We start from the raw sequence: 56,313 nt of genomic DNA, 5'->3' as shown, positions 1-56,313 counted from the left end.
GTCAGGACAAGTTCGAGATCAAGGCAGCTGCGTTTGACGGCAAGTTCCTTGCCGCTAACCAGATCGACGTGCTGGCAACCCTGCCAACTCGCGACGAGGCTATCGCACAGCTGATGAGCGTAATCCAAGGTGCAACCAGCAAGCTGGCTCGCACTCTGGCAGCTCTGCGCGACCAGAAAGAAGCTGCTGCTGCCTAAGGCACGCGCAACCCTTTCAAAATCATATGTTTAATTTGATGGCTGCGTAGGCTGTCACCCCAATACAGGATTTAAGTCATGTCTCTGACTAACGAGCAAATCATCGAAGCAATCGGCCAGAAAACCGTTCTGGAAATTGTTGAGCTGATCAAAGCGATGGAAGAAACCTTCGGCGTTACCGCTGCTGCCGCTGTTGCCGCTGGCCCAGCTGTTGCCGCTGCTGCTGCTGAAGAGCAAACCGAGTTCAACGTCGTTCTGACCGAAGCTGGCGACAAGAAGGTCAACGTGATCAAGGCAGTTCGTGAACTGACCGGTCTGGGCCTGAAAGAAGCCAAAGAGAAAGTCGACGGCGCTCCTCAGGTTATCGCTGAAGGCGTTTCGAAAGAAGCCGCTGAAGACGCGAAGAAGAAGCTGGAAGAAGCAGGCGCTAAAGTCGAGCTGAAGTAATTTCGACTTTGCGACTCCAGTCCGAGCGTTGAGCGAAGGGCTGATGGCTGGTGGCTTATGCCACCGGCCTTTTTCCGTTATTGGTGGCCGATCAGGTCGGCCCCGATAACGAGCGGCAACCACCAAGACGGTGGCGCAAACCAAGGGGTTTGCACGATTTTCTGGCTGCTCCCGCCGGGAGATGCCAAACAAGCAGGTGACCAAGCTGGGGAATGCTGATGGCTTACTCATACACTGAGAAAAAACGTATCCGCAAGGACTTTAGCAAGTTGCCGGACGTCATGGATGTGCCTTACCTCCTGGCCATCCAGCTGGATTCGTATCGCGAATTCCTGCAGGCGGGAGCATCCAAGGATCAGTTCCGCGACGTCGGTCTGCATGCGGCCTTCAAATCGGTATTCCCGATCATCAGCTACTCCGGCAATGCTGCCCTGGAGTACGTCGGCTATCGCCTGGGCGAGCCGGCCTTCGATGTGAAGGAATGTGTCCTGCGCGGTGTGACCTTCGCGGTCCCGCTGCGGGTGAAGGTGCGCCTGATCATCTTCGACAAGGAATCGTCGAACAAAGCGATCAAGGACATCAAAGAGCAAGAAGTCTACATGGGTGAAATCCCCCTGATGACTGAAAACGGTACCTTCGTTATCAACGGTACCGAGCGTGTAATCGTATCTCAGCTGCACCGTTCGCCGGGTGTGTTCTTCGACCACGACCGTGGCAAGACCCACAGCTCCGGCAAGCTGCTGTACTCCGCGCGCATCATCCCTTACCGCGGTTCCTGGCTGGACTTCGAGTTCGACCCGAAGGACTGCGTGTTCGTGCGTATCGACCGTCGCCGCAAACTGCCGGCCTCGGTACTGCTGCGTGCCCTGGGTTACAGCACCGAAGAAGTACTCAACACCTTCTACACCACCAACGTGTTCCACCTGTCCGGCGAGAAACTCAGCCTGGAACTGGTGCCACAGCGCCTGCGTGGTGAAGTCGCGGTCATGGACATTCATGACGGCAGCGGCAAGGTCATCGTCGAGCAGGGCCGCCGTATCACCGCGCGCCACATCAACCAGCTGGAAAAGGCTGGCGTGAAAGAGCTGGACGTTCCGCTTGAGTACGTACTGGGCCGCACTACCGCCAAGGCGATCGTGCACCCGGCTACCGGCGAGATCCTGGCCGAATGCAACACCGAGCTGACCACCGACCTGCTGGTCAAGATCGCCAAGGCCCAGGTTGTTCGCATCGAGACGCTGTACACCAACGACATCGATTGCGGTCCGTTCATTTCGGACACCCTGAAGATCGACACCACCAGCAACCAACTGGAAGCGCTGGTCGAGATCTACCGCATGATGCGTCCTGGCGAGCCGCCAACCAAGGACGCCGCCGAAACCCTGTTCAACAACCTGTTCTTCAGCGCCGAGCGTTACGACCTGTCTGCCGTCGGCCGCATGAAGTTCAACCGTCGTATCGGTCGTACCGAAATCGAAGGTTCGGGCGTGCTGAGCAAGGAAGACATCGTCGAGGTCCTGAAGACCCTGGTCGATATCCGTAACGGCAAAGGCATTGTCGACGACATCGACCACCTGGGTAACCGTCGCGTCCGTTGCGTCGGCGAGATGGCCGAGAACCAGTTCCGCGTTGGCCTGGTGCGTGTAGAGCGCGCGGTCAAAGAGCGTCTGTCGATGGCCGAAAGCGAAGGCCTGATGCCTCAGGACCTGATCAACGCCAAGCCGGTAGCGGCAGCGGTGAAAGAGTTCTTCGGCTCCAGCCAGCTCTCGCAGTTCATGGACCAGAACAACCCGCTCTCCGAGATCACCCACAAGCGCCGTGTCTCCGCGCTCGGCCCTGGTGGTCTGACCCGTGAGCGCGCAGGCTTCGAAGTCCGTGACGTACACCCGACCCACTACGGCCGCGTGTGCCCGATCGAAACGCCGGAAGGTCCGAACATCGGTCTGATCAACTCCCTGGCCGCTTATGCCCGCACCAACCAGTACGGCTTCCTGGAAAGCCCGTACCGCGTGGTGAAAGAGGGTGTGGTCAGCGACGACATCGTGTTCCTGTCGGCGATCGAAGAAGCGGATCACGTCATTGCACAGGCTTCGGCCGCAATGAACGAGAAGAAGCAGCTGATCGACGAACTGGTAGCCGTTCGTCACCTGAACGAATTCACCGTCAAGGCGCCGGAAGACGTCACCCTGATGGACGTTTCGCCGAAGCAGGTAGTTTCGGTCGCGGCGTCGCTGATTCCGTTCCTCGAGCACGACGACGCCAACCGTGCGTTGATGGGTTCGAACATGCAGCGTCAGGCTGTACCAACCCTGCGCGCTGACAAGCCGCTGGTCGGTACCGGCATGGAGCGCAACGTTGCCCGTGACTCCGGTGTCTGCGTGGTTGCTCGCCGCGGTGGCGTGATCGACTCGGTCGACGCCAGCCGTATCGTTGTGCGCGTAGCTGACGACGAAGTCGAGACCGGTGAAGCCGGTGTGGATATCTACAACCTCACCAAGTACACCCGTTCGAACCAGAACACCTGCATCAACCAGCGTCCGCTGGTGAGCAAAGGTGATGTGGTCGCGCGTGGCGACATCATGGCTGACGGTCCGTCCACCGACATGGGTGAGCTGGCACTGGGCCAGAACATGCGCATCGCGTTCATGGCGTGGAACGGCTTCAACTTCGAAGACTCCATCTGCCTGTCCGAGCGTGTGGTCCAGGAAGACCGCTTCACCACGATCCACATCCAGGAACTGACCTGTGTGGCTCGTGACACCAAGCTTGGCCCAGAAGAAATCACCGCGGACATCCCGAACGTGGGTGAGGCTGCGCTGAACAAGCTGGACGAAGCCGGTATCGTCTACGTGGGCGCCGAAGTCGGCGCTGGCGACATCCTGGTTGGTAAGGTCACTCCGAAAGGCGAGACCCAGCTGACTCCGGAAGAAAAACTGCTGCGCGCGATCTTCGGTGAGAAGGCCAGCGACGTCAAAGACACCTCCCTGCGTGTACCGACCGGTACCAAGGGCACCGTCATCGACGTACAGGTCTTCACCCGTGATGGCGTGGAGCGCGATAGCCGCGCCCTGGCCATCGAGAAGATGCAGCTGGACGAGATCCGCAAGGACCTCAACGAAGAGTTCCGCATCGTCGAAGGCGCAACCTTCGAGCGTCTGCGTTCCGCCCTGAACGGCCAGGTGGTCGACGGTGGCGCGGGCCTGAAGAAAGGCACCGTGATCACTGACGACGTGCTGAACGGTCTGGAGCACGGCCAGTGGTTCAAACTGCGCATGGCCGAAGATGCGCTGAACGAGCAGCTGGAAAAGGCTCAGCAGTACATCGTCGATCGCCGTCGCCTGCTGGACGACAAGTTCGAAGACAAGAAGCGCAAGCTGCAGCAGGGCGATGACCTGGCACCGGGCGTACTGAAGATCGTCAAGGTCTACCTGGCTATCCGCCGTCGCATCCAGCCGGGTGACAAGATGGCTGGTCGTCACGGTAACAAGGGTGTCGTCTCGGTGATCATGCCGGTCGAAGACATGCCGCACGACGCCAACGGTACTCCGGTCGACGTCGTACTGAACCCGCTGGGCGTACCTTCGCGTATGAACGTCGGTCAGATCCTCGAAACCCACCTGGGCCTCGCGGCCAAGGGTCTGGGCGAGAAGATCGACCGCATGATCGAAGAGCAGCGCAAGGCCGCCGAACTGCGTACCTTCCTCACCGAGATCTACAACGAGATCGGTGGTCGTCAGGAGAACCTGGAAGAGTTCACCGACGAAGAGATCATGGCCCTGGCAAACAACCTGAAGAAAGGCGTGCCTATGGCCACTCCAGTCTTCGATGGTGCCAAGGAGCGTGAGATCAAGGCCATGCTGAAGCTGGCAGACCTGCCGGAAAGCGGCCAGATGCAGCTGTTCGACGGCCGTACCGGCAACAAGTTCGAGCGTTCTGTGACCGTTGGTTACATGTACATGCTCAAGCTGAACCACTTGGTGGACGACAAGATGCACGCGCGTTCCACTGGTTCCTACAGCCTGGTTACCCAGCAGCCGCTGGGTGGTAAGGCGCAGTTCGGTGGTCAGCGTTTCGGGGAGATGGAAGTGTGGGCGCTGGAAGCATACGGCGCGGCATACACCCTGCAAGAAATGCTCACAGTGAAGTCGGACGACGTGAACGGCCGTACCAAGATGTACAAGAACATCGTGGATGGCGATCACCGTATGGAGCCGGGCATGCCCGAGTCCTTCAACGTGTTGATCAAAGAGATCCGTTCGCTCGGTATCGATATCGATCTGGAAACCGAATAACACGTGACGCGAAGGGGAGTGGGGCAGGTAATGCCCGCTCCCTGCTCCGCCAGGAGGAAAGGCCTTGAAAGACCTACTGAATTTGCTGAAAAACCAGGGTCAAGTCGAAGAGTTCGACGCCATCCGCATCGGTCTGGCGTCGCCTGAAATGATCCGTTCGTGGTCGTTCGGTGAAGTCAAAAAGCCGGAAACCATCAACTACCGTACGTTCAAGCCTGAGCGTGACGGCCTGTTCTGCGCCAAGATCTTTGGCCCAGTCAAGGACTACGAGTGCCTGTGCGGTAAGTACAAGCGCCTGAAGCACCGTGGTGTGATCTGTGAGAAGTGCGGCGTTGAAGTCGCCCTGGCCAAGGTTCGTCGTGAGCGCATGGCGCACATCGAACTGGCCTCGCCGGTTGCCCACATCTGGTTCCTGAAGTCGCTGCCGTCCCGTATCGGCCTGCTGATGGACATGACCCTGCGTGATATCGAGCGCGTGCTCTACTTCGAGAGCTACGTTGTTATCGACCCGGGCATGACCACCCTCGAGAAGGGTCAGCTGCTGAACGACGAGCAGTACTTCGAAGCGCTGGAAGAGTTCGGTGACGACTTCGACGCCCGCATGGGTGCCGAGGCTGTCCGCGAGCTGCTGCATGCTATCGACCTGGAGCACGAGATCGGCCGCCTGCGCGAAGAAATTCCGCAGACCAACTCGGAAACCAAGATCAAGAAGCTGTCCAAGCGCCTGAAGCTGATGGAAGCTTTCCAGGGCTCGGGCAACCTGCCTGAGTGGATGGTCCTGACCGTCCTGCCAGTACTGCCGCCGGACCTGCGTCCGCTGGTACCGCTGGATGGTGGCCGCTTCGCGACCTCCGACCTGAACGACCTGTATCGTCGGGTGATCAACCGTAACAATCGTCTGAAGCGCCTGCTCGATCTGTCGGCGCCGGACATCATCGTGCGCAACGAAAAGCGCATGTTGCAGGAAGCGGTCGACGCCCTGCTCGACAACGGCCGTCGCGGTCGCGCCATCACTGGCTCGAACAAGCGTCCGCTGAAGTCCCTGGCCGACATGATCAAAGGTAAGCAAGGTCGCTTCCGTCAGAACTTGCTCGGTAAGCGCGTGGACTACTCCGGCCGTTCGGTAATTACCGTAGGCCCGACCCTGCGTCTGCACCAGTGCGGCCTTCCGAAGAAAATGGCCCTCGAGCTGTTCAAGCCGTTCATTTTCGGCAAGCTGGAAATGCGTGGTCTGGCGACCACCATCAAGGCTGCCAAGAAGATGGTCGAGCGCGAGCTGCCAGAGGTGTGGGACGTTCTCGCTGAAGTGATTCGCGAACACCCCGTGCTGCTCAACCGTGCACCGACCCTGCACCGTCTGGGTATCCAGGCGTTCGAGCCGGTTCTGATCGAAGGCAAGGCCATCCAGCTGCACCCGCTGGTCTGCGCCGCGTACAACGCCGACTTCGACGGTGACCAGATGGCCGTTCACGTGCCGCTGACGCTGGAAGCCCAGCTGGAAGCGCGCGCGCTGATGATGTCGACCAACAACATCCTGTCGCCAGCCAACGGTGAGCCAATCATCGTTCCGTCGCAGGACGTTGTACTGGGTCTGTACTACATGACCCGTGAAGCCATCAATGCCAAGGGCGAAGGTCGCGTATTCGCCGACTTGCAGGAAGTCGACCGCGTATTCCGCGCCGGCGAAGCCGCCCTGCACGCGAAAATCAAGGTTCGTATCAACGAGACCGTGAAAGATCGCGATGGCAGCATCACCAAGAACACCCGCATCGTCGACACCACTGTCGGCCGCGCGTTGCTGTTCCAGGTTGTACCGGCAGGCCTGCCGTACGATGTGGTCAACCAGCCGATGAAGAAAAAGGCGATCTCCAAGCTGATCAACCAGTGCTACCGCGTGGTTGGTCTGAAAGAGACCGTGATCTTCGCTGACCAGTTGATGTACACCGGTTTTGCCTACTCGACCATTTCCGGCGTTTCGATCGGTGTTAACGACTTCGTTATCCCGGACGAGAAAGCCCGCATCATCGGTACCGCTACCGACGAAGTGAAGGAAATCGAGAGCCAGTACGCCTCCGGCCTGGTAACCCAGGGCGAGAAGTACAACAAGGTCATCGACTTGTGGTCCAAGGCGAACGACGAAGTCTCCAAGGCGATGATGGCCAACCTCTCGAAAGAGAAGGTCATCGACCGCAATGGCGACGAAGTCGAGCAAGAGTCCTTCAACTCGATGTACATGATGGCCGACTCCGGTGCTCGTGGTTCGGCGGCCCAGATCCGTCAGCTGGCCGGTATGCGTGGCCTGATGGCCAAGCCGGACGGCTCGATCATCGAGACGCCGATCACCGCGAACTTCCGTGAAGGTCTGAGCGTACTGCAGTACTTCATCTCGACCCACGGTGCTCGTAAGGGTCTGGCGGATACCGCGTTGAAGACCGCGAACTCCGGTTACCTGACTCGCCGTCTGGTAGACGTTGCCCAGGATCTGGTCGTGACCGAGATCGACTGTGGCACCGAGCAGGGTCTGTTGATGACCCCGCACATCGAAGGCGGCGACGTTGTCGAGCCGCTGGGTGAGCGTGTACTGGGCCGTGTCATCGCCCGTGACGTGTTCAAGCCAGGCACCGAGGACGTCATCGTTCCGGCCGGCACCCTGGTCGACGAGCAGTGGGTCGAGTTCATCGAGCTGAACAGCATCGACGAAGTGATCGTGCGTTCGCCGATCAACTGCGAAACTCGCTACGGCATCTGCGCCAAGTGCTACGGTCGTGACCTGGCTCGCGGTCACCAGGTGAACATCGGTGAAGCTGTCGGCGTTATCGCTGCACAGTCGATCGGTGAGCCGGGTACCCAGCTGACCATGCGTACGTTCCACATCGGTGGTGCTGCGAGCCGTACCTCGGCTGCCGACAGCGTCCAGGTGAAGAATGGCGGCATGGTGCGTCTGCACAACCTGAAGCAGGTCGTGCGCGCCGACGGCAACCTGGTTGCCGTATCGCGTTCCGGCGAGCTGGCCATTGCCGACGAATTCGGCCGTGAGCGTGAGCGCTACAAGCTGCCTTACGGTGCGGTGATTTCGGTCAAGGAAGGTGAGAAGGTCGAAGCTGGCGCCATCGTCGCCAAGTGGGACCCGCACACCCACCCGATCGTTACCGAGCTGAAAGGTACCGTGACCTTCGTGGGCATGGAAGAGAACATCACCATCAAGCGCCAGACCGACGAACTGACCGGCCTGACCAACATTGAAGTGATGGACGTCAAGGATCGCCCTGCCGCAGGCAAGGAAATCCGTCCTGCGATCAAGATGGTCGACGCCAATGGCAAGGACCTGTACCTGCCAGGTACCGACGTACCGGCCCAGTACTTCCTGCCGGCCAACGCCCTCGTCGGTGTGGCTGACGGTGCCCAGATCGGCGTCGGTGACGTTATCGCGCGTATCCCGCAAGAAACGTCGAAGACCCGTGACATCACCGGTGGTCTGCCGCGCGTTGCCGACCTGTTCGAAGCGCGTCGCCCGAAAGAAGCCTCGATCCTGGCTGAAGTCAGCGGCACCATCGCGTTCGGTAAGGAGACCAAGGGCAAGCGTCGTCTGGTCATTACCCCGACCGACGGTAGCGATCCGTACGAAGAGCTGATTCCGAAGTGGCGCCACCTGAACGTCTTCGAAGGCGAACAGGTAAACCGCGGCGAAGTTATCTCCGACGGCCCGAGCGATCCGCACGACATCCTGCGCCTGCTGGGTGTGAGCGCGCTGGCGAAGTACATCGTCAACGAGATCCAGGACGTTTACCGCCTGCAAGGCGTTAAGATCAACGACAAGCACATCGAGACCATCCTGCGTCAGATGCTGCGCAAGGTCGAGATCGCCGAGTCGGGTGATTCCAGCTTCATCAAGGGCGACCAGATGGAACTGACTCAGGTGCTGGTCGAGAACGAGCGTCTCGCCGCCGAAGACAAGTTCATCTCCAAGTACACCCGTGTGCTGCTGGGTATCACCAAGGCCTCGCTGTCCACCGAATCGTTCATCTCGGCGGCTTCCTTCCAGGAAACCACCCGCGTACTGACCGAAGCGGCGGTAACCGGCAAGCGCGATTACCTGCGCGGCCTGAAAGAGAACGTGGTCGTGGGTCGTCTGATCCCGGCCGGTACTGGTCTGGCCTACCACAGCGAGCGCAAGCGTCGCCGTGATGCCGACAAGCCGCTGCGTGTGAGCGCCAGTGAGGTGGAAGCCGCACTGACCGAAGCGCTGAACTCCAGCGGTAACTAAGTGCAGGGCAGGGCCCCGGCACCCTTCGCAAGACCATCGGCGACATGAATTGTTGCCGATGATCGGGCGGGGAGGGCCGGGGCCTCGTCTTGACTGGGTGCAAGATCCTCTTTAGACTTTTGTACCCTTAAATTTGGTGAGGCTCCGTCTCGCCAATTTTTGGCTTTCTTGCAAGACAATAGAGTCGCAAGACAATCAGTGGAGCTAGTAGATGGCAACTATCAACCAGCTGGTACGTCAGCCGCGTAAGCGTTCGGTCGAGAAGTCCGACGTTCCTGCGCTGCAGAACTGCCCGCAGCGTCGTGGCGTGTGCACCCGTGTGTACACCACCACGCCGAAAAAACCTAACTCGGCACTGCGTAAAGTATGCCGTGTGCGTCTGACCAACGGTTTCGAGGTTTCCTCGTACATCGGCGGTGAAGGCCACAACCTGCAAGAGCACAGCGTCGTCCTGATCCGTGGCGGCCGTGTAAAAGACTTGCCAGGTGTTCGTTACCACACCGTTCGCGGCTCTCTGGATACTTCGGGCGTCAAAGGCCGTAACCAGGGTCGTTCGAAGTACGGTACCAAGCGTCCGAAGTAATCGGTCGTTTGCAGACATCCATTTTTTTGAGTCGATAAGAGTAAGGTCGGGCGTAGGTCGAATGACCTGGTCCCGGGCTAACCTGAAGACCGTTTGAGGGCTTATCATGCCAAGACGTCGTGTAGCAGCAAAACGTGAGATCCTTGACGATCCGAAGTACGGATCCCAGATCCTCGCCAAGTTCATGAACCACGTGATGGAAAGCGGCAAGAAGGCCGTAGCCGAGCGCATCGTTTACGGTGCCCTGGATACCGTCAAAGCACGCAAGAACAGCGACCCCCTGGAAATCTTCGAGAAAGCTCTCGACGCCATCGCTCCGCTGGTCGAAGTAAAGTCCCGCCGTGTCGGCGGTGCCACTTACCAGGTCCCGGTTGAAGTTCGCCCATCCCGTCGTAACGCTCTGGCAATGCGCTGGCTCGTAGACTACGCCCGCAAGCGCGGCGAGAAGTCGATGGCTCTGCGCCTGGCTGGCGAGCTGCTGGATGCTGCTGAAGGCAAGGGTGCTGCAGTCAAGAAGCGTGAAGACGTTCACCGTATGGCTGAAGCCAACAAAGCGTTCTCGCACTACCGCTTCTAATTCAAGCATCAATCATTTTGCGAGGGCTTTATGGCTCGTACTACAGCAATTAACCGCTACCGTAACATCGGTATCTGCGCGCACGTTGACGCGGGCAAGACTACCACTACCGAGCGGATCCTGTTCTACACAGGTCTGAGCCACAAGATGGGCGAGGTGCACGACGGCGCCGCGACCACCGACTGGATGGTGCAGGAGCAGGAGCGCGGTATCACCATTACCTCCGCTGCCGTTACCACCTTCTGGAAAGGTTCCCGTGGTCAGTACGACAACTACCGCGTAAACGTCATCGATACCCCCGGCCACGTTGACTTCACCATTGAAGTAGAGCGTTCGCTGCGCGTACTCGACGGCGCGGTCGTTGTGTTCTGCGGTACCTCCGGCGTTGAGCCGCAGTCCGAAACCGTATGGCGTCAGGCCAACAAGTACGGCGTTCCACGTGTTGTCTACGTGAACAAGATGGACCGTGCTGGTGCCAACTTCCTGCGCGTTATCGGCCAGATCAAGAACCGTCTGGGTCACACCCCGGTTCCGGTCCAGCTGGCTATCGGTGCAGAAGATGACTTCCAGGGTCAGGTTGACCTGATCAAGATGAAAGCCATCTACTGGAACGATGACGACAAGGGCACCACCTACCGCGAGGAAGAGATTCCTGCCGAGCTGGTGGACCTGGCCAACGAATGGCGCAGCAACATGGTCGAAGCTGCTGCCGAGGCCAACGAAGAGCTGATGAACAAGTACCTTGAAGAAGGTGACCTGTCCGTCGAAGACATCAAGGCTGGTCTGCGCGCCCGTACCCTGGCGAGCGAGATCGTTCCTGCTGTCTGCGGTTCCTCGTTCAAGAACAAGGGTGTTCCCCTGGTTCTCGACGCCGTTATCGACTTCCTGCCTGCTCCGACCGAAATCCCGGCGATCAAGGGTATCCACCCTGACCTGATCGACGTGCCGAAGGACGAAGTCACCCTAGAGCAGTACGACGAGCGTCCTGCTGACGACAACGAGCCGTTCTCGGCCCTGGCGTTCAAGATTGCCACCGACCCGTTCGTTGGTACTCTGACCTTCGTGCGCGTTTACTCGGGCTTCCTGACCTCCGGTGACTCCGTCATCAACTCGGTCAAGGGCAAGAAAGAGCGCGTTGGTCGTATGGTGCAGATGCACGCCAACCAGCGTGAAGAGATCAAAGAAGTACGCGCTGGCGACATCGCTGCTCTGATCGGCATGAAGGACGTCACCACCGGTGACACCCTGTGCAACGCCGACAAGCCGATCATCCTCGAGCGTATGGACTTCCCTGAGCCGGTGATTTCGCTCTCCGTAGAGCCGAAGACCAAGGCTGACCAGGAGAAGATGGGTATCGCACTGGGCAAGCTGGCCCAGGAAGACCCGTCGTTCCGCGTCAAGACCGACGAAGAAACCGGCCAGACCATCATCTCCGGTATGGGTGAGCTGCACCTGGACATCCTCGTTGACCGCATGAAGCGCGAGTTCAACGTCGAGTGCAACGTCGGCAAGCCGCAGGTTTCGTACCGCGAGAAGATCACCAAGTCCGGCGTCGAGATCGAAGGCAAATTCGTTCGTCAGTCGGGTGGTCGTGGTCAGTTCGGTCACTGCTGGATCCGCTTCTCGGAGCCAGAGCAGGACGACAAAGGCAACATCACCGAAGGTCTGGTGTTCACCAACGAAGTCGTTGGTGGCGTGATTCCTAAGGAATTCATCGCCCCGATCCAGAAAGGTATCGAAGAGCAGATGAAGAACGGCGTTGTCGCCGGCTATCCGCTGATCGGCCTGAAGGCTACGGTATTCGACGGTTCGTACCACGACGTCGACTCCAACGAAATGGCGTTCAAAATCGCTGCTTCGATGGCAACCAAGCAGCTGGCCACCAAGGGCGGCGGCGTGGTTCTCGAGCCGATCATGAAGGTCGAAGTTGTAACCCCGGAAGACTACCTGGGTGACGTGATGGGTGACCTGAGCCGTCGTCGCGGGATGATCCAGGGTAATGAAGACTCGGTGTCCGGCAAGGTAATCACTGCTGAGGTGCCGCTCGGAGAAATGTTCGGTTACGCAACCGACGTTCGTTCCATGTCTCAGGGTCGCGCAAGCTACTCCATGGAATTCTCCAAATACGCCGAAGCTCCGTCGAACATCGTCGAAGCACTCGTTAAAAAACAAGGCTAATCCCCTTTAGGCAAGAGGTTCACTGTCGTGGCTAAAGAAAAATTTGATCGTTCCCTTCCCCACGTTAACGTCGGCACTATCGGCCACGTTGACCACGGTAAGACCACTCTGACCGCAGCTCTGACTCGCGTCTGCTCCGAAGTTTTCGGTTCGGCCGTCGTTGAGTTCGACAAGATCGACTCGGCTCCAGAAGAAAAAGCGCGCGGTATCACCATCAACACCGCTCACGTCGAGTACAACTCGAACATTCGTCACTACGCTCACGTTGACTGCCCAGGTCACGCTGACTACGTGAAGAACATGATCACCGGTGCTGCCCAGATGGACGGCGCGATCCTGGTTTGCTCGGCCGCCGATGGTCCGATGCCACAAACCCGTGAGCACATCCTGCTGTCCCGTCAGGTTGGCGTTCCGTACATCGTGGTCTTCCTGAACAAGGCTGACCTGGTAGACGACGCTGAGCTGCTGGAACTGGTCGAGATGGAAGTTCGCGACCTGCTGTCCACCTACGACTTCCCAGGCGACGACACCCCGATCATCATCGGTTCGGCTCGTATGGCCCTGGAAGGCAAAGACGACAACGAAATGGGTACTACCGCTGTCAAGAAGCTGGTAGAAACTCTGGATGCCTACATCCCTGAGCCAGTTCGTGCCATCGACCAGCCGTTCCTGATGCCAATCGAAGACGTATTCTCGATCTCGGGTCGTGGTACCGTTGTTACCGGCCGTATCGAGCGTGGTATCGTCCGCGTTCAAGATCCGCTGGAAATCGTTGGTCTGCGTGACACCACCACCACCACCTGCACCGGCGTTGAGATGTTCCGCAAGCTGCTGGACGAAGGTCGTGCTGGCGAGAACTGCGGCGTCCTGCTGCGTGGTACCAAGCGTGACGACGTTGAGCGTGGCCAGGTTCTGGTCAAGCCAGGTTCGGTCAAGCCGCACACCAAGTTCACCGCAGAAGTCTACGTCCTGTCGAAGGAAGAAGGCGGCCGTCACACTCCGTTCTTCAAAGGCTACCGTCCTCAGTTCTACTTCCGTACCACTGACGTGACCGGTAACTGCGAACTGCCGGAAGGCGTTGAGATGGTAATGCCAGGTGACAACATTCAAATGACTGTCACCCTGATCAAGACCATCGCAATGGAAGACGGTCTGCGCTTCGCCATCCGTGAAGGCGGTCGTACCGTCGGCGCCGGCGTCGTAGCCAAAATCATCGAGTAATTACTCGACCGATTGAAAAAGCCCCCGCTCAGCGGGGGCTTTTTTTATTGGGTTGACACTAAATTGGGGCGTCTATAGAATCACGCCTCCTTTTAGCGGGCGTAGTGCGTCCGTTGGGAACAGCCTGGAGTCTGAAATCCAATGCAAAATCAGCAAATCCGTATCAGGTTGAAGGCTTTCGACCATCGCCTGATCGACCAATCCACCCAGGAAATCGTGGAAACCGCGAAACGTACTGGTGCACAAGTGCGTGGTCCAATTCCACTGCCTACCCGCAAAGAGCGTTTCACCGTTCTGGTCTCCCCGCACGTCAACAAAGACGCGCGTGACCAGTACGAGATTCGCACTCATAAGCGTGTTCTGGACATCGTCCAGCCAACGGATAAAACCGTTGACGCGCTGATGAAGCTTGATCTGGCGGCCGGCGTGGAAGTGCAGATCAGCCTCGGCTAAGACTTCGGTCTGGTCGTGTAACGCTCTGAAATGGGCGGCCATAGCGGGTGAAAGCCCCGTACACTCATGAGGTTTACAACATGACTATTGGTGTAGTCGGTCGAAAAGCGGGTATGACCCGTATTTTCACCGAAGAAGGTGTCTCCATTCCGGTCACGGTCATCGAGATCGAGCCGAATCGCGTCACCCAGTTCAAAACCGAAGAAACTGATGGCTACCGTGCAGTGCAAGTCACTGTCGGCGAGCGTCGTGCTTCGCGCGTGACCGCCGCTCAGGCAGGCCACTTTGCCAAGGCCAACGTTGCCGCTGGTCGCGGTGTCTGGGAGTTCCGTCTTGAAGAAGGCGATTTCCAGGCTGGCGATCTGATCAAAGCTGAACTCTTCACTGCAGGCCAGCTGGTAGACGTAACCGGTCAGTCCAAAGGTAAAGGCTTCGCCGGTACCATCAAGCGTTGGAACTTCCGTGGTCAGGATAACACCCACGGTAACTCCGTATCGCACCGCGTTCCTGGCTCCATCGGCCAGTGCCAGACTCCTGGTCGTGTATTCAAGGGCAAGAAAATGTCCGGTCACATGGGCGCCGAGCGCGTGACTGTTCAGTCCCTGGAAGTAGTACGCGTAGACGCTGAACGCAACCTGCTGCTGATCAAGGGTGCCGTTCCAGGCGCTACTGGCGGCGACGTGGTCGTGCGTCCGGCTGTCAAGGCTCGCGGGTAAGGGGAAACTGACATGCAACTTAATGTAAATGACGCTCAGGCGATCGAAGTTTCCGAACTGACTTTCGGTGGCGAATTCAACGAGACGCTGGTTCACCAGGCAGTCGTAGCCTACATGGCTGGCGGTCGTCAGGGCACCAAGCAGCAGAAGACCCGTTCCGACGTGGCTGGTGGCGGTAAGCGCCCATGGCGTCAGAAAGGTACTGGCCGCGCTCGTGCCGGTACTACCCGTGGTCCGATCTGGCGTGGCGGTGGTGTAACCTTCGCAGCTCGTCCTCAAGATCACTCGCAGAAGCTCAACAAGAAGATGTACCGCGCAGCCCTGCGCTCCATCCTCGCCGAGCTGGTGCGTAGCGACCGTCTGGTCGTGGTTCAGGACTTCGCTGTTGAAGCACCGAAAACCAAGGATCTGCTGAACAAGCTGAACGGCATGGGTCTGAACGACGTTCTGATCGTTTCCGACGCTGTTGATCAGAACCTGTACCTGGCTGCTCGCAACCTGCCGCACGTCGACGTACGTGACGTTCAAGGTTCCGACCCGGTCAGTCTGATCGCATACGAGAAAGTGTTGATCACTGTCTCGGCCGTGAAGAAATTCGAGGAGCTGCTGGGATGAACCAGGAACGCGTATTCAAAGTCCTCCTTGGCCCGCACGTTTCCGAGAAGGCTACCGTTCTGGCTGAGAAAAAAGGCCAGTTCGTATTCAAGGTTGCTACCGATGCAACCAAGCTGGAAATCAAGAAAGCTGTCGAAGGCCTGTTCAACGTAAAAGTTGAAAACGTGTCGACTGTTAACGTTCTGGGTAAAACCAAGCGTACCGCACGTGGTCTGGGCAAGCGTAATGACTGGAAGAAGGCGATCGTCTCCCTTCAGCCAGGCCAAGATCTCGATTTCAGCAGCAGTGCTGAGTAAGGAAGGGGTGCATCATGGCAATCGTTAAATGCAAACCGACTTCCCCTGGCCGCCGTTTTGTGGTCAAGGTGGTCAACAAGGAGCTGCACAAAGGCGCTCCTCACGCACCGCTGATCGAGAAAAAATCGAAGTCTGGTGGTCGTAACAACAATGGCCGCATCACCACTCGTCACGTTGGTGGTGGTCATAAGCAGCATTACCGTCTGGTCGACTTCCGTCGCAACGACAAAGATGGCATCCCAGCCACTGTCGAGCGTATCGAATACGACCCGAACCGTACTGCTCACATCGCCCTGCTGTGCTACGCAGACGGTGAGCGTCGCTACATCATCGCCCCTAAAGGCGTGAGCGCTGGCGATCAGCTGATCGCAGGTTCACTGGCCCCAATCAAGGCCGGTAACTCCCTGCAACTGCGCAACATCCCAGTAGGTAGCACCGTTCACGGCATCGAACTGAAGCCGGGTAAAGGTGCTCAGATCGCTCGTTCCGCTGGTGCTTCCGCTCAGCTGATCGCGCGTGAAGGCGTCTACGTGACTCTGCGTCTTCGCTCTGGCGAAATGCGTAAAGTACTGGCTGAGTGCCGTGCGACCCTGGGCGAAGTCTCGAACTCCGAGCACAGCCTGCGTTCGCTGGGTAAAGCTGGTGCCAAACGCTGGCGCGGCGTTCGCCCAACCGTTCGTGGTGTTGCCATGAACCCGGTTGACCACCCGCATGGTGGTGGTGAAGGTCGTACCTCCGGTGGTCGTCATCCGGTATCGCCATGGGGCTTCCCAACCAAGGGTGCTAAAACCCGCGGTAATAAGCGTACCGACAACATGATCGTCCGTCGTCGCAAGTAACTAGAGGGATACGACAGTGCCACGTTCTCTGAAAAAAGGTCCTTTTATCGATCTTCACCTGTTGAAGAAGGTCGAAGTGGCGGTGGAGAAGAACGATCGCAAGCCAGTTAAAACCTGGTCGCGCCGTTCGATGATCCTGCCACAAATGGTCGGTCTGACCATCGCGGTACACAACGGTCGCCAACACGTCCCCGTTCTCGTGAACGAAGACATGGTCGGCCACAAACTGGGCGAGTTCGCCGGTACCCGCACCTACCGCGGGCACGTGGCTGACAAGAAAGCCAAGCGTTAAGGGGTAAGGAAATGGAAGTAGCCGCTAAGTTGTCGGGCGCTCGCATCTCCGCCCAGAAAGCCCGCTTGGTCGCCGACCAGATCCGCGGGAAGAAGGTGGGCGAAGCGCTCAACCTGTTGGCCTTCAGCAGCAAAAAAGCCGCTGAAATCATGAAGAAAGTCCTCGAGTCGGCCGTTGCCAACGCCGAACACAACGAAGGCGCTGACGTTGATGACCTGAAGGTCTCCACCGTCTTCGTCAACGAAGGGCGTTCGCTGAAGCGCATCATGCCACGTGCCAAAGGCCGTGCTGATCGCATCGTCAAGCGGTCTTGCCATATCACTGTCAAGGTTGCGGACAAGTAACGGAGTCGATCAGATGGGTCAGAAAGTACATCCCACTGGCATTCGCCTGGGAATCGTCAAGGAGCACACCTCCGTCTGGTATGCAGACGGCGCTACTTACGCAGATTACCTGTTGAAGGATCTGAAAACGCGTGAGTACCTCCAAGACAAACTAAAAAGCGCGTCCGTAAGCCGTATCGATATTCATCGTCCGGCTCAAACTGCACGCATCACCATCCACACCGCTCGTCCCGGTATCGTTATCGGCAAGAAAGGTGAAGATGTTGAGAAACTGCGTCAGGACCTGACCAAGCAGATGGGTGTGCCTGTGCACATCAACATCGAAGAGATCCGCAAGCCGGAACTCGACGCCATGCTGGTTGCTCAGAGCGTTGCCCAGCAGCTGGAGCGCCGCGTTATGTTCCGTCGCGCCATGAAGCGCGCCGTGCAGAACGCCATGCGTATTGGTGCCAAGGGCATCAAGATCCAGGTGAGCGGTCGTCTCGGCGGTGCCGAGATCGCACGTACCGAGTGGTATCGCGAAGGTCGTGTGCCTCTGCACACCCTGCGTGCCGATATCGACTACAACACCTACGAAGCTCACACCACCTACGGTGTGATCGGTGTGAAGGTTTGGATCTTCAAAGGCGAAGTAATTGGTGGTCGCCAGGAAGAGCTGAAGCCTCAAGCACCAGCGCCTCGTAAAAAAGCTGCTAAGTAAGGGGTACGCCAAATGTTGCAACCAAAGCGTACAAAATTCCGCAAGCAGATGACTGGCCACAACCGTGGTCTGGCACTGCGCGGTAGCAAGGTCAGCTTCGGCGAATTCGCTCTGAAAGCTGTCGCTCGCGGTCGTCTCACCGCTCGCCAGATCGAGTCGGCACGTCGTGCCCTGACCCGTCACGTAAAGCGTGGCGGCAAGATCTGGATCCGTGTATTCCCGGACAAGCCGGTTACCAAGAAGCCTCTCGAAGTGCGGATGGGTAAAGGTAAGGGTTCCGTGGAGTACTGGGTTGCCCAGATCCAGCCAGGCAAGGTCCTGTACGAGATCGAGGGTGTTTCTGAAGAGCTGGCGCGCGAAGCTTTCGCCCTGGCTGCTGCAAAGCTGCCTCTCGCCACCTCCTTTGTTAAGCGGACGGTGATGTGATGAAAGCGAATGAACTTCGTGAAAAATCGGCACAGCAACTGAATGAGCAACTGCTCGGCTTGCTGCGCGACCAGTTCAATCTGCGCATGCAGAAAGCAACTGGCCAGTTGGGGCAGTCGCACCTGCTCTCGCAAGTTAAGCGTGACATCGCTCGCGTGAAAACTGTGCTCAACCAGCAGGCAGGTAAGTGATCATGGCTGAAGCTGAAAAAACCGTCCGTACGCTGACTGGCCGTGTCGTCAGCGACAAAATGGACAAGACCATCACCGTTCTGATCGAGCGTCGCGTCAAGCACCCGATCTACGGTAAATACGTTAAGCGTTCGACTAAGCTGCACGCGCACGACGAATCCAACCAGTGCAAGATCGGCGACAAGGTTTCCATCCGTGAAACCCGTCCGCTGGCCAAGACCAAGTCCTGGGCACTGGTTGAAGTCCTCGAACGCGCTGTTGAAGTCTAAGGGCTAGGGGTCGGAGAAATTTTATGATTCAGACTCAATCCATGCTCGATGTGGCCGATAACAGCGGCGCTCGTCGCGTCATGTGCATCAAGGTGCTCGGCGGTTCCCACCGCCGTTACGCCGGCATCGGTGACATCATCAAAGTAACCGTCAAGGAAGCAATTCCGCGCGGTAAGGTCAAGAAAGGCCAGGTGATGACCGCTGTTGTCGTCCGTACCCGTCACGGTGTACGTCGCGCTGACGGTTCCATCATTCGTTTCGACGGCAACGCTGCTGTTCTGCTGAACACCAAGCAAGAGCCGATCGGCACTCGCATCTTCGGGCCAGTGACCCGTGAACTTCGTACCGAGAAGTTCATGAAGATCGTCTCGCTCGCCCCTGAAGTGCTCTAAGGAGATCCGACATGCAAAAGATTCGTCGTGACGACGAGATCATCGTGATCGCCGGCAAAGACAAAGGTAAGCGCGGTAAGGTGCTGAAGGTTCTGGCTGATGACCGTCTGGTCATCGGTGGTGTGAACCTGGTCAAGCGTCATACCAAGCCTAACCCGATGGCGGGCGTCCAGGGCGGTATCGTCGAGAAAGAAGCGCCTCTGCACGCTTCCAACGTTGCCATCTTCAACGGCGAAACCAACAAGGCTGACCGCGTTGGTTTCAAAGTAGAAGACGGTAAGAAAATTCGTGTCTTCAAGTCGACCCAAAAAGCGGTTGATGCTTGAACACTGCTAGGTAGAAGACCATGGCACGACTGAAAGAGATTTACCGGAACGAAATCGCTCCTAAGCTTAAGGAAGAACTTAAGCTGTCGAACGTGATGGAAGTTCCGCGCGTTACCAAGATCACCCTGAACATGGGTCTGGGCGAAGCGATCGGCGACAAGAAAGTCATCGAGCACGCTGTTGCCGACCTGGAAAAGATCACCGGTCAAAAGCCGGTCGTGACTTTCGCTCGTAAATCCATCGCGGGCTTCAAAGTCCGTGAAGGCTGGCCGATCGGCGTCAAGGTGACCCTGCGTAGCGACAAGATGTACGAATTCCTGGACCGCCTGCTGGCGATCTCCCTGCCTCGGGTTCGCGACTTCCGCGGCCTGAATGCCAAGTCCTTCGATGGTCGTGGCAACTACAGCATGGGCGTGAAAGAGCAGATCATCTTCCCGGAAATCGACTACGACAAGATCGATGCTCTGCGCGGTTTGGACATCACCCTGACCACCACTGCTCGTTCGGACGACGAAGGCCGCGCTCTGCTGCGTGCATTCAAGTTCCCGTTCCGCAACTGATTGGAGTAGGAAAATGGCCAAGAAGAGCATGAAAAACCGCGAGCTGAAGCGTCAGCTCACGGTAGCCAAGTTCGCTAAAAAGCGTGCTGAGCTGAAAGCGACCATCGTCAACCTGAACGCCTCTCCAGAAGAGCGTTTCGCTGCCGTTGTCGCTCTGCAGAAGCAACCACGTGACGCCAGCGCCTCGCGCCTGCGTAACCGTTGCCGCCTGACCGGTCGTCCGCACGGCGTGTACCGCAAGTTCGGCCTCGGCCGTAACAAGCTGCGCGAAGCCGCCATGCGTGGTGACGTGCCAGGTCTGGTCAAGGCCAGCTGGTAACACCAGTTGGCGTGACCGCCGGCGGGGGGGGAGTGATCTTCCGACCGCCGGTGACCTCGCAACGAAACAAGCCCCTATATGGGGCTTGTTTCGTTTCTACCTTGTGTCTAGAATGACCGGCTCACCCGAGCCTGGGTTTTTTGCCCTGCGCGTTCGGGTGGTTGTGATAGCCGCAAGGCTAATAATTCTTGTATCAGGAGCATCTAGCCCATGAGTATGCAGGACCCGTTAGCGGACATGCTAACTCGCATCCGTAATGCCCAGATGGCTGAAAAGTCTGTCGTAAGCATGCCTTCCTCCACCCTGAAGGTCGCGGTTGCCAAAGTACTGAAAGACGAAGGTTACATCGCCGGCTACGAAGTCTCTGGCGAAGCCAAGCCTTCCCTGTCGATCGAACTGAAGTACTTCGAAGGCCGTCCGGTCATCGAGGAACTGAAGCGTTCCAGCCGTCCTGGCCTGCGCCAGTACAAGGCCGTTACCGAGCTGCCGAAAGTACGTGGCGGCCTGGGCGTGTCTATCGTCTCCACCAACAAAGGTGTGATGACTGACCGCGCTGCGCGCGCTGCCGGTGTCGGCGGCGAAGTTCTGTGCACAGTGTTCTAAGGGGAGATAGGCATGTCTCGCGTCGCTAAGAACCCCGTTAAGCTGCCAGCAGGCGTCGAAGTCAAATTCGCCGGTCAGCAGCTTTCGGTGAAGGGTGCCAAGGGCACTCTCGAACTGAACGTTCACTCGTCTGTTGAAGTTACCGAAGAAGCTGGTGAGCTGCGTTTCTCCGCTCGCAACGGTGACCAGCAAGCTCGCGCCATGGCCGGTACCACCCGCGCCCTGGTGAACAACATGGTCCAGGGCGTAAGCCAAGGCTTCGAGCGCAAGCTCCAGCTGGTCGGTGTTGGTTACAAGGCACAGGCCAAGGGCACCGTCCTGAACCTGGCTCTGGGCTTCTCGCACCCAGTGGATTACGAACTGCCAGCCGGTATCACCGCTGAAACCCCAAGCCAGACCGACATCCTGATCAAGGGTATCGACAAGCAGCTGGTAGGTCAGGTGGCCGCTGAAGTCCGCGGTTTCCGTCCGCCAGAGCCTTACAAGGGCAAGGGTGTGCGTTACGCGGACGAAGTAGTCCGTCGTAAAGAAGCCAAGAAGAAGTAGGGCCTAGCAAATGACCGACAAAAAAGTTATCCGACTGCGTCGCGCTCGCAAAGCACGCCTGAAAATGCACGAGCTCGAAGCCGTGCGTCTGTGCGTGTTCCGCTCCTCGCAGCACATCTACGCCCAGGTCATTTCGGCCGACGGCAGCAAGGTTCTGGCAAGTGCCTCGACCTTGGACAAAGAACTGCGTGATGGCGCCACCGGCAACATCGACGCGGCCACTAAGGTTGGCAAGCTGGTAGCTGAGCGTGCGAAAGCCGCCGGTGTATCTCAAGTTGCCTTTGACCGTTCCGGCTTCAAGTACCATGGCCGCGTCAAAGCGCTGGCTGATGCTGCTCGTGAAGGCGGGCTGGAGTTCTAAGTTATGGCAAATAACGATCAAAAGCGCGACGAAGGCTACATCGAGAAGCTGGTTCAAGTTAACCGCGTAGCCAAAACCGTAAAAGGCGGCCGTATCTTCACCTTCACCGCGCTGACCGTGGTAGGTGATGGCAAGGGTCGTGTTGGCTTCGGCCGTGGCAAATCGCGCGAAGTACCAGCCGCGATCCAGAAAGCCATGGAAGCTGCCCGTCGCAACATGATTCAGGTTGACCTGAAAGGCACCACCCTGCAGTACGCCACCAAGGCCGCCCACGGCGCCTCGAAGGTCTACATGCAGCCTGCCTCGGAAGGTACCGGTATCATCGCCGGTGGCGCAATGCGTGCCGTCCTGGAAGTTGCTGGTGTTCAGAACGTCCTGGCCAAGTGCTACGGTTCGACCAACCCGGTGAACGTGGTTCACGCCACCTTCAAGGGTCTGAAAGCCATGCAATCCCCTGAGTCCATTGCTGCCAAGCGCGGCAAGACTGTCGAGGAGATCTTCTGATCATGGCAACCGTAAAAGTAACGCTGATCAAGAGCGTCTCGGGCCGTATCCCTAACCACAAGCTGTGCGTTAAGGGTCTGGGTCTGCGTCGTATCGGTCACACTGTAGAAGTCCAGGATACTCCCGAGAATCGCGGGATGATCAACAAGGCCTACTACATGCTGAAGGTCGAGGGCTAATCAATGAAACTCAATGATCTGAGTCCAGCGCCGGGTTCCCGTCGCGAGAAGCACCGTCCGGGCCGTGGTATCGGTAGCGGTCTGGGTAAGACCGGTGGCCGTGGCCACAAAGGTCAGACCTCCCGTTCCGGCGGTTCCATTGCTCCAGGCTTCGAAGGCGGTCAACAGCCGCTGCACCGTCGCCTGCCGAAGTTCGGCTTCGTTTCCCTGAAAGCCATGGACCGCGCTGAAGTGCGTCTGTCCGAGCTGGCCAAGGTGGAAGGCGATCTGATCACCGTTCAGTCCCTCAAGGACGCCAACGTGATCGGCCAGCACGTACAGCGCGTGAAAATCATGCTGTCGGGCGAAGTCACTCGCGCAGTCACCCTCAAGGGTATCGCCGTCACCAAAGGTGCACGTGCGGCTATCGAAGCAGCTGGCGGCAAGTTCGAGGAATAAATGGCTAAGCAAGGTGCTCTCTCTTCGCTCGGTAAGGGCGGGATGTCGGAACTCTGGGCTCGTCTGCGTTTTCTGTTCATGGCGATCATCGTCTATCGAATCGGCGCGCACATCCCGGTACCAGGCATTAACCCGGACCGTCTCGCGGATCTGTTCCGGCAGAATGAGGGGACCATTCTTAGCTTGTTCAACATGTTTTCCGGCGGCGCGCTGGAGCGCATGAGCATTTTTGCACTGGGGATCATGCCGTACATCTCGGCGTCGATCATCATGCAGCTCATGACCGCTGTCAGCCCGCAGCTGGAGCAGTTGAAGAAGGAAGGTGAAGCTGGCCGTCGCAAGATCAGCCAGTACACCCGCTACGGCACCGTTATCCTGGCGCTGGTTCAAGCCATTGGCATGTCCATTGGCCTGGCCAACCAGGGCGTGGCGTTTTCTGCAGGCCTCGGCTTCCATGTCGTCGCTGTCTCCACCTTCGTGGCGGGCGCGATGTTCATGATGTGGTTGGGCGAGCAGATCACCGAGCGCGGTGTGGGCAACGGTATCTCGATGTTGATCTTCGCAGGTATCGTTGCCGGTCTTCCGAGAGCAATCGGGCAGTCTTTCGAGTCTGCGCGTACAGGCGATATCAACATCTTCGCCCTGGTCGCAATCGGTTTGCTGGCAGTAGCGATTATCGGCTTCGTGGTGTTCATCGAGCGTGGTCAGCGTCGTATCGCCGTTCACTACGCCAAGCGTCAGCAGGGCCGCAAGGTCTTCGCTGCGCAGACCAGCCACCTGCCGTTGAAGGTGAACATGGCGGGCGTAATCCCGGCCATTTTCGCGAGCAGCATTCTGCTGTTCCCGGCTTCGCTGGGTGCCTGGTTCGGTCAGTCCGAGGGTATGGGCTGGCTGCAGGACATCTCGCAGTCGATCGCTCCTGGTCAGCCGTTGAACATTCTGCTGTTTAGTGCAGGGATCATTTTCTTCTGCTTCTTCTACACAGCGTTGATGTTCAACCCGAAAGACGTAGCGGAAAACCTGAAGAAGTCCGGTGCCTTTATTCCGGGTATCCGTCCTGGTGAGCAGTCGGCACGCTACATTGATGGCGTCCTGACCCGTTTGACCATGTTCGGTGCTCTTTACATGATGGCCGTCTGCCTTCTGCCCCAGTTCCTGGTGGTGGCAGCAAACGTGCCGTTCTACCTTGGCGGGACCTCGTTGCTGATTGTGGTAGTGGTTGTGATGGACTTCATGTCCCAAGTACAATCGCACCTCGTTTCGCACCAGTACGAATCCCTGATGAAGAAAGCCAACCTGAAAGGCTACGGCGGCAGCGGTCTGCTGCGCTGATTTAGCCCCTTAAGGTTCGAGGAGTCGGTAATGAAAGTTCGTGCATCGGTGAAAAAGCTGTGCCGTAACTGCAAGATCATTCGTCGCGAAGGTATCGTGCGCGTGATCTGCAGCGCGGAACCGCGTCACAAGCAGCGCCAAGGCTGAGTGTGATCTGCGCTTCAAACCCAGCAGCTAGTGTGCTGCTGGGTTGATTATTCGTTTCTACAGCGATATTATCTCGCGCCCTATTTCTTGGCTTCCGGGGCGTAGGTAGCTGTCAATTGGAGTCCCACTGAATGGCCCGTATTGCAGGCGTCAACATTCCAGATAACAAGCATACTGTTATCTCGCTGACCTACATCTATGGTGTCGGTCGCACAACTGCACAGAAGATCTGTGCAGACGCTGGTGTCAACCCAGCCGCTAAGATCAAGGATCTGAGCGACGAGCAAATCGAAACCCTGCGTGGCGAAGTCGCGAAGTTCACCACCGAAGGTGACCTGCGTCGTGACATCAACATGAAGATCAAACGCTTGATGGACCTGGGTTGCTACCGCGGCCTGCGTCATCGTAAAGGTCTGCCGGTTCGCGGTCAGCGCACCAAGACCAACGCACGCACCCGTAAGGGCCCGCGTAAGCCGATCCGCAAGTAATCGCCCAGGAATATAGACATGGCAAAACCTGCTGCTCGTCCTCGTAAGAAAGTCAAAAAGACAGTGGTTGATGGCATCGCCCACATCCATGCGTCTTTCAACAACACCATCGTGACCATCACCGACCGTCAGGGCAACGCACTGTCCTGGGCTACTTCCGGTGGTTCGGGTTTCCGTGGTTCGCGCAAATCCACCCCGTTCGCAGCCCAGATCGCTGCTGAGCGTGCTGGTCAAGCTGCGCTGGAATATGGTCTGAAGAACCTCGACGTCAACGTCAAGGGTCCAGGTCCAGGTCGTGAATCCGCCGTTCGTGCACTGAACAGCTGCGGCTACAAGATCGCCAGCATCACCGACGTGACGCCAATCCCGCATAACGGGTGCCGTCCGCCGAAGAAGCGTCGCGTGTAATCAGGAGACAGATAAATGGCACGTTACATTGGTCCAAAATGCAAACTGTCTCGCCGTGAAGGCACTGACCTGTTCCTGAAGAGCGGCGTTCGCGCTCTGGAATCGAAGTGCAACATCGAAGCAGCCCCAGGTATCCACGGCCAGCGCCGTGGCCGTCAGTCCGACTACGGTACCCAGCTGCGCGAGAAACAAAAAGTCCGTCGTATCTACGGCGTGCTGGAGCGTCAATTCCGCGGTTACTACCAAGCGGCTGCCTCGAAGAAAGGCGCCACCGGTGAGAACCTGCTGCAGATGCTCGAGTGCCGTCTGGATAACGTCGTCTACCGTATGGGCTTCGGCTCGACTCGTTCCGAGTCCCGTCAGCTGGTTTCGCACAAAGCGATCAGCGTCAACGGTAAGACTGTGAACATTCCATCCTACCAAGTTCGTCCGGGTGACGTGGTCTCGGTTCGCGAGAAGTCGCTGAACCAGCTGCGCATTGTTCAAGCCCTTGAACTCTGCGCCCAGCGTGGCCGCGTTGAGTGGGTAGACGTGGATGCTGCTAAAAAGTCGGGCGTTTTCAAGAACGTTCCTGCTCGCAGCGACCTGTCCGCCGACATCAACGAAAACCTGATTGTCGAGCTCTACTCCAAGTAAGGGCTAGAAAATAGGTGCATCCATGCAGATTTCGGTAAATGAGTTTCTGACACCCCGCCACATCGATGTGCAGGTTGTCAGTCCAACCCGCGCCAAGATCACGCTCGAGCCTCTCGAGCGTGGCTTCGGCCATACCCTGGGCAACGCGCTGCGCCGCATCCTGTTGTCCTCCATGCCTGGCTGTGCAGTAGTCGAGGCCGAGATCGACGGCGTACTCCATGAGTACTCCGCGATCGAAGGTGTACAGGAAGACGTCATTGAAATCCTGTTGAACCTGAAAGGCCTGGCTATCAAGCTGCACGGTCGTGACGAAGTTACGCTGACCTTGTCGAAAAAGGGTTCGGGGGTGGTTACCGCTGCCGATATTCAGCTGGATCACGATGTCGAGATCGTCAACCCCGATCACGTAATCGCGAACCTGGCGTCCAACGGCGCCCTGAACATGAAGCTCACCGTAGCTCGTGGTCGCGGTTACGAGCCGGCCGACTCCCGTCAGACTGACGAAGACGAAAGCCGCAGCATTGGTCGCCTTCAGCTGGACGCTTCGTTCAGCCCGGTGCGTCGTATCGCCTATGTGGTCGAAAACGCCCGTGTTGAGCAGCGTACCAACCTGGACAAGCTGGTCATCGATCTGGAAACCAACGGTACCCTGGATCCTGAAGAGGCCATCCGTCGTGCCGCGACCATCCTGCAACAGCAGTTGGCCGCGTTCGTCGACCTCAAAGGTGACAGCGAGCCGGTTGTGGTCGAGCAGGAAGACGAGATCGATCCGATCCTGCTGCGCCCGGTTGACGACCTGGAACTGACCGTACGTTCGGCCAACTGCCTCAAGGCGGAGAACATCTACTACATCGGCGACCTGATTCAGCGTACCGAAGTAGAGCTGTTGAAGACTCCTAACCTGGGCAAGAAGTCCCTGACTGAAATCAAGGACGTCCTGGCCTCCCGTGGTCTGTCTCTCGGCATGCGCCTCGACAACTGGCCGCCTGCAAGTCTTAAGAAGGACGACAAGGCGACTGCCTGATCGTCGTAATCACCGAACGTAGTGTTTGGTAAGGAATGAATCATGCGTCATCGTAAAAGTGGACGTCACCTGAGCCGTACCAGCTCTCACCGCAAGGCTATGTTCCAGAACATGGCAGTGTCGCTGATCGAGCACGAGCTGATCAAAACCACCCTGCCGAAAGCCAAGGAACTGCGCCGCGTTGCCGAGCCGCTGATCACCCTGGCCAAGGAAGACAGCGTAGCCAACCGTCGTCTGGCCTTCGACCGTACCCGTTCGAAGTCCGCCGTTGGCAAACTGTTCAACGATCTGGGCAAGCGCTACGCCACCCGTCAAGGCGGCTACCTGCGCATCCTGAAGTGCGGTTTCCGCGCTGGCGACAACGCGCCTATGGCGTACGTCGAGCTGGTTGATCGTCCAGTCGGTGGTGCTGTAGAAGCCGCCGAGTAAGACGTTCTGTCTGCTACAAGAAACCGGGCCTAGTGCCCGGTTTTTTGTGTCCATATGAATTGAAAGTATCTATTGAGTCTAGAATATCAATAAATTAGTTAATGGAATCATGCTCGCGGATACTCCTCTACATACCGCCTAGCCGGCGATTAGAGACCGATAAGGAGAGCCCATGAGCAAGATTCTGACCACCGCCAGCGGTGCACCTGTAGCCGATAACCAGAATTCCCGTTCCGCAGGCCCCCGCGGCCCGTTGCTGCTCGACGATTTCCACCTGATCGAGAAGCTCGCCCACTTCAACCGCGAGAACATCCCCGAGCGCCGCGTGCACGCCAAGGGCTCGGGCGCCTATGGCACCTTCACCGTTACCCGCGATATCACCGATCTGACCAGCGCCAAGCTGTTCAGCGCAGTGGGTAAGCAGACCGAGACGTTCCTGCGCTTCTCCACTGTGGGTGGTGAGCGGGGTTCGGCCGACACCGAGCGTGATCCTCGTGGCTTTGCGGTCAAGTTCTACACCGAGGAAGGCAACTGGGATATCGTCGGTAACAACACGCCAGTGTTCTTCATCCGTGATCCACTGAAGTTCCCGGACTTCATCCACACCCAGAAGCGTCACCCCCAAACCAACCTGAAGAATGCCCAGATGATGTGGGACTTCTGGTCGCATTCGCCTGAAGCGCTGCACCAGGTCACCATCCTGTTCTCCGATCGTGGCATTCCGGATGGCTACCGCCACATGCACGGTTTTGGCAGCCACACCTATAGCTTGGTCAACGACAAGGGCGTGCGCACTTGGGTGAAGTGGCACTTCAAGACCCAGCAGGGCATCAAGAACCTGACGCCGGCGGATGCTGCGCGCCTGGCGGGCACCGATCCTGACTACGCACAGCGCGACCTGTTCGAAGCCATCGAGCGTGGCGACTTCCCGCGTTGGAGCGTGTGTATCCAGGTGATGAGCGAAGATGAGGCTGTGAGCCGTCAGGAGAACCCGTTCGATGTGACCAAGACCTGGTCGCAGAAGGACTATCCGCTGATTGAAGTGGGCGTTTTGGAACTCAATCGCAACCCGCTCAACTACTTCGCCGAAGTGGAGCAGGCAACCTTTGGTCCGAGCAACATGGTCCCAGGTGTAGGCCTGTCGCCTGACCGTATGCTGCAAGGCCGCGTGTTCGCCTACGCCGACGCCCATCGTTACCGCGTGGGTACCAACCACCAGCAGTTGCCGGTCAATGCACCGCGCAGCCCGGTGCACAGCTACCAGCGTGACGGTGCCATGGCCACGGGCAGCTACGGTGGTGCGCCGAACTATGAGCCAAACAGCTATGGCGATGCGCCGAAGCAGTCGCCACGTCACGCCGAGCCAGCACTGGCGTTGAACGGCGCGGCCGATCGCTACGATCACCGTGAGGACGCTGATTACTACAGCCATGCCGGCGCATTGTTCCGGCTGATGAGCGATGAGCAGCGCTCGCTGTTGATCAGTAACATTGCCGGAACGATGGGGGGGGTCAGCGAAGACGTTGTTCAGCGTCAGTTGCAGCACTTCTTCAAGGCCGACCCGGCATATGGAGAAGGTATCGCCAAGGCCTTGGGTGTGAATCTCGCCTAAGTCGAAGTGATAAGAAGAACCGCCCTCATTTGGGCGGTTTTTCAATGAAAATCACTACCGTTCAACCGTTTTTTTGCATCTTATTGCGCATTTCTCAGTGACCGCGAGCATAAGCTGGTTCAAACTATGTTCATTGACGCATTCACAGGGAGAAGCAGGGCGATGCAAGGTCACCCGGACGTAATCAATTACCTCGTCACGTTGCTGAAAGGCGAGCTGGCCGCGCGCGACCAGTACTTCATTCACTCGCGGATGTACGAAGACTGGGGCCTGGGCAAGCTCTACGAGCGTATCAACCACGAGATGGAAGAAGAGACCCAGCACGCCGATGCGCTGATGCGCCGTATCCTGATGCTCGAGGGCACGCCCGACATGCGCGCCGACGACCTGGAAGTGGGCACCACCGTGCCGGAGATGATCGAGGCCGACTTGAAGCTCGAGTACAAGGTACGTGCCGCGTTGTGCAAGGGCATCGAGCTGTGCGAGCTGCACAAGGACTACATCAGCCGCGACATCCTGCGCGCGCAACTGGCGGATACCGAAGAAGATCACACTTACTGGCTGGAGAAGCAGCAAGGGTTGATCAAGGCCATTGGCCTGGAGAACTACCTGCAATCGCAGATGTGATCGGTCGGGCCTGTTCGCCGGCAAGCCGGCTCCTACGAGGTCTCGGTTGCGCCGCTCTTCTGTAGGAGCCAGCTTGCTGGCGAACAGGTCCGTGCAGGCCACACAAAAAAGCCCCTGGCATTGAACAATGCCAGGGGCTTTTTCACATCAGGTCAGGCCCGGTCCCGCTCAAGCAGCGGCTTGAGGTAATGCCCGGTGTACGACTGCTTCTGCTCGGCCAATTCCTCTGGCGTACCGCAGGCGATGATCTGGCCACCCTTGGAGCCGCCCTCCGGCCCCAGGTCCACCAACCAGTCGGCGGTCTTGATCACATCCAGGTTGTGCTCGATCACCACCACGGTGTTGCCATGGTCGCGCAGGCGGTGCAGTACATCGAGCAGTTGCTGGATGTCGGCGAAGTGCAGGCCGGTGGTGGGCTCGTCGAGGATGTACAGGGTCTTGCCGGTATCGCGCTTGGACAGCTCGCGCGACAGCTTGACCCGCTGCGCCTCACCGCCGGACAGCGTGGTCGCCGATTGCCCCAGCTTGATGTAGGAAAGCCCGACGTCCATCAGTGTCTGCAGCTTGCGCGCCAGTGCCGGGACCGCGTCGAAGAACTCGCGGGCATCCTCGATGGTCATTTCCAGCACCTCGTGGATGTTCTTGCCCTTGTACTTGATCTCCAGGGTTTCGCGGTTGTAACGCTTGCTCTTGCACACGTCGCAGGGCACGTAGATGTCCGGCAGGAAGTGCATCTCCACCTTGATCAGGCCGTCGCCCTGACAGGCCTCGCAGCGGCCGCCCTTGACGTTGAACGAGAAGCGCCCTGGCCCGTAGCCGCGTGAGCGGGCCTCTGGCACGCCGGAGAACAGCTCGCGGATCGGTGTGAAGATGCCGGTGTAGGTCGCTGGGTTCGAGCGTGGGGTGCGGCCGATCGGGCTCTGGTCGATGTCGACCACCTTGTCCAGGTGCTGCAGGCCGTCGACGCTGGCGTGCGGCGCCGCCTCCAGGCTGCTTGCGCCATTGAGGGCGGTGGCGGCGAGGGGGAACAGGGTGTTGTTGATCAGCGTCGACTTGCCCGAACCGGACACGCCGGTCACGCAGGTCAGCAGGCCGATCGGCACTTCCAGGTCGACGTTCTGCAAGTTGTTGCCGCGCGCGCCCTTGAGCTTGAGCGACAGCTTCTTGTTGCGCGGGGTGCGCTTGGCGGGCACGACGATCTTCTTGCGCCCGGACAGGTATTTGCCGGTCAGCGAATCAGGGTGCGCCATGACTTCTTCCGGAGAGCCCTCGGCGACGATCTGCCCGCCGTGCACGCCGGCGCCCGGGCCGATGTCCACCACGTAGTCGGCCAGGCGGATGGCGTCCTCGTCGTGCTCCACCACGATCACCGTGTTGCCCAGGTCGCGCAGGTGGTTGAGGGTGGCCAGCAGGCGGTCGTTGTCGCGCTGGTGCAGGCCGATGGACGGCTCGTCGAGGATATACATCACGCCCACCAGGCCGGCGCCGATCTGGCTGGCCAGGCGGATGCGCTGGGCTTCGCCGCCGGACAGGGTGTCGGCGCTGCGATCGAGCGTCAGGTAGTCGAGGCCGACGTTGACCAGGAACTGCAGGCGCTCGCAGATCTCCTTGAGGATCTTCGCGGCAATCTCACCGCGGCGGCCGGTCAGGGTCAGGTCACCGAAGTACGTGCTTGCTTCGCCGATCGGCAGGTTGGTGACTGCCGGCAGGGTTTTCTCGCCCACCCACACATGCCGGGCCTCACGGCGCAGGCGCGTGCCGCGGCAGTCGGGGCAGGGCTGGGTGCCGAGGAACTTGGCCAGCTCCTCGCGCACGGTGGCCGACTCGGTCTCGCGGTAGCGGCGTTCGAGGTTGGGCACGATACCCTCGAACGGGTGCGAGCGCTTGACGATGTCGCCACGGTCGTTGAGGTACTTGAAGTCGACACTCTGCTTGCCGCTGCCGTGCAGGATCACTTTCTGGTGATCGGCCGAGAGCTCGCCGAACGGTTCTTCAAGGCTGAAGCCGTAATGCGTGGCCAGTGAACCGAGCATCTGGAAGTAATAGACGTTGCGTCGGTCCCAGCCGCGTATCGCGCCCTCGGCGAGGGTGAGCTCGGCGTTGACCAGGCGCTTGGTGTCGAAGAACTGCTTCACCCCCAGGCCATCGCAGGTCGGGCAGGCGCCGGCCGGGTTGTTGAAGGAGAACAGCTTCGGTTCCAGCTCGCTTATGGCATGGCCGCAGATCGGGCAGGCGAAGCGGGCGGAGAAGATCGTCTCCTCACCTTCCTCGTCGTCCATAGGCGCCACCAGGGCGATGCCGTCAGCGAGCTTGAGCGCTGTCTCGAACGATTCGGCCAGGCGCTGCTGCAGGTCGGCGCGGACCTTGAAGCGGTCCACCACCACATCGATGCTGTGCTTCTTCTGTTTGTCCAGCTTGGGCAGTTCGTCGAGCTCGTAGAGCTTGCCGTTGACCCGGGCGCGTACGAAGCCCTGGGCACGCAACTCGTCGAACACCGCCAGGTGCTCACCCTTGCGCTCGCGGATTACCGGGGCCAGCAGCATCAGCTTGCTGCCTTCGGGTTTTTCCAGCACCAGGTCGACCATCTGGCTGATCGTTTGCGCTTCCAGCGGGATGTCGTGGTCCGGGCAGCGTGGCGTGCCGACCCGGGCATAGAGCAGGCGCAGGTAATCGTAGATCTCGGTGATGGTGCCGACGGTCGAGCGCGGGTTGTGCGAGGTCGACTTCTGCTCGATGGAGATGGCCGGCGACAGGCCTTCGATGGTGTCGACGTCGGGCTTTTCCATCATCGACAGGAACTGCCGGGCATAGGCCGACAGCGACTCCACGTAGCGGCGCTGGCCTTCGGCGTACAGGGTATCGAACGCCAGGGACGACTTGCCGGAACCGGACAGGCCGGTGATCACGATCAGCTTGTCCCGCGGTAGCGTGAGGTCGATGTTCTTCAGGTTGTGGGTGCGTGCCCCACGAATCAGGATCTTGTCCACTGCGGCCTCGCTCGGCGGGCATAAACACAGGAGTATACGGCGCGCTGCCAGTACGCGGCAAAGCGTCACGTATATGCCGTCAACGCGTCGGACTGATAGAATCGCCGCCGGTTCACACGAGGTTATTCCATGCACGACACCCACAACGAACGCATGAGTGGCAGCGAAACCCGCGCCGCTAGCGGCCTGGCCCTGGTCTTTGCCTTTCGTATGCTGGGCATGTTCATGGTGCTGCCGGTGCTGGCCACCTACGGCATGGACCTGGCCGGCGCCACCCCCGCGCTGATCGGCCTGGCCATCGGTGCCTATGGCCTGACCCAAGCCGTGTTGCAGATTCCGTTCGGGGTGATTTCCGACCGCATCGGCCGTCGCCCGGTGATCTACCTGGGGCTGGTGATCTTCGCCCTGGGCAGTGTGCTGGCGGCCCAGGCAGATTCGATCTGGGGTGTGATTGCCGGGCGTATCCTGCAAGGCGCGGGCGCTATTTCCGCGGCGGTGATGGCGCTGCTTTCCGACCTCACCCGCGAACAGCACCGGACCAAGGCCATGGCGATGATCGGCATGAGCATCGGCTTGTCGTTCGCCGTGGCGATGGTGATCGGGCCGTTGTTGACTCGCGCCTTTGGCTTGTCAGGATTGTTCCTCGCCACTGCGGGACTTGCCCTGGTGGGGATCGCCCTGATCGCCTTTGTCGTGCCCAACACCCACACCACCTTGCAGCATCGCGAATCCGGCGTGGCCCGCCAGGCTCTCGGCCCGACCCTGCGTCATCCGGACCTCCTGCGCCTGGATGTGGGTATCTTCATCCTCCACGCCATTCTCATGGCCAGCTTCGTGGCGCTGCCGCTGGCGTTCGTCGAGCGCGGTGGGTTGCCGAAAGAGCAGCACTGGTGGGTGTACCTGACCGCGCTGCTCGTCTCATTTTTTGCAATGGTCCCGTTCATCATCTATGGCGAGAAGAAGCGCAAGATGAAACGCGTGCTGCTTGGCGCGGTCAGTGTGTTGCTGCTGGTGGAGGTGTTCTTCTGGCAGTGGGCTGACAACTTGCGCGGACTGGTGATCGGCACCGTGGTATTCTTTACTGCCTTCAACCTGCTGGAGGCATCTCTGCCTTCGCTGGTCAGCAAGGTGTCGCCCGCTGGCGGCAAGGGGACTGCGATGGGGGTGTACTCCACCAGCCAGTTCCTGGGTGCCGCGCTGGGAGGAATCATCGGTGGCTGGTTGTTCCAGCACGGTGGCCTGAGCATGGTGTTTCTCGGTTGCGCGGGCCTGTGTGCCCTCTGGCTGCTCACTGCGTTGCGCATGAACGAGCCGCCCTACGTGACCAGCCTGCGCATGCCGCTGACGCCGGAGGCGGTCCGGGAGGCCGGGCTGACCGAGCGCTTGATGGCCGTGCCGGGTGTGACCGACGCCGTGGTGGTGGCAGAAGAAGCCGCCATCTATATCAAACTGGATACGAAAATTTTGGACCGTACGACCCTCGAGCGTCTGGTGAACCCAGCCTCTTCGGCGTGCGAAGCCTAGGAGAACGTTATGGCCCGTGGGGTTAACAAAGTCATTCTGGTCGGTACCTGCGGTCAGGATCCCGAAGTCCGCTACCTGCCCAACGGTAACGCCGTGACCAACCTGAGCCTGGCCACCAGCGAGCAGTGGACCGACAAGCAGTCCGGGCAGAAGGTCGAGCGTACTGAATGGCACCGCGTGTCGCTGTTCGGCAAGGTCGCCGAAATTGCCGGCGAGTACCTGCGCAAGGGTTCGCAGGTGTACATCGAAGGCAAGCTGCAGACCCGCGAGTGGGAAAAGGACGGCATCAAGCGCTACACCACCGAGATCATCGTCGACATGCAGGGCACCATGCAGCTGCTCGGCGGTCGTCCGCAGAACCAGCAGCAAGGTGGCGACCCATACAACCAGGGTGGCGGCAATTACAACCAGGGCGGCCAGCAGCAGTACAACCAGGCGCCACGCCAGCAGGCTCCACGCCCGCAGCAGGCCCCTCAGCGTCCAGCACCGCAGCAGCCTGCCCCGCAGCCAGCCGCTGACTTCGACAGCTTCGACGACGATATTCCGTTCTAAGCCTGAAGTGTGACCGTTGGTTGCGAGCCCCCGGGACGAAAGTTTCGGGGGCTTTTTGTTGGAGCACTGATTTGCCGAGTATGCCAGCGCGGTACTCAGTTCGAGACTGCAGCGCACTTGAAAACAACTTGATGGCACTATGCCATAGTTTAGGCATCTCGTCGGGTTTAACAGTGAGCTTTCGTTCTGATCGTAACTTTTCCGACACGCTTTTCAAAAAAATCGTAGCGAGAAAGCGCGGCGATTTTTTTTAATTACTGTTAAATTTTTCAAGGAGTTATCCACGATACCTGATTGAGTTTCGTCAATAACTTTTGCAGCTGCCTCAGGGATAATATTAGTCGGCATCAGGGAAACCCTGAGATGGTGTTTTCGTTCTGCTTTTGCCTATCCTTTTGAGTGGTTGCAATGTCGCATTGATGGCATTAGGCTATTCATCCGCTTGACCACCTGTTCACTGGATTGTGAACTGAATCGATAGAACTTCCCGACAGCAAAGTTCTGGAACTCAGGTTCCGGAATCGATGTGCGAGTTCTAAATGCGAGATATGGATGTCTTACTCTTCTAAATTGGCTGCGCGCTATCTGGAACTCGGCAAGAATGCCGTCTCGCCGGGCTCCTTCGGTGGTGACGACGTGCGCTTCTCTACCGAGTTCGAAGCCCTCGAAGGCGAGTTGACCCGGGCGCAGTCGATCCATGCCAGCGGCCAGGTGGACTGGCTGAAGATCCTCGAGAACAGTGAAGCGCTGCTGCGCGACCAGTCCAAGGACCTGCGCGTGGCCTCCTGGCTGACCTGGGCCCTGTTCCAGCGCGAATCCTACGCCGGGCTGCTGGCGGGCATCAGCCTGCTGCGCGAGCTGTGCGAGCACCATTGGGACGACGTCCACCCCGCCAAACCCCGTACCCGTTCCGCCGCCATCGGTTGGCTGGTGCCGCGCCTCGAGCAGGCGCTGGGTGCCGACATCGCGATCAAGGAACAGTTGCCGCTGTTCCAGCAGATGGTCGAGCAACTGGGTGGCCTGGAGGCGGCGTTGTCCGCCCGTTTGGGCGATGATGCGCCCCTGCTGCTGCCAATCTGCCGTGCACTCAAGGGGCAGGTCCAGCGTTCGGCCGACAACGAGCCGCAGCCTGGCGCGGTCGGCGCCATCGTCGCCCAGGTCAAGCAGGCGGCCACCCAGCTGTTCACCCCGGGCGAGCCGGTGGAGAACGAAAAGGATGCGAATAAAGCCCTGCGTGCCCAGCAAGAGCAGGGCCGGCAGTTGTGCGTGTGGTGGCAGCGTCAGAAAGCCACTGACCTGCGCGCCCTGCGTCTGAACCGCACGTTGCTGTGGCTGCCCATCGAGGCGATGCCCGAGCGCAACGCCGAAAATGTCACCGCACTGCGTGGCCTGCCCGCCGACAAGCTCAAGAGCTACAGGGAGCGTTTCGAGCAGGGCAATTATGCCGACCTGCTGGTGGAGCTGGAGAACAGCGTGGCCAAGGCGCCGTTCTGGTTCGACGGCCAGCGCCTGGTGTGGGAGTGCTGCCAGGCCTTGAACGTCGAGGCCGGCATGCGCGAGGTGGAGATGAACTTCGCCTCGCTGTTGCAACGCCTGCCCAGCGTGATCGAGCTGAAGTTCCATGACGGTACCCCCTTCGCCGACCCCGAGACCCGCGCCTGGATTGCCGCCCAGGTCACCCCCCACCTGCAGGCCGAGGTGGCCCAGCCGGTCACCGAGCCCGGTGTGCGCCAGGCGCCCTGGGAGGAAGCCCTGGAGGCGGTGCAGCCGATCCTGCGCAAGGATGGCCTCAAGAGCGCGGTGCAACACCTCAAACAGCAGATGCAGGGCGCCCACGGCGGGCGCGAGCGCTTTTTCTGGCAGTTGAGCCAGGCGCGCCTCTGCTACACGGCCAAGAAATACGAACTGGCCAAGACCCAGCTGGAAGCCCTGGACGAGCAGTTGCGCCAGTCCGGCGTGGATGCCTGGGAACCCGACCTGTCGCTGCAGGTGCTGCACCTGCTGCATACCTGTTGCGAGCTGCTGCCGCAGAACCATGTGGTGCGCGAACGCAAGGACGAGATCTACCGCAGACTGTGCCATCTCGATCTCGAAGTCGTACTCGAATAGGCCCAAGGGCCATAACCCTCAAGGAGAAAACCAATGGCCAAAGAAGGCTCGGTAGCCCCCAAGGAACGCATCAACGTCACGTTCAAACCCGCCACCGGTGGGGCTCAGGAAGAGATCGAACTGCCGTTGAAACTACTGGCGATCGGTGACTACACCCTGCGTGCCGACGATCGCAAGATCGAAGACCGCAAGCCGATCAGCATCGACAAGATGAACTTCGACGAGGTGCTGGCCAAGCAGGAACTGAGCATGACCCTGGCCGTGCCCAACCGCCTGCAGGAAGGTGCCGAAGGCGACGAGCTGGCGGTCAGCCTGCGCGTCAACACCATGAAGGACTTCAACCCGGCCAGCCTGGTCGAGCAAGTGCCTGAGCTGAAGAAGCTGATGGAGCTGCGTGAAGCCCTGGTCGCCCTGAAAGGCCCGTTGGGCAACGCCCCGGCGTTCCGCAAGGCCATCGAAGGCGTGCTGGCCGACGGTGAGTCCCGCGAGCGCGTGCTCGGTGAGCTGGGCCTGAACGCCACGCCTGACGCCTGATCCCCCTAGTCAAGGAAGCTAATTGCCATGAGCACCGCCGCACAACAACAGAGCGCCGAGAACAGCGAATTCAGCATTCTCGACAGCATCATCGCCGAAACCCGCCTGACCCCGGACGATGAAGCCTATGACATCGCCAAGCGTGGCGTGTCGGCCTTCATCGAAGAACTGCTCAAGCCGCAGAACGACGGTGAGCCGGTCAAGAAGGCGCTGGTCGACCGCATGATCGCCGAGATCGATGCCAAGCTCAGCCGCCAGATGGACGAGATCCTCCACCACCCGGACTTCCAGGCCATGGAATCGGCCTGGCGCGGGCTGCAGCTGCTGGTCGACCGCACCAACTTCCGTGAAAACATCAAGATCGAGATCCTCAACGTCTCCAAGCAGGACCTGCTGGACGACTTCGAAGACTCGCCGGAAGTGATGCAGGCTGGCCTGTACAAGCACATCTACACCGCCGAGTACGGCCAGTTCGGTGGCCAGCCGGTGGGCGCGGTCATCGCCAACTACTACCTGTCGCCGAGCTCGCCGGACGTCAAGCTGATGCAGTACGTCTCCAGCGTCTCCTGCATGTCCCACGCGCCGTTCATCGCCGCCGCCGGCCCGAAATTCTTCGGCCTGGAAAGCTTCACCGGCCTGCCGGACCTGAAGGACCTGAAGGATCACTTCGAAGGCCCGCAGTTCACCAAGTGGCAGAGCTTCCGTGAGTCCGAGGACGCGCGCTACATCGGCCTGACCGTGCCGCGCTTCCTGCTGCGCAACCCGTACGACCCGGAAGAGAACCCGGTCAAGTCGTTCGTCTACAAGGAGACCGTGGCCAACAGCCACGAGCACTACCTGTGGGGCAACACCGCGTACGCCTTCGGTACCAAGCTCACCGACAGCTTCGCCAAGTTCCGCTGGTGCCCGAACATCATCGGCCCGCAGAGCGGTGGCGCGGTGGAAGACCTGCCGCTGCACCACTTCGAGAGCATGGGCGAGATCGAGACCAAGATCCCGACCGAAGTGCTGGTCTCCGACCGTCGCGAGTACGAGCTGGCCGAAGAGGGCTTCATCGCCCTGACCATGCGCAAGGGCAGCGACAACGCGGCGTTCTTCTCGGCCAACTCGGCGCAGAAACCGAAGTTCTTCGGTATCAGCGCGGAAGGCAAGACTGCCGAGCTGAACTACAAGCTGGGCACCCAGCTGCCGTACATGATGATCGTCAACCGCCTGGCCCACTACATCAAGGTCCTGCAGCGCGAGCAGCTGGGCTCCTGGAAGGAACGTACCGACCTGGAGCTGGAACTGAACAAGTGGATCCGCCAGTACGTGGCCGACCAGGAGAACCCGAGCGCCGAAGTACGCGGCCGTCGTCCGCTGCGCGCCGCCCAGGTGATCGTCAGCGACGTGGAAGGTGAGCCGGGCTGGTACCGCGTCAGCCTGAACGTGCGTCCGCACTTCAAGTACATGGGCGCCGACTTCACCCTGTCGCTGGTCGGCAAGCTGGACAAGGAGTAAGCGTCGATGATGAATGGCTACGGAAGCCTGTTCGAACGCCTGAGCGGCGAGTCCGACCAGCGTGCCAACTGGCGGCGTGAAGACGCCGCCATGGCTTCCGTGGCCGCTCATCTGGCGAAGATGCTCAGCACCCGGGCCGGCAGCGTGCAGACGCTCGCCGACTACGGGCTGCCGGACCTCAACGACATGCGTTTGAGCCTGCACGATGCGCTCAGCCAGGCCCGTCGGGCCATCGAGCATTTCATCGAGGCCTACGAGCCGCGCCTGTCCGATGTCCGGGTGATTTCCCGACCGCGTGATCACGATCAGCTCAAGCTGGCTTTCAGTATCGAAGGCCAGCTTGAGGTGGACGGCATCAAGCGCTCTGTCAGTTTTGCCGCGCGCCTGGATGGCAGCGGGCAAGTCAGTGTCAGTCAAGGAGACTAACGATGTCGCGCCTCTCATAGCCCTGGATTTCACGAACCCTGCGCCACTGGCGGTACTCGAGATCTGAATTCAGGCGGAACGACGGATGTCCTTCAACTATTACTACCAAAGCGAGCTGACGGCGCTGCGCCAGCTGGGGCGGCGCTTTGCCGAACGCAGCCCGGCGCTGGCGCCGTTCCTCGGCCAGGCCGGGCGCGACCCGGACGTCGAGCGCCTGCTCGAGGGCTTCGCCTTCCTCACCGGCCGCCTGCGGCAGAAGCTCGACGACGAGCTGCCTGAACTCACCCACTCGCTGATGCACCTGTTGTGGCCGAACTACATGCGCCCGCTGCCGGCGTTCAGCATCTTGCAGTTCGACCCCCTGCGCCAGGCGGGCCCGGCCCTGCGGGTCGAGCGCGACACGCCGGTGGAAGGCAAGCCGATCGACGGTGTCAGCTGCCGCTTTCGCACCTGCTACCCGACCGAGGTGCTGCCACTGCGCCTGAGCGCGCTGAATTACTCGCTCAACGGCCAGGGCGCGCTGCTGAGCTTGCGCCTGGACATGAACTGCGACGGCAATCTTGGCGATGTGAAACTCAGCAAGCTGCGCCTGCACCTGGCCGGCGAGCGCTACATCAGCCAGATGCTCTACCTGAGCCTGCTGCGCAGCCTGGCCGGTATCGAGCTGATGCCGCTGGACAGCCACGGCAAGCCAATGCTCAACGCCAAGGGCGAGCCGCTGCTGCTGCGCGCGCCGGCGGCCAAGGTGCATCCGGTGGGCTTCGCCGAGGAAGAGGCGCTGATCCCATACCCGCTGAATACCTTCCGTGGCTACCGTTTCCTGCAGGAGTACTTCGCCTTCCAGGACAAATTCCTGTTCGTCGACGTGACCGGCCTGGAGGTGCTGCAGAGCCTGCCGGAGGAAACCCTCAAGCAGGTGCATGGCGTCGAACTGCGCTTCGATATCCGCCGTGGCGAGGCCCAGCGCCTGCGCCCGACCCTGGACAACGTCAAGCTGTATTGCACGCCCATCGCCAACCTGTTCAAGCACGACGCCCTGCCCATCCGCCTGGATGGCAAGCAGGACGAATACCTGCTGCTGCCGGCCGAGCTCGACCTGGAGCATTGCGGGGTGTTCTCGGTCGATAGCGTGACCGGCTGGAGCCCGGGTGGCCTGGGCTACCAGAACTACGTGCCGTTCGAATCGTTCGAGCACGACGCCAGCTTCGACGTGCCGCAGAACCGCCCGCACTACAGCATCCGCCAGCGCTCCTCGCTGCTGCACGACGGCCTGGATACCTACCTGAGCTTCGGCGTGCACCAGGCCGAGTCCCACGAGACGCTGTCGATCGAGCTGACCTGCACCAACCAGAACCTGCCGCGCCGTCTCAAGCTCGGCGACATCTGCATGCTCAGCGAGGAGACCCCCGAGTTCCTGACCTTCCGCAACATCACGCCGGTCACCGCCAGCTACGCGCCGCCGCTGAACCGCGACTTCCTGTGGAAGCTGATCAGCAACATGTCGCTGAACTACCTGTCGCTGGCCGACGTCGACGCGCTCAAGGTGATCCTCGAGACCTACGACCTGCCGCGCTACTACGACCAGCACGCCGAGAAAGTCAGCCGGCGCCTGCTCGGCGGGCTCAAGTCGATCCGCCACCAGCATGTCGACCGCCTGCACCGTGGCCTGCCGCTGCGCGGCCTGCGCACTGAGCTGACCATCGACCCGGAAGGCTACATCGGCGAGGGCGACCTGTTCGTCTTCGCCTCGGTGCTCAATGAATTCTTCGCGCTCTACGCCAGCCTCAACTCGTACCACGAGTTGCGGGTGAAAAGCACACAAGGGGAGGTGTACCAATGGACACCACGCATGGGCCTGCAACCGCTGCTGTAAGCCGGCTGAGCCGGAGCATCCGCGAGTACTCGCTGTTCCAGGCGGTGCTGCTGGTGATGGAGCAGTTGCGCGAGGCCTACCCGTACCTGGAGGACGAGGAGCTCTACGACCTGGTGGAGTTCCAGGCCAACCCCAGCCTGGGTTTCCCCGGCAGCGATGTCGACCGCATCGAGTTCTTCCACGAGCACGGCCAACTGCGCGCGCGTATGCGCTTCAACCTGATCGGCCTGGTTGGCTCCAGCTCGCCGCTGCCGGCGTTCTATGGCGAGCAGGCGCTGGGCGACAACGAGGACGGCAACCCGACGCGGACGTTCCTCGACCTGTTCCACCACCGCCTGCAGCGCTTGCTGCTGCCGATCTGGCGCAAGTACCGCTACCGCGCCAGCTTCGAGAGCGGCGCGCTGGACGGTTTCTCGTCGCACCTGTTCGCCCTGATCGGGCTGGGGGGCGAGGAGATCCGCCGGGCCAAGGAGCTGAACTGGAAACGCCTGCTGCCGTACCTCGGCGTGCTCAGCCTGCGCGCCCACTCGGCGGCGCTGATCGAGGCGGTGCTGCGTTACTACTTCAAGCACGCCGACCTGGTGATCGAGCAGTGCCTGGAGCGGCGCGTGGACATCCTCGAAGAGCAGTGCAACCGCCTGGGCCTGGCCAACAGCCTGCTGGGCGAAGACGCCGTGCTGGGCGAGCGCGTGCGCGACCGCAGCGGCAAGTTCCGCATCCATATCACCCAGCTGGACTGGCAGCGCTTTCACGAGTTCCTGCCGATCGGCTTTGGTTACCAGCCGCTGTGCGCGCTGACGCGCTTCACCCTGCGCGACCCGCTGGACTACGACATCCGCCTGGAGCTGCGCCGCGAAGAGATCCGCGAGCTGCGCATCGGCGAACAGAACGTCTGCCACCTGGGCTGGACCAGTTGGCTGGGTCGCGAGCGCGCCGATGGCGTGGTGACCCTGGGAAGCAAAATTCATTAAGGACCAATGGCCATGATCAACGTAGACCTGCAACAACTCGTCCAGGCCCTGGACGCCGACAGCCGCCGCGACCTGGAGCGCTCCGCCGAGCGCTGTGTGGCCCGCGGCGGCAGCAAGATCCTGGTGGAGGACCTGCTGCTGGGGCTGCTTGAGCGCAGCGACAGCCTGCTGCAGCGAGCCCTGCAGGACGCGGCAGTCGACGTCGGCGAGTTCAGCGCCGCGCTGCAGCCGAATGTCGAGCACAGCGCCACTCGCAACCCGGTGTTTGCGCCGGAGCTGGTGCAGTGGCTGCAGGATGCGTTGCTGGTCTCGAACCTCGAACTGGGGCAGAGCCAGGTCGACCAGGCCGCGTTGATCCTTGGTTTGCTGCGCAACCCGCTGCGCTATGCCGGTAGCCGCTACCACAAGCTGCTGTCGGGCCTGGATATCGAGCGCCTCAAGGGTTATGCACTGTCGCAGCAGCCGGCCGCGCCGAAGGCCGCTGGCGCCCCCCAGGGCGAATCGATGCTGCAGCGCTTCACCCACAACCTCACCCAGCAGGCCCGTGACGGCAAGCTTGACCCGGTGCTGTGCCGCGACGCGTCGATCCGCCAGATGATCGATATCCTCGCCCGCCGCCGCAAGAACAACCCGATCGTGGTCGGCGAGGCCGGCGTGGGCAAGACTGCGGTGGTCGAAGGCCTGGCCGCGCGCATCGTCGCCGGTGAAGTGCCACCGGCGCTGCAAGGTGTCGACCTGCTGGCGCTGGACATGGGCCTGCTGCAGGCCGGGGCCAGCGTCAAGGGCGAGTTCGAACGTCGCCTGAAAGGCGTGATCGACGAGGTCAAGGCCGCGCCGCGCCCGGTGATCCTGTTCATCGACGAAGCTCACACGCTGATCGGCGCAGGCGGCAACGCCGGTGGCTCCGACGCCGCCAACCTGCTCAAGCCGGCGCTGGCACGTGGCGAGCTGCGCACCATCGCCGCCACCACCTGGGCCGAGTACAAGAAGTACTTCGAGAAGGACCCGGCCCTGGCCCGTCGCTTTCAGCCGGTGCAACTGCACGAGCCGACCGTGGGCGAGGCGGTGACCATCCTGCGTGGCCTGGCCCAGCTGTACGAAAAAAGCCATGGTATCTACCTGCGCGATGACGCCGTGGTTGCCGCAGCCGAACTGTCGGCGCGCTACCTGACCGGTCGCCAGCTGCCCGACAAGGCCGTCGATGTACTCGACACCGCTTGCGCCCGTGTGCGCATCAGCCTGGCTGCTGCACCGGACAGCCTCGAGCGCCTGCGCGCCGAGCTGGCCGAGGGCGAGCGCCAGCGCAACGCCTTGCGCCGCGATGCCGAGGCGGGGCTTGAGATCGACCAGGAAGCCTTCGAGCGCCTGGAGCAGCGCCTGGCCGAAGCCCATGAGCAAGAGATCGAGCTGGACGCCCGCTGGGCCCGTCAGCGCGAGCTGGCCGAGCAGGTGCTGGAGCTGCGCCAGCAGGTCGCCAACGCCCCTGTCGAAGCGCCAGTGCCAAGCGAAGGCGAGGAGGGCGAGGAAGCCGTTGTCGGTGAAAGCCGCGAACAGCTCCAGCAGCGCCTGGCCAAGACGCATCAAGCCCTGCTCGACGCCCAGGCCGAGGAACGCCTGGTCAGCGCCGAGGTGTGCCCGCGCCTGGTGGCCGAAGTGATCAGCGCCTGGACCGGCGTGCCTCTGAGCCAGCTGGCCCGCGAGCACAACGCCAAGGTGATCAGCTTCGCCGACGACCTGCGCGCGCGTATCCGTGGCCAGGAGCAGGCCGTGCACGCGCTCAACCGCGCCATGCGCGCCACCGCCGCAGGCCTGAACAAACCCGACGCGCCGGTGGGCGTGTTCCTGCTGGTCGGCCCCAGCGGCGTCGGCAAGACCGAGACCGCGCTGGCGCTGGCCGACCTGCTGTACGGCGGCGACCGCTTTATCACCACCATCAACATGTCCGAGTTCCAGGAGAAGCACACCGTCTCGCGCCTGATCGGCGCGCCGCCCGGCTATGTCGGTTACGGCGAGGGCGGCATGCTCACCGAGGCGGTGCGCCAGAAACCGTACTCGGTGGTGCTGCTGGACGAGGTGGAGAAGGCCGACCCGGACGTGCTCAACCTGTTCTACCAGATCTTCGACAAGGGCGTGGCCAACGACGGCGAAGGGCGCCAGATCGACTTCCGCAACACCCTGATCCTGATGACCTCGAACCTGGCCAGCGACCAGATCAGCGCCCTGTGCGAGAACGGTGAGCGCCCGGACGCCGAGCTGCTCGAGCAGCATATCCGCCCGGTGCTCAGCCGCCACTTCAAGCCGGCCCTGTTGGCGCGCATGCGCGTGGTGCCGTATTACCCGGTGGGTGGCCCGGTGCTGCGCGAGCTGATCGAGATCAAGCTGGGCCGCCTGGGCGAGCGCCTGCAGCGCCGGCAACTGGCGTTCAGCCACTGCCAGGCACTGGTCGACCACCTGGCCGAGCGTTGCAGCCAGAGCGAAAGCGGTGCGCGCCTGATCGATCACCTGATCGACACCCACGTGCTGCCCAAGGTGGCCGACCGCCTGCTCGATGCCATGGCCAGCGGCGAGGCGATCAGCCGCGTGCACGCCACCCTCGACGCGGATGCCGGCGTGATCTGCGAGTTTGCCTGAGGTGGGTGTGATGTTCGCGCACGTGCCGCACCCGCTGGCCTATGCCGAGACGCTGCTGGGCACCTTCACCGACCTGGCCCGGGCGGCGGACGACCAGTGCCTGTTGCAGGCGCTGGTGCAGGCCGTGGCCGGGCTCAGTGGCTGCCCGCTGGTGCAGGTGTACCTGCTCGACCCGACCCATACCCGGCTCGGGCTCGAAGCCGCCTGGCTCGACGGCAAGCTGCTGGCGCGTGACTGTTCCAGCCTGCCGGCCGACTACAACGGCGAGCAGCTGTTGCAGTTCGCCCTGTGCCAGAACCGTGTAGTGAACATCGCCGAACTGTCCGCCAGCCTGTTTGACACCAGCTTCCTGCCTTGCCAGAACACACCCTGGCAGGCGCTGCTGGCAGTGCCATTGGTGACCGCGCAGCAGCGCGTCGCCGGGGTGTTGCTGTGCGTGAACCGCGAGCGCGGCGCGTTGGAAGGCTTCGCCGACTCACTCGGCCGCCTGGGTGGTTTCGCCATGGGCCAATTGCAGCTGTTGCGCCGCCTGCGCCAGCCCGGGCCACAACCCCAGGCAACCAGCACCGCGCCGATCGCCGCCAGCAGCTACGGACTGATCGGCCAGAGCCAGGCCATGCGCCAGACCTGCCAGATGATCAGCAAGGTCCTGCACAGCCCCTACACCGTGTTGCTGCGCGGCGAGACCGGCACCGGCAAGGAGCTGGTGGCCCGCGCCATCCACGACTATGGCCCGCGTCGCTCGGGCGCATTCGTGGTGCAGAACTGCGCGGCCTTCCCCGAGAGCTTGCTGGAAAGCGAGCTGTTCGGTTATCGCAAGGGCGCCTTCACTGGTGCCGAGCGCGACCGCCCGGGGCTGTTCGACGCCGCCGACGGCGGCACTCTGTTGCTCGACGAAATCGGCGACATGCCCCTGGCCTTGCAGGCCAAGCTGCTGCGTGTGCTGCAGGAAGGCGAGATCCGCCCGCTGGGCTCCAACGTCACCCACAAGATCGACGTGCGCATCATCGCCGCGACTCACCGTGACCTGGCGCAGATGGTCAGCGACGGCCTGTTCCGCGAAGACCTGTACTACCGTCTGGCGCAGTTCCCCATCGAGCTGCCGCCGCTGCGCCAACGCAACGGCGATGTCATCACCCTGGCCCGGCACTTCTGCGACAAGGCCTGCGACTTCCTCCAGCGCAGCCCGGTAGGTTGGTCCCAGGCCGCCCTGGATCACCTTGATGGCTATGCCTTCCCCGGCAACGTGCGCGAACTCAAGGGCCTGGTGGAGCGCGCAGTGCTGCTGTGCGAAGGCGATGAGCTGGAGGTCGGCCACTTCGCCTTGAACCTGGCCGAGCCGCCGCTGGAAGACAGCGAGCTGAACCTGCGCGAGCGCCTGGAAAAGGTCGAGCGCCGCCTGCTGCTCGACTGCCTGCGCAAGCACGACGGCAACCAGACCCTGGCAGCCCGCGAGCTCGGCCTGCCGCGGCGCACCCTGCTGTACCGGCTGGGGCGCCTGAACATCCAGATCGGCGATTGCGAGGGCTGACCGGCATGACCCCGACACCTACCTATTCCCACCCAGGCGCGCCCGTGGCGGCGCATGCCTCATCCGTACATGGAGTCGTTCCGATGTTTCACCGTCACTGGCGGGTCACGTTGCTGGCCCTGGTTACCGCGTTCGCCCTGGCTGGTTGCGGTGGCAACTACAAGTTCGACGACGACAGCTACCGCCCCCTGGGTGACCCCCAGGCCCTCAATCGTGGCAACTGAGCACAAGGAGCCCTGACCATGGAACTGGTTTTCGAACTGCTCGACAAACGCCAGCACGGCCGCACCGACTCGCCGACCAAGACCTTCGGCCGTGCCGGCGGCGAGATCGGCCGGGCCAAGGACTGTCACTGGAGCATCGAGGATGACAAGCGTCACCTGTCCAGCCATCACGCCCAGATCACCTACGAGAACGGCGGGTTCTTCCTGACCGACATCAGCAGCAACGGCGTGCGCCTGGCCAGCAGCGGCGCCCAGCTGCGCAAGGGCGAGCCGTACCGCATCGAGCAGGGCGCGGTGTACCGCCTGGGCGACATCGAAGTGCGCGCGCGGCTGATCGACAGCGAGCCGGGCATGGATGTCAGCCTGGGCATGCCGGGCGGCAACATCATCCCCGACGACGCCTTCCTCGAACTTGACCCGATCACCGCGCTGGACCAGGAAGAGTCCCGCCTGCATCCGATGGACGAACTGGCGGCCATGGCCATGCCCGAGCCACCGGCCCGCCAGCGTGCCGACTACGCGCAAATCGACCGCGAGAGCCTGATCGTGCCGACCCTGGTGCCAGCCGTCGCGCCCGAGCCCGCGCCTGCGCCGGCCCCGCGCGAGCGCCGCGACGACGCCTTCTGGAAGCGCTTCGGCGCCGCCCTTGGGGTGGACATGGACAACCTCGACGAGCAGGCCCGCGAAGACCTGGCGGTACAGGCCGCCGGGCTGCTGCGGCACAGCATCGGCGGTTTGCAGCAGAGCCTGCGTACCCGCAGCGAGCTGAAGAACGAACTGCGCCTGTCGCTGACCACCCCGCAAGGTGCCAGCCGTAACCCGATCAAGGCGCCGTTGGAGGCCGACCAGGTGCTGGGCGAGCTGCTCAAGCCGCGCCGTGGCGGGCAGATGTCCGCCGAGCAGGCGGTGTCGCAAGCCTTCCGCGACCTGCAGGCGCACCAAGTGGCCATGCTCGGCGCCAGCCGCCACGCGCTGCGCAGCACCCTGGAGCACTTCGCCCCGGAACAGCTGGTATTGCAGTTCGAGCGTCAGGGCCGCAGAGGTCTGTTCGGTAGCCGCTGGAAATCCTACGTGCGCTACCACCAGGCCCTGATGGGCAACGAAGACTGGAGCGAGCGCCTGCTGGCCAAGGACTTCGCCCGAACCTACGAAGAGCAGGTGCGCCTGATCGCTTCCCTTCATCACGACCCGCAAGGATGATTTCCATGACTCGCATCACCCGCACGATGCTCAGGGCGACGTGGGCCCTGGCCACCTTGTCCTGGCTGGCCGGCTGCAGCGCCCTGTCGCCGTACTCGCACATGACCAAGCTCGACCTCACGCTGACCGCCACCGACCAGCTCAACCTGGACATCAATGGCCGGCCGTCGCCGGTGGTGGTGCGCCTGTTCGAGCTCAAGCACCCGGTGGCGTTCGAGACCACCGATTTTTTCAGCCTCTACCAGCGCCCGAAAGAAGCCTTGTCGCCCGACATGGTGGCCAGCGAGGAGCATGAGCTGCGTCCGGGCGAGACCCTGACCCTCAAGCTCAGCATCGACCCCGACAGCCGCTTCGTCGGCATCATGGCCGCCTACCGCGACCTCGACCAGGCGCAGTGGCGCCGGGTGCAGGCGATCCGCGCCGGCGAGCGCGTGACCGCCAATTTCTACCTGGACCAGGCCGGTATCCACAATGGCGTGCCGGCAGTGGCACAAGCGGGTGAGCGCCCATGAATGTGCACAAGGTAGTCTGGCAGGAAGGGATGCTGCTGCGTCCTCAGCATTTCCAGCACAACGACCGTTACTACGACAGCCAGATGAAGACCCGCACCCAGCTGCTGGGCACCTATACCTGGGGCTTCATCAACCTGGAAATCGACCTGCAGTTCCTCAACATGGGCAAGCTGGTGATCAGCCGCGCCGCCGGCATCCTGCCCGACGGCAGCCTGTTCGAGCTCGACGGCAGCAGCGAGCCGCTGGCCCTGGACGTGCCGCCGAACACCGGCGCCACGCCGATCTTCATGGCCCTGCCGCTGGTCACCGGCAACCACATCGAGGCGCGCCGCCCCGAGCAGTCCGACGTGCTGACCCGCTACACCACCTACGAGGTGGAGGTGGCCGACTCCAACGCCGGCGACGACAACAGCAGCCAGATCAACTGCGCGCGCCCTGACTTCCGCCTGCTGCTGGGCGAGCAGCAGACCGACCAGGCCTATGTGAAGCTCAAGGTCTGCGAGATCCTCGACACCTCGCCCGACGGCGTGATCAGCCTCGACCCGGACTTCGTGCCGACCTTCATTCGCACCCACTCCTCGGTGTACCTGCTGTCGTGCCTGAAGGAAGTCATCAGCATGCTGGCGCTGCGCGGCGACACCCTGGCCGAGCGTATCCGCTCCAACGGCAAGGTCGGTGGCGCCGAGGTTGGCGACTTCATGATGCTGCAGCTGATCAACCGTACCGAACTGCTGCTGCGCCACTACCTGAGCCTGGAGCAGGTGCACCCCGAAGAGCTGTACCGCACCTTCCTGATCATGCTGGGTGACCTGTCGACCTTCTCCAGCGACACCAAGCGCCCGCGCCTGGACGCCCGCTACCAGCACAGCGACCAGGGCGCGAGCTTCCGCAAATTGATGGAGTCGATCCGCCAGGTGCTGTCGATGGTGCTCGAGCAGCACGCCATCGAGCTGGAACTGCAGCAGCGCCAGTACGGCATCCTGGTTTCGCCGCTGCACGACCCGGGCTTGCTCACCACCGCCTCGTTCGTGCTGGCGGCCAGCGCCAACTGCGAGTCCGAGGAGCTGCGCCAGCGCCTGCCGTCGCACCTGAAGGTCGGCCCGGTGGAGCGCATTCGCCAGCTGGTCAACCTGCACCTGCCCGGGCTCAAGGTCAAACCGTTGCCAGTGGCGCCGCGGCAGATCCCGTTCCACGCCAACAAGACCTACTTCATCGTCGAACTCGATGCCGCCGACCGCGCCAAGATGGATGGCTCCGGTGGCTTCGCCTTCCACGTCACCAGTGAGTTCTCCGATCTCGAACTGAAATTCTGGGCCATCAGGAACTGAGCATGAGCATGGACATGGATACCCCCCAGGACGACAAGACCGTCCTGTTCAACCAGGATGGCTCGGCTCCCGAAGGGCAGGCGCTCACCGCCCTGGGCGGTTCGGCGCGGGCCGAGCCGCTGGAGCAGCGCGTGGTCTATTCGGCGCGCCTGCCCTCCAGCGGCAGCTTCAGCGTCGGCCTCAACCCACTGGTGGCCGCCGCCGGCGAACTGCTCTCGGAAGTGGTGCGGCTCAAGCACAGCGACACCGCCGAAGACCTGAACAACCTCAAGGAGCGCCTGAGCGCTTGCGTGCGCGCCTTCGAGGCGCGCATCCACTACGAGGGCGTGGAGAACGGCCAGGTCACCGTGGCCCGCTACCTGCTGTGCACCGTGGTCGACGAGGCGGTGGTCACCACCCCCTGGGGCAACGAGAGCCAGTGGTCGCAGATGAGCCTGCTCAGCGCCTTCCACAACGAGACCTTCGGCGGCGAGAAGTTCTTCTCGCTGCTCGACCGCATGTCGAAGAACCCGGTCAAGCACCTGCCGATGCTCGAACTGATGTACCTGTGCCTGTCGCTGGGTTTCGAGGGCAAGTACCGGGTCATCGACCGCGGCATGTCCGAGCTGGAGGGGATTCGCGACGCGCTGTTCCGGCAGATCCGACAGCTGCGTGGCGATGTGCCGCGCGAGCTGTCGCCGCGCTGGGAAGGCCTGGACCAGTTGCGCAACAGCCCGGTGCGCATCGTGCCGTGGTGGAGCGTGGCGCTGTTCACCCTGGTGTGCCTGGTGGTGATGTATTCCGGTTTCGCCTGGGTGCTGGGGGAACAGCGCGCGACCGTCCTGCAACCCTTCCAGACGCTTGAGCAGCCTGCGGCCCAACCGCGGCCGTGACACAAGGACCTGTGATGAAGAATTTTTTCAAGAAAGTAGGCGCCTTCCTCGCCAAGACCTGGGTCTGGAGCCTGCTGCTGGTGCTGGCCCTGGCCTTGCTGGTGTGGTTCGCCGGGCCACTGTTGGCGGTGGCCGACAACAAATTCTGGGAAGACGCCGCGGCGCGCTTGCTGACCATCAGCGTGCTGTTCCTGCTGTGGGGCCTGTGGATGGTGTTCGCCAGCTGGCGCGCCAACAACCGCAAGCAAGCCGAGCTTGAGAGCGAGGACGGCCGTGAGCGCCTGGAGCGTGAAGAGCGCAAGGAAGAGGAGGGCAAGGAGATCAAGGCCCGCTTCAAGCATGCCTTGTCGACCCTCAAGCATTCGAGCCTCTACGGTGGCCGCAGCGAACGCTGGCGCCGTGACTTGCCCTGGTACCTGGTGCTCGGCCCGCAGGGCGCGGGCAAGACCAGCCTGATCGATCATTCGGGCCTGGAGTTCCCGATCAACGCGCTGGAGCGCAAGCTCGCCCGTGATCCGTCCAATGGCGATTTCTGCGACTTCTACTTCGCCGAGCAAGCGGTGCTGGTGGATACCGCCGGGCGCTTCCTCAACCAGTCCGACAGCGAGATCGACGGCAGCGCCTGGCGGGTGATGCTCGACCAGCTGCGCCTGCGCCGGCGCAACCGCCCGCTCAATGGCGTGGTGGTCACCGTGCCGCTGGACACGCTGCTCGGCGGCGAGGCCGCGGTCAACGACCTGGCGCAGAAAGTCCGTTCGCGCCTGCAGGAGCTGCGCCAGCGCCTGCACGTCGAGGTGCCGGTATACCTGGTGCTGAGCAAGACCGACCGCCTGCAAGGCTTCGACGCCTTCTTCGACCAGCAGTCGCGCGAAGAGAACGAACAGGTGTTCGGCATCACCTTCGGCAAGGGCCAGAACGGCGCCGACACCGAGCTGCTGGCCAAGGAATTCCAGGGCCTGCTGCAACGCCTGGGTGACCAGGTTACCCAGCGCATGCACCACGAGCGCAACACCCTGCGCCGGGCGCGGATCCTCGACTTCCCGCACCAGCTGGGGCGCATCGGCGACCAGCTGTGCCTGTTCGTCGACGCCGCCTTCACCGGCAACCGCTACCAGCGCGCCAGCCAGTTGCGCGGCTTCTACCTGACCAGCGCGCCGCACCAGGCGCCGCAGGTGGACAGCGACAATGGTTACCATCCCGGCCAGCCCGGGCGAGCCGCGCCACAGGGGCGCTCGCGTTTCATCCTGCAGTTGTTCAGCCGGGTGATCTTCCCCGAGTACGACCTGGCTGGCCTCGACCAGCGCGAACGTCGACGCATCCATTGGGGCCAGCGTGCTGTCTATCTTGGTGCCCTCGCGGCGCTGGCGCTGTTCGGCGTGCTGTGGGCCGGCAGTTTCTCCGGCAACCATGAACGCCTGGAACAGGTGCGCGAGCTGGGCCAGCAATGGCACCGCCAGCACGTCGGCCTGGGCGCCCGCGACGACGCCCTGGCCGCGCTCAAGCCGCTGGACACCGCCTGGCAGGCTTCGCGTGTATTCCCTGAGCGCAGCGACGCTTCGTGGCTGCACCGCGGTGGCCTGTACCAGGGCGTGCCGGCCAACGAAGTGCTGCAGCCGGCCTACCAGCGCGAGCTGGAAACCCTCCTGCTGCCACGGGTGGCACAGATGGTCGAAGGGCAGATTCGTGGCAACCTGAAAAGCCGTGAGCGGCTGCTCAACAGCCTGCGCGCCTACCTGATGCTCGGCATGCCCGACCGCCGCGACCAGGGCTGGCTCAAGGACTGGGTGGCGGCCGGCTGGTCGCAGCAGTACCCCGGCAACACCGCCGTGCAGGAAGGCCTGAACGCTCACTTCGGGCGCCTGCTCGAGCAGCCGTTCGCCTACCCGCTCAACGACGCCCTGGTGACCCAGGCGCGCCAGGTGCTGCGCGCCGAGTCCCTGGCCAGCGTGGTCTACCGGGTGTTGCGCGAACAGGCCCGCAGCCTGCCGGAATACCGCCTGAGCCAGCAGCTCGGGCCGCAGGCCAGCCAGTTCGTTGGTATCGACTACCCGATCCCCGGCTTCTACACCTCCCAGGGTTACCAGCAGTACTTCTCGGTGCAGGGCGCCAACCTGGTCAACGACATCCTGCGCGACAACTGGGTGCTGGGCGAGGGCAGCGGCATCAGCGACATGGACATGCGTCGGTTGATGGTCGAGCTGGAGCAGCTGTACTTCCGCGACTACGCCAACTACTGGGGCGAGGCGATCAACCAGGTCGGCCTGATCCCGTTCAACGATGCGGGCGAAAGCGCCGACCAGATGTCGGCGCTGACCGCCGCCAACTCGCCGCTGCTGCTGTTGCTCACCGAGGTGCGCGAGAACACCCGCTTCCCGGTGCTGGCGGAAACCCCGGACGAAGGCAACCAGGCGGCCGAAGCCGCGGCTGGCAAGGCCGCCGCCAAGAAGCTCGGCAAGGGCGGCGCGGCCGTCGCTGGCGCCGTGGCCGACAAGGCCCGCGATGCCCTGGCCAAGAAGCCGCTGCCGGACACCGCGCGCATGGCCCTGCAACGGCGCTTCGAGCCACTGCACCGGTTGCTCGACGACAACAACGGCCCGGGCCCCGACCTGGCGCCGACCATGCAGGCGCTCAACGACCTGCAGCAGCAGATGGCCGGCCTGGCCCGTTCCAACCAGGCCGAGGAAGCGTCGTACCAGATGGCCAAGGCGCGCATGTCGGGCCAGCGCGATGCCTTGAGCAGCCTGCGCAACGGCACTGCGCGCCTGCCACGGCCAGTGGCAGGCTGGTTCAACCTGCTGTCCGACGACATCTGGCGCATGGTGCTCAACGACACCTACAGCTATCTCAACCAGCGCTACCAGAGCGAGCTGTACAGCTTCTATGGCCGTGCCATCGAGTCGCGCTATCCGTTCAACGCCCATGGCACCAGTGACGTGGCGATCAGCGATTTCCGCGACTTCTTCAAAGCTCAAGGCGTGGCGGACCGCTTCTTCGACACCTACATGCGCCCGTTCGTCAGCGGTGAAGCCGGCACCTTCCGCCTGCGCAGCCTCGATGGCCAGAGCCTGCCGATGGCCAGGGCGTACCTGGAGCAGATGGGCGCGGCCCAGACCATCCGCCAGAGCTTCTTCGCGCAGAACCCGGAAGAGCCGCAGGTGCAGTTCAAGCTCGAGCCGTACACCCTCGACCCGTCGGTGAGCCGCGCCGAGTTCCGCTTTGGCGACACGGTGATCGACTACCGCCACGGCCCGATCGTCTCCACCAGCCTGAAGTGGCCGACCGAGGCCCAGGACGGTAACAGCAGCCTGACCCTGGAGCAGCTCAACGGCCGCCCCATGGCGCTGGAGAAGAATGGCGGCCCGTGGTCGCTGTTCCGCCTGCTCGACCTGATGCAGACTGAGTATCTCAAGGGCCGCGACACCATGGTGCTCAAGGCCAATGTCGGCGGCATGCGCGCCAACTACCTGCTGACCAGCCAGCGTGCGCCGAACCCGTTCGACATGAACGTGCTGCGCGGCTTCCGCCTGCCAGGGGAGCTGTGATGCAGCCTGCCTCCCCTTGGCGCAGCGCGGCGCGCACTGACCCGGGCAAGGTCCGTGCGCGCAACGAGGACGCCTTTCTCGACTGCCCGCAGCAGGGGCTGTGGGCAGTCGCCGATGGCATGGGCGGCCACGAGGCTGGCGATGTCGCCAGCCAGATGATCGTCGAGAGCCTGGCCGAACTGCCGGCCAGCAGCACGTTCGACGAGCGCGTGGTCGCCGTGCGCCAGTGCCTGCACTGGATCAACCGGCGGCTCGGCCAGGAGCTCACCGTGAGCGTCGAGGGCCAGGCGCGGATCATCGGCAGCACCGTGGTCACCCTGCTGCTCGAAGGCCGCCGCGGCGCCTGCGTGTGGGCCGGCGACAGCCGCTGCTACCTGTGGCGCGGCCAGCGTTTGTACCAGCTGACCCGCGACCACTCGCTGCAGCAGCAACTGATCGACAAGGAGCGCATGAGCGCCGAGCAGGCCCGCGAGCACCCCTCGGCGCGGGCCTTGACCCGTGCCGTCGGCGCCAGCGCCAGCCTGACCCTGGAAGTGCTGGAGTTCGAGGCGTGCCCGGGTGATGTGTTCCTGCTGTGCAGCGACGGCCTGTACGACGGCGTGGAGAGCGGTGGCCTGGGCCACGCGCTGGACCTGGCCTCGCCCGGCGAAGCCTTGCAACGCCTGTTCGAAACCGCCCTGGGCGGTTCGGCGAAAGACAACCTGACCGCAGTGGTGATCCACCGATGAACCTTGGCAGCGGCGACGCGCTGGATGTGCTCGACGCACTCGAGCAAGACAGCGAGTCGACCTATTTCGCATTCAACCAGGCCACCGCGCCCGAGCCCGCCCGCACCGGCAAGGGCCGGCGCAAACGGCGGGGCAAGGGGCGGGCGCCTGCCACCGCGCAGGCCCCGGCCGCCACCCCGGCGCGGGCGCTGCCACCGTTGCCCGACGTGCTCGCCGGGCGCTACCGCCTGGAGCGCCTGCTCGGCGCGGGCGGCATGGGCCGGGTGTACCGCGCCCGCGACCTGTTGCAGGAGCGCTTCGGCGACCCGCAACCGCTGCTGGCGCTGAAACTGATGAGCGACCAGTTGGCCACCGCCCCGGACGCCAACGCCCTGCTGTTCAACGAGTACGCCCTGACCAGCCGCCTGCGCCACCCCAACCTGGTACGCCTGCAAGGCTTCGCCGTCGACCCGGAAAGCGACCGTGGTTTCATCACCATGGAACTGATGCGCGGCACCTCCCTCGACCGCCTGCTCTGCGACCAGCCGATGGGCCTGGCCTGGGCGCAGGTGCGCGAGATCGCCGTGCCGTTGCTCGATGTGCTTGCCTGCGTGCACGGCCAGGGCGTGGTGCATGGCGACCTTAAACCCAGCAACGTGATGCTTACCGACGACGGCCTGCGCCTGTTCGACTTCGGCCTGGGCATGGCCCTGGAAGGCCCGCTGGCCGGCCTGCCGCACCTGAGCCATGGCCGCTTCGAGGCCTGGACCCCAGCGTATGCCGCGCCGGAGCTGTTCGAAGGCGGCACCCCGAGCACCGCCAGCGACCTGTATGCGGTGGCCTGCGTGCTGTACGAGCTGGTCACCGGCCGTCACCCGTTCGACCGCGTGCTGTCGCTCAAGGCCCGCGAGCAGGGCCTGCAGCATTCGTTGCGGGTGCCGGAGAACATGCCGGCCAAGGCCTGGGCGGCGTTGCGCACGGCGCTGGCCTTCGACCCCGGGCAGCGCAGCATCGGCGTCGCGCAGTTGCGCGATGCCTTTGCCGCGCGCGGCTTTTGGTCAAGGTTCGGCACGTGAGTAACCCACGGTGGGCATGGGTTCGATACGGAGCATGGCACCGGCTTCGCCGGTGTTCGCCGGCAAGCCGGCTCCTACAGGTACCCAGCACCAGCACCGTACCTGTAGGAGCCAGCTTGCTGGCGAAGAGGCCGGCCCACTCAACACAACGCTATTGCTTCCACCGTTTTTTTGTTTCTGACTTTCCGGTCAACTGCGCAAGAAGTTGCGCACTCAAATGTGGATAAGTGTGTGGATAGTTAGATGCAGGCCTTGATATTCGTCATGTACAGCCAACTGCGCAACTTTTTGCCACCACTGCGCAAGAAGTTGCGCAACTTTTGAATGGTTAAAGTTGAAAAGAACACCTAAATGGATATGCGTGCTTTCTAAGTATCTGATTC

58 protein-coding genes (1 of these 58 only partly in view) are annotated in these 56,313 nt (G+C 61.6%); 56 read left to right on the top strand and 2 right to left on the bottom strand.

The window, feature by feature from the left end; all coding sequences use genetic code 11:
• The 38 genes from rplJ to bfr form a co-directional block, all read left to right on the top strand.
• Nucleotides 1-197 carry the 3' end of a 50S ribosomal protein L10 gene (gene rplJ / locus NGM28_RS23265; protein WP_003257082.1) on the top strand. The gene continues 304 nt to the left of window position 1, outside the view, so the window shows 197 of its 501 coding nt (coding positions 305-501); its start codon lies beyond the left edge, outside the window; the stop codon is at nt 195-197.
• Nucleotides 198-275: 78 nt separating this feature from the next.
• Nucleotides 276-644 carry a 50S ribosomal protein L7/L12 gene (gene rplL, locus NGM28_RS23260; protein WP_011531883.1) on the top strand — a complete coding sequence of 123 codons (369 nt, stop codon included), beginning with the start codon at nt 276-278 and terminating at the stop codon, nt 642-644.
• Nucleotides 645-862: 218 nt separating this feature from the next.
• Entirely contained in the window at nt 863-4,936 is a 4,074-nt protein-coding gene (rpoB, locus tag NGM28_RS23255; RefSeq protein WP_213659330.1) for a DNA-directed RNA polymerase subunit beta, read from the top strand.
• Between the two features lie 64 nt (nt 4,937-5,000).
• Complete coding sequence (gene rpoC / locus NGM28_RS23250) at nt 5,001-9,200, top strand: DNA-directed RNA polymerase subunit beta' (RefSeq protein WP_011531885.1); 4,200 nt, start codon at nt 5,001-5,003, stop codon at nt 9,198-9,200.
• Nucleotides 9,201-9,411: 211 nt separating this feature from the next.
• Nucleotides 9,412-9,783 (top strand): 30S ribosomal protein S12, encoded by a 372-nt coding sequence (gene rpsL, locus NGM28_RS23245; RefSeq protein WP_003255492.1) that lies wholly within the window; start codon nt 9,412-9,414, stop codon nt 9,781-9,783.
• 106 nt (nt 9,784-9,889) lie between these two features.
• The gene (gene rpsG, locus NGM28_RS23240; protein WP_003246741.1) at nt 9,890-10,360 is read left to right on the top strand and encodes a 30S ribosomal protein S7; all 471 of its coding nucleotides are present in this window, start codon (nt 9,890-9,892) and stop codon (nt 10,358-10,360) included.
• A 30-nt stretch (nt 10,361-10,390) separates the two neighbouring features.
• Nucleotides 10,391-12,538 carry an elongation factor G gene (fusA, locus tag NGM28_RS23235; protein WP_252091659.1) on the top strand — a complete coding sequence of 716 codons (2,148 nt, stop codon included), beginning with the start codon at nt 10,391-10,393 and terminating at the stop codon, nt 12,536-12,538.
• Between the two features lie 27 nt (nt 12,539-12,565).
• Nucleotides 12,566-13,759 carry an elongation factor Tu gene (gene tuf, locus NGM28_RS23230; protein WP_010951775.1) on the top strand — a complete coding sequence of 398 codons (1,194 nt, stop codon included), beginning with the start codon at nt 12,566-12,568 and terminating at the stop codon, nt 13,757-13,759.
• A 141-nt stretch (nt 13,760-13,900) separates the two neighbouring features.
• Nucleotides 13,901-14,212 (top strand): 30S ribosomal protein S10, encoded by a 312-nt coding sequence (gene rpsJ, locus NGM28_RS23225; protein WP_003186070.1) that lies wholly within the window; start codon nt 13,901-13,903, stop codon nt 14,210-14,212.
• Between the two features lie 80 nt (nt 14,213-14,292).
• Nucleotides 14,293-14,928 carry a 50S ribosomal protein L3 gene (gene rplC / locus NGM28_RS23220; RefSeq protein WP_011531887.1) on the top strand — a complete coding sequence of 212 codons (636 nt, stop codon included), beginning with the start codon at nt 14,293-14,295 and terminating at the stop codon, nt 14,926-14,928.
• Nucleotides 14,929-14,940: 12 nt separating this feature from the next.
• The gene (rplD, locus tag NGM28_RS23215) at nt 14,941-15,543 is read left to right on the top strand and encodes a 50S ribosomal protein L4 (RefSeq protein ID WP_008089819.1); all 603 of its coding nucleotides are present in this window, start codon (nt 14,941-14,943) and stop codon (nt 15,541-15,543) included.
• Nucleotides 15,540-15,839, top strand: a complete 300-nt coding sequence (gene rplW, locus NGM28_RS23210) for a 50S ribosomal protein L23 (protein WP_003255484.1) — start codon at nt 15,540-15,542, stop codon at nt 15,837-15,839. The genes rplD and rplW overlap by 4 nt, the downstream gene beginning before the upstream one ends.
• 14 nt (nt 15,840-15,853) lie before the next feature.
• Nucleotides 15,854-16,678, top strand: coding sequence for a 50S ribosomal protein L2 (rplB, locus tag NGM28_RS23205; RefSeq protein WP_252091657.1), 825 nt, complete (start codon nt 15,854-15,856; stop codon nt 16,676-16,678).
• A gap of 16 nt (nt 16,679-16,694) precedes the next feature.
• Complete coding sequence (gene rpsS / locus NGM28_RS23200; protein ID WP_003255482.1) at nt 16,695-16,970, top strand: 30S ribosomal protein S19; 276 nt, start codon at nt 16,695-16,697, stop codon at nt 16,968-16,970.
• A gap of 11 nt (nt 16,971-16,981) precedes the next feature.
• Nucleotides 16,982-17,314: a 50S ribosomal protein L22 gene (gene rplV / locus NGM28_RS23195; protein ID WP_003103908.1), complete on the top strand. Its 333-nt coding sequence runs from the start codon at nt 16,982-16,984 to the stop codon at nt 17,312-17,314.
• 13 nt (nt 17,315-17,327) lie between these two features.
• Nucleotides 17,328-18,014 carry a 30S ribosomal protein S3 gene (rpsC, locus tag NGM28_RS23190; RefSeq protein ID WP_003255481.1) on the top strand — a complete coding sequence of 229 codons (687 nt, stop codon included), beginning with the start codon at nt 17,328-17,330 and terminating at the stop codon, nt 18,012-18,014.
• A gap of 12 nt (nt 18,015-18,026) precedes the next feature.
• On the top strand, nt 18,027-18,440 hold the full coding sequence (rplP, locus tag NGM28_RS23185) for a 50S ribosomal protein L16 (protein WP_009397508.1): 414 nt from the start codon (nt 18,027-18,029) through the stop codon (nt 18,438-18,440).
• Nucleotides 18,440-18,631 (top strand): 50S ribosomal protein L29, encoded by a 192-nt coding sequence (rpmC, locus tag NGM28_RS23180; protein WP_002555481.1) that lies wholly within the window; start codon nt 18,440-18,442, stop codon nt 18,629-18,631. The genes rplP and rpmC overlap by 1 nt, the downstream gene beginning before the upstream one ends.
• A 2-nt stretch (nt 18,632-18,633) precedes the next feature.
• Nucleotides 18,634-18,900 carry a 30S ribosomal protein S17 gene (gene rpsQ / locus NGM28_RS23175; protein WP_008089812.1) on the top strand — a complete coding sequence of 89 codons (267 nt, stop codon included), beginning with the start codon at nt 18,634-18,636 and terminating at the stop codon, nt 18,898-18,900.
• 23 nt (nt 18,901-18,923) lie between these two features.
• Entirely contained in the window at nt 18,924-19,292 is a 369-nt protein-coding gene (gene rplN, locus NGM28_RS23170; protein WP_008089810.1) for a 50S ribosomal protein L14, read from the top strand.
• 11 nt (nt 19,293-19,303) lie between these two features.
• Complete coding sequence (gene rplX, locus NGM28_RS23165; RefSeq protein WP_003255476.1) at nt 19,304-19,618, top strand: 50S ribosomal protein L24; 315 nt, start codon at nt 19,304-19,306, stop codon at nt 19,616-19,618.
• Nucleotides 19,619-19,638: 20 nt separating this feature from the next.
• Complete coding sequence (gene rplE, locus NGM28_RS23160) at nt 19,639-20,178, top strand: 50S ribosomal protein L5 (RefSeq protein ID WP_003255474.1); 540 nt, start codon at nt 19,639-19,641, stop codon at nt 20,176-20,178.
• A 13-nt stretch (nt 20,179-20,191) separates the two neighbouring features.
• Complete coding sequence (gene rpsN, locus NGM28_RS23155) at nt 20,192-20,497, top strand: 30S ribosomal protein S14 (protein WP_011531890.1); 306 nt, start codon at nt 20,192-20,194, stop codon at nt 20,495-20,497.
• 210 nt (nt 20,498-20,707) lie between these two features.
• The gene (gene rpsH / locus NGM28_RS23150) at nt 20,708-21,100 is read left to right on the top strand and encodes a 30S ribosomal protein S8 (protein ID WP_240066746.1); all 393 of its coding nucleotides are present in this window, start codon (nt 20,708-20,710) and stop codon (nt 21,098-21,100) included.
• A 12-nt stretch (nt 21,101-21,112) separates the two neighbouring features.
• Nucleotides 21,113-21,646: a 50S ribosomal protein L6 gene (rplF, locus tag NGM28_RS23145; protein WP_011531892.1), complete on the top strand. Its 534-nt coding sequence runs from the start codon at nt 21,113-21,115 to the stop codon at nt 21,644-21,646.
• Nucleotides 21,647-21,656: 10 nt separating this feature from the next.
• On the top strand, nt 21,657-22,007 hold the full coding sequence (gene rplR, locus NGM28_RS23140) for a 50S ribosomal protein L18 (protein WP_023629183.1): 351 nt from the start codon (nt 21,657-21,659) through the stop codon (nt 22,005-22,007).
• A gap of 3 nt (nt 22,008-22,010) precedes the next feature.
• A complete protein-coding gene (rpsE, locus tag NGM28_RS23135; protein WP_011531894.1) occupies nt 22,011-22,511 on the top strand; it encodes a 30S ribosomal protein S5 in 501 nt (166 codons plus the stop codon).
• 2 nt (nt 22,512-22,513) lie between these two features.
• Entirely contained in the window at nt 22,514-22,690 is a 177-nt protein-coding gene (gene rpmD, locus NGM28_RS23130) for a 50S ribosomal protein L30 (RefSeq protein ID WP_011531895.1), read from the top strand.
• Between the two features lie 3 nt (nt 22,691-22,693).
• A complete protein-coding gene (rplO, locus tag NGM28_RS23125; RefSeq protein ID WP_011531896.1) occupies nt 22,694-23,128 on the top strand; it encodes a 50S ribosomal protein L15 in 435 nt (144 codons plus the stop codon).
• Entirely contained in the window at nt 23,129-24,460 is a 1,332-nt protein-coding gene (gene secY / locus NGM28_RS23120; protein WP_003255459.1) for a preprotein translocase subunit SecY, read from the top strand.
• Between the two features lie 30 nt (nt 24,461-24,490).
• The gene (gene rpmJ / locus NGM28_RS23115) at nt 24,491-24,607 is read left to right on the top strand and encodes a 50S ribosomal protein L36 (RefSeq protein WP_011531897.1); all 117 of its coding nucleotides are present in this window, start codon (nt 24,491-24,493) and stop codon (nt 24,605-24,607) included.
• A gap of 131 nt (nt 24,608-24,738) precedes the next feature.
• Nucleotides 24,739-25,095 carry a 30S ribosomal protein S13 gene (rpsM, locus tag NGM28_RS23110; protein ID WP_003255457.1) on the top strand — a complete coding sequence of 119 codons (357 nt, stop codon included), beginning with the start codon at nt 24,739-24,741 and terminating at the stop codon, nt 25,093-25,095.
• Nucleotides 25,096-25,113: 18 nt separating this feature from the next.
• Nucleotides 25,114-25,503: a 30S ribosomal protein S11 gene (gene rpsK / locus NGM28_RS23105; RefSeq protein WP_003255454.1), complete on the top strand. Its 390-nt coding sequence runs from the start codon at nt 25,114-25,116 to the stop codon at nt 25,501-25,503.
• Between the two features lie 15 nt (nt 25,504-25,518).
• A complete protein-coding gene (gene rpsD, locus NGM28_RS23100; RefSeq protein WP_011531898.1) occupies nt 25,519-26,139 on the top strand; it encodes a 30S ribosomal protein S4 in 621 nt (206 codons plus the stop codon).
• A gap of 22 nt (nt 26,140-26,161) precedes the next feature.
• Entirely contained in the window at nt 26,162-27,163 is a 1,002-nt protein-coding gene (locus NGM28_RS23095; protein WP_003255452.1) for a DNA-directed RNA polymerase subunit alpha, read from the top strand.
• A gap of 42 nt (nt 27,164-27,205) precedes the next feature.
• Nucleotides 27,206-27,592, top strand: coding sequence for a 50S ribosomal protein L17 (rplQ, locus tag NGM28_RS23090; protein ID WP_003255451.1), 387 nt, complete (start codon nt 27,206-27,208; stop codon nt 27,590-27,592).
• Between the two features lie 172 nt (nt 27,593-27,764).
• Nucleotides 27,765-29,204: a catalase gene (locus NGM28_RS23085; RefSeq protein ID WP_252091654.1), complete on the top strand. Its 1,440-nt coding sequence runs from the start codon at nt 27,765-27,767 to the stop codon at nt 29,202-29,204.
• Nucleotides 29,205-29,366: 162 nt separating this feature from the next.
• Nucleotides 29,367-29,831 (top strand): bacterioferritin, encoded by a 465-nt coding sequence (bfr, locus tag NGM28_RS23080; protein ID WP_011531900.1) that lies wholly within the window; start codon nt 29,367-29,369, stop codon nt 29,829-29,831.
• A 152-nt stretch (nt 29,832-29,983) separates the two neighbouring features.
• On the opposite strand, the gene uvrA is transcribed toward bfr, so the two are convergent.
• Nucleotides 29,984-32,818: an excinuclease ABC subunit UvrA gene (uvrA, locus tag NGM28_RS23075; RefSeq protein WP_252091652.1), complete on the bottom strand. Its 2,835-nt coding sequence runs from the start codon at nt 32,816-32,818 to the stop codon at nt 29,984-29,986.
• A gap of 129 nt (nt 32,819-32,947) precedes the next feature.
• Between uvrA and NGM28_RS23070 the strand changes: the two genes are divergently transcribed.
• Both NGM28_RS23070 and NGM28_RS23065 read left to right on the top strand, forming a co-directional pair.
• On the top strand, nt 32,948-34,342 hold the full coding sequence (locus NGM28_RS23070; RefSeq protein ID WP_252091650.1) for an MFS transporter: 1,395 nt from the start codon (nt 32,948-32,950) through the stop codon (nt 34,340-34,342).
• Between the two features lie 9 nt (nt 34,343-34,351).
• On the top strand, nt 34,352-34,894 hold the full coding sequence (locus NGM28_RS23065; protein WP_011531903.1) for a single-stranded DNA-binding protein: 543 nt from the start codon (nt 34,352-34,354) through the stop codon (nt 34,892-34,894).
• A 213-nt stretch (nt 34,895-35,107) separates the two neighbouring features.
• Here NGM28_RS23065 and NGM28_RS28720 read toward each other — a convergent pair whose 3' ends face one another.
• Nucleotides 35,108-35,242: a hypothetical protein gene (locus NGM28_RS28720; RefSeq protein ID WP_286089073.1), complete on the bottom strand. Its 135-nt coding sequence runs from the start codon at nt 35,240-35,242 to the stop codon at nt 35,108-35,110.
• A 204-nt stretch (nt 35,243-35,446) separates the two neighbouring features.
• Between NGM28_RS28720 and tssA the strand changes: the two genes are divergently transcribed.
• From tssA to NGM28_RS22985, 16 genes are all read left to right on the top strand, one after another.
• Nucleotides 35,447-37,003 (top strand): type VI secretion system protein TssA, encoded by a 1,557-nt coding sequence (gene tssA / locus NGM28_RS23060; protein WP_213659335.1) that lies wholly within the window; start codon nt 35,447-35,449, stop codon nt 37,001-37,003.
• Nucleotides 37,004-37,036: 33 nt separating this feature from the next.
• Entirely contained in the window at nt 37,037-37,537 is a 501-nt protein-coding gene (gene tssB / locus NGM28_RS23055) for a type VI secretion system contractile sheath small subunit (protein WP_213659336.1), read from the top strand.
• A 27-nt stretch (nt 37,538-37,564) separates the two neighbouring features.
• The gene (gene tssC, locus NGM28_RS23050; protein ID WP_011531906.1) at nt 37,565-39,037 is read left to right on the top strand and encodes a type VI secretion system contractile sheath large subunit; all 1,473 of its coding nucleotides are present in this window, start codon (nt 37,565-37,567) and stop codon (nt 39,035-39,037) included.
• Between the two features lie 9 nt (nt 39,038-39,046).
• Nucleotides 39,047-39,463: a type VI secretion system baseplate subunit TssE gene (tssE, locus tag NGM28_RS23045; protein ID WP_011531907.1), complete on the top strand. Its 417-nt coding sequence runs from the start codon at nt 39,047-39,049 to the stop codon at nt 39,461-39,463.
• A gap of 85 nt (nt 39,464-39,548) precedes the next feature.
• The gene (tssF, locus tag NGM28_RS23040) at nt 39,549-41,336 is read left to right on the top strand and encodes a type VI secretion system baseplate subunit TssF (protein WP_011531908.1); all 1,788 of its coding nucleotides are present in this window, start codon (nt 39,549-39,551) and stop codon (nt 41,334-41,336) included.
• The gene (tssG, locus tag NGM28_RS23035) at nt 41,300-42,307 is read left to right on the top strand and encodes a type VI secretion system baseplate subunit TssG (RefSeq protein WP_011531909.1); all 1,008 of its coding nucleotides are present in this window, start codon (nt 41,300-41,302) and stop codon (nt 42,305-42,307) included. Before tssF ends, tssG begins: the two co-directional genes overlap by 37 nt.
• 12 nt (nt 42,308-42,319) lie before the next feature.
• Entirely contained in the window at nt 42,320-44,938 is a 2,619-nt protein-coding gene (tssH, locus tag NGM28_RS23030; protein WP_502943885.1) for a type VI secretion system ATPase TssH, read from the top strand.
• A gap of 10 nt (nt 44,939-44,948) precedes the next feature.
• Nucleotides 44,949-46,469: a sigma 54-interacting transcriptional regulator gene (locus tag NGM28_RS23025; RefSeq protein WP_240066737.1), complete on the top strand. Its 1,521-nt coding sequence runs from the start codon at nt 44,949-44,951 to the stop codon at nt 46,467-46,469.
• An 83-nt stretch (nt 46,470-46,552) separates the two neighbouring features.
• A complete protein-coding gene (locus NGM28_RS23020) occupies nt 46,553-46,693 on the top strand; it encodes a hypothetical protein (RefSeq protein WP_011531912.1) in 141 nt (46 codons plus the stop codon).
• Between the two features lie 18 nt (nt 46,694-46,711).
• On the top strand, nt 46,712-47,893 hold the full coding sequence (gene tagH, locus NGM28_RS23015) for a type VI secretion system-associated FHA domain protein TagH (RefSeq protein WP_252091646.1): 1,182 nt from the start codon (nt 46,712-46,714) through the stop codon (nt 47,891-47,893).
• A 5-nt stretch (nt 47,894-47,898) separates the two neighbouring features.
• On the top strand, nt 47,899-48,405 hold the full coding sequence (tssJ, locus tag NGM28_RS23010) for a type VI secretion system lipoprotein TssJ (protein ID WP_011531914.1): 507 nt from the start codon (nt 47,899-47,901) through the stop codon (nt 48,403-48,405).
• Complete coding sequence (tssK, locus tag NGM28_RS23005; protein ID WP_240066734.1) at nt 48,402-49,733, top strand: type VI secretion system baseplate subunit TssK; 1,332 nt, start codon at nt 48,402-48,404, stop codon at nt 49,731-49,733. Before tssJ ends, tssK begins: the two co-directional genes overlap by 4 nt.
• A gap of 2 nt (nt 49,734-49,735) precedes the next feature.
• A complete protein-coding gene (gene icmH / locus NGM28_RS23000; protein ID WP_240066733.1) occupies nt 49,736-50,605 on the top strand; it encodes a type IVB secretion system protein IcmH/DotU in 870 nt (289 codons plus the stop codon).
• 14 nt (nt 50,606-50,619) lie between these two features.
• Nucleotides 50,620-54,147 (top strand): type VI secretion system membrane subunit TssM, encoded by a 3,528-nt coding sequence (tssM, locus tag NGM28_RS22995; RefSeq protein WP_252091645.1) that lies wholly within the window; start codon nt 50,620-50,622, stop codon nt 54,145-54,147.
• Complete coding sequence (locus NGM28_RS22990; RefSeq protein WP_252091644.1) at nt 54,147-54,875, top strand: PP2C family protein-serine/threonine phosphatase; 729 nt, start codon at nt 54,147-54,149, stop codon at nt 54,873-54,875. The genes tssM and NGM28_RS22990 overlap by 1 nt, the downstream gene beginning before the upstream one ends.
• Nucleotides 54,872-55,930, top strand: a complete 1,059-nt coding sequence (locus tag NGM28_RS22985; RefSeq protein WP_252091643.1) for a serine/threonine-protein kinase — start codon at nt 54,872-54,874, stop codon at nt 55,928-55,930. Before NGM28_RS22990 ends, NGM28_RS22985 begins: the two co-directional genes overlap by 4 nt.
• The last annotated feature ends 383 nt before the right edge of the window (nt 55,931-56,313 follow it).

The organism is Pseudomonas sp. MWU13-3659 (assembly GCF_023757525.1).
GTDB classification, from domain to species: Bacteria; Pseudomonadota; Gammaproteobacteria; order Pseudomonadales; family Pseudomonadaceae; genus Aquipseudomonas; species Aquipseudomonas entomophila_E.
Note: the sequence above shows the minus strand (reverse complement) of the source record. Positions and strands in the feature narration are given on the sequence as shown.

Bases quoted from the DNA above. Each gene is read 5' to 3' on its own strand.
- rplL (WP_011531883.1), top strand. From the start codon at position 276: ATGTCTCTGACTAACGAGCAAATCATCGAAGCAATCGGCCAGAAAACC.
- fusA (WP_252091659.1), top strand. From the start codon at position 10,391: ATGGCTCGTACTACAGCAATTAACCGCTACCGTAACATCGGTATCTGC.
- rpsK (WP_003255454.1), top strand. From the start codon at position 25,114: ATGGCAAAACCTGCTGCTCGTCCTCGTAAGAAAGTCAAAAAGACAGTG.
- rplN (WP_008089810.1), top strand. From the start codon at position 18,924: ATGATTCAGACTCAATCCATGCTCGATGTGGCCGATAACAGCGGCGCT.
- rpmD (WP_011531895.1), top strand. From the start codon at position 22,514: ATGGCAACCGTAAAAGTAACGCTGATCAAGAGCGTCTCGGGCCGTATC.
- rpsG (WP_003246741.1), top strand. From the start codon at position 9,890: ATGCCAAGACGTCGTGTAGCAGCAAAACGTGAGATCCTTGACGATCCG.
- rpsM (WP_003255457.1), top strand. From the start codon at position 24,739: ATGGCCCGTATTGCAGGCGTCAACATTCCAGATAACAAGCATACTGTT.
- rplE (WP_003255474.1), top strand. From the start codon at position 19,639: ATGGCACGACTGAAAGAGATTTACCGGAACGAAATCGCTCCTAAGCTT.
- rpsC (WP_003255481.1), top strand. From the start codon at position 17,328: ATGGGTCAGAAAGTACATCCCACTGGCATTCGCCTGGGAATCGTCAAG.
- rplF (WP_011531892.1), top strand. From the start codon at position 21,113: ATGTCTCGCGTCGCTAAGAACCCCGTTAAGCTGCCAGCAGGCGTCGAA.
- NGM28_RS28720 (WP_286089073.1), bottom strand. From the start codon at position 35,242: ATGCCGACTAATATTATCCCTGAGGCAGCTGCAAAAGTTATTGACGAA.
- bfr (WP_011531900.1), top strand. From the start codon at position 29,367: ATGCAAGGTCACCCGGACGTAATCAATTACCTCGTCACGTTGCTGAAA.
- NGM28_RS23085 (WP_252091654.1), top strand. From the start codon at position 27,765: ATGAGCAAGATTCTGACCACCGCCAGCGGTGCACCTGTAGCCGATAAC.
- rplO (WP_011531896.1), top strand. From the start codon at position 22,694: ATGAAACTCAATGATCTGAGTCCAGCGCCGGGTTCCCGTCGCGAGAAG.
- rplQ (WP_003255451.1), top strand. From the start codon at position 27,206: ATGCGTCATCGTAAAAGTGGACGTCACCTGAGCCGTACCAGCTCTCAC.
- rpsL (WP_003255492.1), top strand. From the start codon at position 9,412: ATGGCAACTATCAACCAGCTGGTACGTCAGCCGCGTAAGCGTTCGGTC.
- NGM28_RS22990 (WP_252091644.1), top strand. From the start codon at position 54,147: ATGCAGCCTGCCTCCCCTTGGCGCAGCGCGGCGCGCACTGACCCGGGC.
- NGM28_RS23020 (WP_011531912.1), top strand. From the start codon at position 46,553: ATGTTTCACCGTCACTGGCGGGTCACGTTGCTGGCCCTGGTTACCGCG.
- NGM28_RS23070 (WP_252091650.1), top strand. From the start codon at position 32,948: ATGCACGACACCCACAACGAACGCATGAGTGGCAGCGAAACCCGCGCC.
- rpsQ (WP_008089812.1), top strand. From the start codon at position 18,634: ATGGCTGAAGCTGAAAAAACCGTCCGTACGCTGACTGGCCGTGTCGTC.
- rplV (WP_003103908.1), top strand. From the start codon at position 16,982: ATGGAAGTAGCCGCTAAGTTGTCGGGCGCTCGCATCTCCGCCCAGAAA.
- rpoB (WP_213659330.1), top strand. From the start codon at position 863: ATGGCTTACTCATACACTGAGAAAAAACGTATCCGCAAGGACTTTAGC.
- icmH (WP_240066733.1), top strand. From the start codon at position 49,736: ATGAGCATGGACATGGATACCCCCCAGGACGACAAGACCGTCCTGTTC.
- tssH (WP_502943885.1), top strand. From the start codon at position 42,320: ATGATCAACGTAGACCTGCAACAACTCGTCCAGGCCCTGGACGCCGAC.
- tssC (WP_011531906.1), top strand. From the start codon at position 37,565: ATGAGCACCGCCGCACAACAACAGAGCGCCGAGAACAGCGAATTCAGC.
- rplP (WP_009397508.1), top strand. From the start codon at position 18,027: ATGTTGCAACCAAAGCGTACAAAATTCCGCAAGCAGATGACTGGCCAC.
- tssA (WP_213659335.1), top strand. From the start codon at position 35,447: ATGTCTTACTCTTCTAAATTGGCTGCGCGCTATCTGGAACTCGGCAAG.
- secY (WP_003255459.1), top strand. From the start codon at position 23,129: ATGGCTAAGCAAGGTGCTCTCTCTTCGCTCGGTAAGGGCGGGATGTCG.
- NGM28_RS22985 (WP_252091643.1), top strand. From the start codon at position 54,872: ATGAACCTTGGCAGCGGCGACGCGCTGGATGTGCTCGACGCACTCGAG.
- rplR (WP_023629183.1), top strand. From the start codon at position 21,657: ATGACCGACAAAAAAGTTATCCGACTGCGTCGCGCTCGCAAAGCACGC.
- rplW (WP_003255484.1), top strand. From the start codon at position 15,540: ATGAACCAGGAACGCGTATTCAAAGTCCTCCTTGGCCCGCACGTTTCC.
- tssM (WP_252091645.1), top strand. From the start codon at position 50,620: ATGAAGAATTTTTTCAAGAAAGTAGGCGCCTTCCTCGCCAAGACCTGG.
- rpsN (WP_011531890.1), top strand. From the start codon at position 20,192: ATGGCCAAGAAGAGCATGAAAAACCGCGAGCTGAAGCGTCAGCTCACG.
- tssB (WP_213659336.1), top strand. From the start codon at position 37,037: ATGGCCAAAGAAGGCTCGGTAGCCCCCAAGGAACGCATCAACGTCACG.
- rpsE (WP_011531894.1), top strand. From the start codon at position 22,011: ATGGCAAATAACGATCAAAAGCGCGACGAAGGCTACATCGAGAAGCTG.
- rplD (WP_008089819.1), top strand. From the start codon at position 14,941: ATGCAACTTAATGTAAATGACGCTCAGGCGATCGAAGTTTCCGAACTG.
- tagH (WP_252091646.1), top strand. From the start codon at position 46,712: ATGGAACTGGTTTTCGAACTGCTCGACAAACGCCAGCACGGCCGCACC.
- tssJ (WP_011531914.1), top strand. From the start codon at position 47,899: ATGACTCGCATCACCCGCACGATGCTCAGGGCGACGTGGGCCCTGGCC.
- tssK (WP_240066734.1), top strand. From the start codon at position 48,402: ATGAATGTGCACAAGGTAGTCTGGCAGGAAGGGATGCTGCTGCGTCCT.
- rpsH (WP_240066746.1), top strand. From the start codon at position 20,708: ATGAGTATGCAGGACCCGTTAGCGGACATGCTAACTCGCATCCGTAAT.
- rplX (WP_003255476.1), top strand. From the start codon at position 19,304: ATGCAAAAGATTCGTCGTGACGACGAGATCATCGTGATCGCCGGCAAA.
- rplB (WP_252091657.1), top strand. From the start codon at position 15,854: ATGGCAATCGTTAAATGCAAACCGACTTCCCCTGGCCGCCGTTTTGTG.
- rpmJ (WP_011531897.1), top strand. From the start codon at position 24,491: ATGAAAGTTCGTGCATCGGTGAAAAAGCTGTGCCGTAACTGCAAGATC.
- rplC (WP_011531887.1), top strand. From the start codon at position 14,293: ATGACTATTGGTGTAGTCGGTCGAAAAGCGGGTATGACCCGTATTTTC.
- tssG (WP_011531909.1), top strand. From the start codon at position 41,300: ATGGACACCACGCATGGGCCTGCAACCGCTGCTGTAAGCCGGCTGAGC.
- tssE (WP_011531907.1), top strand. From the start codon at position 39,047: ATGAATGGCTACGGAAGCCTGTTCGAACGCCTGAGCGGCGAGTCCGAC.
- tssF (WP_011531908.1), top strand. From the start codon at position 39,549: ATGTCCTTCAACTATTACTACCAAAGCGAGCTGACGGCGCTGCGCCAG.
- NGM28_RS23095 (WP_003255452.1), top strand. From the start codon at position 26,162: ATGCAGATTTCGGTAAATGAGTTTCTGACACCCCGCCACATCGATGTG.
- rpsD (WP_011531898.1), top strand. From the start codon at position 25,519: ATGGCACGTTACATTGGTCCAAAATGCAAACTGTCTCGCCGTGAAGGC.
- rpsJ (WP_003186070.1), top strand. From the start codon at position 13,901: ATGCAAAATCAGCAAATCCGTATCAGGTTGAAGGCTTTCGACCATCGC.
- rpmC (WP_002555481.1), top strand. From the start codon at position 18,440: ATGAAAGCGAATGAACTTCGTGAAAAATCGGCACAGCAACTGAATGAG.
- NGM28_RS23065 (WP_011531903.1), top strand. From the start codon at position 34,352: ATGGCCCGTGGGGTTAACAAAGTCATTCTGGTCGGTACCTGCGGTCAG.
- NGM28_RS23025 (WP_240066737.1), top strand. From the start codon at position 44,949: ATGTTCGCGCACGTGCCGCACCCGCTGGCCTATGCCGAGACGCTGCTG.